At 61.8% G+C, this 57,671-nt stretch carries 53 protein-coding genes and 1 pseudogene (2 of these 54 only partly in view); 32 read left to right on the top strand and 22 right to left on the bottom strand.

Annotated elements, in window-relative coordinates:
• A protein-coding gene (locus LB541_RS15405; protein ID WP_140517494.1) for a hybrid-cluster NAD(P)-dependent oxidoreductase crosses the window boundary here: on the bottom strand, window positions 1-176 show its beginning. The gene continues 883 nt to the left of window position 1, outside the view; the window shows 176 of its 1,059 coding nt (coding positions 1-176); its start codon is at window positions 174-176; the stop codon falls past the left edge of the window.
• An 86-nt stretch (window positions 177-262) separates the two neighbouring features.
• Entirely contained in the window at window positions 263-1,120 is an 858-nt protein-coding gene (locus LB541_RS15400; protein ID WP_140559947.1) for a LysR family transcriptional regulator, read from the bottom strand.
• A gap of 123 nt (window positions 1,121-1,243) precedes the next feature.
• On the opposite strand from LB541_RS15400, the gene LB541_RS15395 reads away from it, so the two are divergent.
• The 5 genes from LB541_RS15395 to LB541_RS28630 all read left to right on the top strand — a co-directional run bounded on the left by LB541_RS15395 (window position 1,244) and on the right by LB541_RS28630 (window position 6,553).
• Window positions 1,244-2,326: an amidohydrolase family protein gene (locus tag LB541_RS15395; protein ID WP_140559946.1), complete on the top strand. Its 1,083-nt coding sequence runs from the start codon at window positions 1,244-1,246 to the stop codon at window positions 2,324-2,326.
• A gap of 9 nt (window positions 2,327-2,335) precedes the next feature.
• Window positions 2,336-2,689: a Rieske (2Fe-2S) protein gene (locus LB541_RS15390; RefSeq protein WP_140559945.1), complete on the top strand. Its 354-nt coding sequence runs from the start codon at window positions 2,336-2,338 to the stop codon at window positions 2,687-2,689.
• A 120-nt stretch (window positions 2,690-2,809) separates the two neighbouring features.
• Window positions 2,810-3,823 (top strand): glycine betaine ABC transporter substrate-binding protein, encoded by a 1,014-nt coding sequence (locus tag LB541_RS15385; RefSeq protein ID WP_140559944.1) that lies wholly within the window; start codon window positions 2,810-2,812, stop codon window positions 3,821-3,823.
• A gap of 86 nt (window positions 3,824-3,909) precedes the next feature.
• Window positions 3,910-5,040: a betaine/proline/choline family ABC transporter ATP-binding protein gene (locus tag LB541_RS15380; RefSeq protein WP_318012616.1), complete on the top strand. Its 1,131-nt coding sequence runs from the start codon at window positions 3,910-3,912 to the stop codon at window positions 5,038-5,040.
• Window positions 5,027-6,553, top strand: a complete 1,527-nt coding sequence (locus LB541_RS28630) for an ABC transporter permease (protein WP_210239748.1) — start codon at window positions 5,027-5,029, stop codon at window positions 6,551-6,553. The genes LB541_RS15380 and LB541_RS28630 overlap by 14 nt, the downstream gene beginning before the upstream one ends.
• A gap of 80 nt (window positions 6,554-6,633) precedes the next feature.
• Here the strand turns inward: LB541_RS28630 and LB541_RS15370 are convergent, their stop codons facing one another.
• The 3 genes from LB541_RS15370 to LB541_RS15360 are packed head-to-tail and all read right to left on the bottom strand — an operon-like array spanning window position 6,634 to window position 13,114.
• Window positions 6,634-8,190 carry a trimethylamine methyltransferase family protein gene (locus LB541_RS15370; protein ID WP_224618847.1) on the bottom strand — a complete coding sequence of 519 codons (1,557 nt, stop codon included), beginning with the start codon at window positions 8,188-8,190 and terminating at the stop codon, window positions 6,634-6,636.
• A gap of 14 nt (window positions 8,191-8,204) precedes the next feature.
• Complete coding sequence (locus tag LB541_RS15365; RefSeq protein WP_140559943.1) at window positions 8,205-10,670, bottom strand: FAD-dependent oxidoreductase; 2,466 nt, start codon at window positions 10,668-10,670, stop codon at window positions 8,205-8,207.
• On the bottom strand, window positions 10,667-13,114 hold the full coding sequence (locus LB541_RS15360; RefSeq protein ID WP_140559942.1) for an FAD-dependent oxidoreductase: 2,448 nt from the start codon (window positions 13,112-13,114) through the stop codon (window positions 10,667-10,669). The genes LB541_RS15365 and LB541_RS15360 overlap by 4 nt, the downstream gene beginning before the upstream one ends.
• 119 nt (window positions 13,115-13,233) lie before the next feature.
• Between LB541_RS15360 and LB541_RS15355 the strand changes: the two genes are divergently transcribed.
• From LB541_RS15355 to LB541_RS15245, 23 genes and pseudogenes are all read left to right on the top strand, one after another.
• Window positions 13,234-14,211 (top strand): LysR family transcriptional regulator, encoded by a 978-nt coding sequence (locus tag LB541_RS15355; protein ID WP_140500683.1) that lies wholly within the window; start codon window positions 13,234-13,236, stop codon window positions 14,209-14,211.
• 97 nt (window positions 14,212-14,308) lie between these two features.
• Complete coding sequence (locus LB541_RS15350; RefSeq protein ID WP_140818988.1) at window positions 14,309-15,640, top strand: aspartate aminotransferase family protein; 1,332 nt, start codon at window positions 14,309-14,311, stop codon at window positions 15,638-15,640.
• A 171-nt stretch (window positions 15,641-15,811) separates the two neighbouring features.
• Window positions 15,812-15,904 (top strand): annotated as a pseudogene (locus tag LB541_RS15345) (integrase); the annotation flags it as partial.
• A 223-nt stretch (window positions 15,905-16,127) separates the two neighbouring features.
• Window positions 16,128-17,609: a PLP-dependent aminotransferase family protein gene (locus tag LB541_RS15340; protein ID WP_140565719.1), complete on the top strand. Its 1,482-nt coding sequence runs from the start codon at window positions 16,128-16,130 to the stop codon at window positions 17,607-17,609.
• A gap of 129 nt (window positions 17,610-17,738) precedes the next feature.
• A complete protein-coding gene (locus tag LB541_RS15335; protein WP_140500680.1) occupies window positions 17,739-18,503 on the top strand; it encodes an ABC transporter ATP-binding protein in 765 nt (254 codons plus the stop codon).
• A gap of 25 nt (window positions 18,504-18,528) precedes the next feature.
• A complete protein-coding gene (locus tag LB541_RS15330) occupies window positions 18,529-19,320 on the top strand; it encodes a transporter substrate-binding domain-containing protein (RefSeq protein WP_140558734.1) in 792 nt (263 codons plus the stop codon).
• A 77-nt stretch (window positions 19,321-19,397) separates the two neighbouring features.
• A complete protein-coding gene (locus tag LB541_RS15325) occupies window positions 19,398-20,096 on the top strand; it encodes an ABC transporter permease (protein WP_140500678.1) in 699 nt (232 codons plus the stop codon).
• Entirely contained in the window at window positions 20,093-20,827 is a 735-nt protein-coding gene (locus LB541_RS15320) for an ABC transporter permease (protein WP_140500677.1), read from the top strand. Before LB541_RS15325 ends, LB541_RS15320 begins: the two co-directional genes overlap by 4 nt.
• Complete coding sequence (gene hisN / locus LB541_RS15315; RefSeq protein ID WP_140500676.1) at window positions 20,814-21,623, top strand: histidinol-phosphatase; 810 nt, start codon at window positions 20,814-20,816, stop codon at window positions 21,621-21,623. The genes LB541_RS15320 and hisN overlap by 14 nt, the downstream gene beginning before the upstream one ends.
• A 20-nt stretch (window positions 21,624-21,643) precedes the next feature.
• The gene (locus LB541_RS15310; protein WP_140500675.1) at window positions 21,644-22,768 is read left to right on the top strand and encodes an aminotransferase class I/II-fold pyridoxal phosphate-dependent enzyme; all 1,125 of its coding nucleotides are present in this window, start codon (window positions 21,644-21,646) and stop codon (window positions 22,766-22,768) included.
• Between the two features lie 11 nt (window positions 22,769-22,779).
• Window positions 22,780-23,766 (top strand): ornithine cyclodeaminase family protein, encoded by a 987-nt coding sequence (locus LB541_RS15305; protein WP_140517483.1) that lies wholly within the window; start codon window positions 22,780-22,782, stop codon window positions 23,764-23,766.
• A 14-nt stretch (window positions 23,767-23,780) separates the two neighbouring features.
• Window positions 23,781-24,770, top strand: coding sequence for a pyridoxal-phosphate dependent enzyme (locus tag LB541_RS15300; protein ID WP_224618845.1), 990 nt, complete (start codon window positions 23,781-23,783; stop codon window positions 24,768-24,770).
• Between the two features lie 11 nt (window positions 24,771-24,781).
• Window positions 24,782-26,041: a cysteine desulfurase-like protein gene (locus LB541_RS15295; protein ID WP_224618839.1), complete on the top strand. Its 1,260-nt coding sequence runs from the start codon at window positions 24,782-24,784 to the stop codon at window positions 26,039-26,041.
• An 11-nt stretch (window positions 26,042-26,052) separates the two neighbouring features.
• Window positions 26,053-27,174 (top strand): aminotransferase class I/II-fold pyridoxal phosphate-dependent enzyme, encoded by a 1,122-nt coding sequence (locus LB541_RS15290; protein ID WP_140521283.1) that lies wholly within the window; start codon window positions 26,053-26,055, stop codon window positions 27,172-27,174.
• A 937-nt stretch (window positions 27,175-28,111) separates the two neighbouring features.
• On the top strand, window positions 28,112-29,257 hold the full coding sequence (locus LB541_RS15285) for a glycosyltransferase family 2 protein (protein WP_181165248.1): 1,146 nt from the start codon (window positions 28,112-28,114) through the stop codon (window positions 29,255-29,257).
• Window positions 29,254-30,270 (top strand): glycosyltransferase family 2 protein, encoded by a 1,017-nt coding sequence (locus tag LB541_RS15280; protein ID WP_140521285.1) that lies wholly within the window; start codon window positions 29,254-29,256, stop codon window positions 30,268-30,270. The genes LB541_RS15285 and LB541_RS15280 overlap by 4 nt, the downstream gene beginning before the upstream one ends.
• Window positions 30,267-31,259: a glycosyltransferase family 2 protein gene (locus tag LB541_RS15275; RefSeq protein WP_224618837.1), complete on the top strand. Its 993-nt coding sequence runs from the start codon at window positions 30,267-30,269 to the stop codon at window positions 31,257-31,259. The genes LB541_RS15280 and LB541_RS15275 overlap by 4 nt, the downstream gene beginning before the upstream one ends.
• Complete coding sequence (locus LB541_RS15270; protein WP_224618835.1) at window positions 31,243-32,346, top strand: Gfo/Idh/MocA family protein; 1,104 nt, start codon at window positions 31,243-31,245, stop codon at window positions 32,344-32,346. Before LB541_RS15275 ends, LB541_RS15270 begins: the two co-directional genes overlap by 17 nt.
• On the top strand, window positions 32,343-33,437 hold the full coding sequence (locus LB541_RS15265; protein WP_181172023.1) for an NAD-dependent epimerase/dehydratase family protein: 1,095 nt from the start codon (window positions 32,343-32,345) through the stop codon (window positions 33,435-33,437). Before LB541_RS15270 ends, LB541_RS15265 begins: the two co-directional genes overlap by 4 nt.
• A complete protein-coding gene (locus LB541_RS15260) occupies window positions 33,434-34,996 on the top strand; it encodes a glycosyltransferase (RefSeq protein WP_140630350.1) in 1,563 nt (520 codons plus the stop codon). The genes LB541_RS15265 and LB541_RS15260 overlap by 4 nt, the downstream gene beginning before the upstream one ends.
• 50 nt (window positions 34,997-35,046) lie before the next feature.
• Window positions 35,047-35,991: a polysaccharide deacetylase family protein gene (locus tag LB541_RS15255; RefSeq protein ID WP_181171785.1), complete on the top strand. Its 945-nt coding sequence runs from the start codon at window positions 35,047-35,049 to the stop codon at window positions 35,989-35,991.
• Window positions 35,984-36,862, top strand: coding sequence for a glycosyltransferase family 2 protein (locus LB541_RS15250; RefSeq protein ID WP_140657566.1), 879 nt, complete (start codon window positions 35,984-35,986; stop codon window positions 36,860-36,862). The genes LB541_RS15255 and LB541_RS15250 overlap by 8 nt, the downstream gene beginning before the upstream one ends.
• Entirely contained in the window at window positions 36,859-37,797 is a 939-nt protein-coding gene (locus tag LB541_RS15245; RefSeq protein WP_181168454.1) for a glycosyltransferase family 2 protein, read from the top strand. The genes LB541_RS15250 and LB541_RS15245 overlap by 4 nt, the downstream gene beginning before the upstream one ends.
• Window positions 37,798-37,806: 9 nt before the next feature.
• Here the strand turns inward: LB541_RS15245 and LB541_RS15240 are convergent, their stop codons facing one another.
• Entirely contained in the window at window positions 37,807-39,036 is a 1,230-nt protein-coding gene (locus LB541_RS15240) for an ABC transporter ATP-binding protein (protein WP_140558720.1), read from the bottom strand.
• 3 nt (window positions 39,037-39,039) lie between these two features.
• Complete coding sequence (locus tag LB541_RS15235) at window positions 39,040-39,849, bottom strand: ABC transporter permease (protein ID WP_181168455.1); 810 nt, start codon at window positions 39,847-39,849, stop codon at window positions 39,040-39,042.
• 629 nt (window positions 39,850-40,478) lie between these two features.
• Between LB541_RS15235 and LB541_RS15230 the strand changes: the two genes are divergently transcribed.
• Window positions 40,479-41,468: an NAD-dependent epimerase/dehydratase family protein gene (locus tag LB541_RS15230; protein ID WP_224618832.1), complete on the top strand. Its 990-nt coding sequence runs from the start codon at window positions 40,479-40,481 to the stop codon at window positions 41,466-41,468.
• Between the two features lie 340 nt (window positions 41,469-41,808).
• Here the strand turns inward: LB541_RS15230 and LB541_RS28530 are convergent, their stop codons facing one another.
• The 15 genes from LB541_RS28530 to cyoA all read right to left on the bottom strand — a co-directional run bounded on the left by LB541_RS28530 (window position 41,809) and on the right by cyoA (window position 55,792).
• The gene (locus LB541_RS28530) at window positions 41,809-41,934 is read right to left on the bottom strand and encodes a hypothetical protein (protein ID WP_263486168.1); all 126 of its coding nucleotides are present in this window, start codon (window positions 41,932-41,934) and stop codon (window positions 41,809-41,811) included.
• Window positions 41,935-42,160: 226 nt separating this feature from the next.
• Complete coding sequence (locus LB541_RS15225) at window positions 42,161-42,547, bottom strand: c-type cytochrome (protein ID WP_224618831.1); 387 nt, start codon at window positions 42,545-42,547, stop codon at window positions 42,161-42,163.
• Between the two features lies 1 nt (window position 42,548).
• Window positions 42,549-43,427, bottom strand: a complete 879-nt coding sequence (locus LB541_RS15220; RefSeq protein WP_140500657.1) for a cytochrome c oxidase assembly protein — start codon at window positions 43,425-43,427, stop codon at window positions 42,549-42,551.
• The gene (locus LB541_RS15215) at window positions 43,424-43,765 is read right to left on the bottom strand and encodes a hypothetical protein (protein WP_140500656.1); all 342 of its coding nucleotides are present in this window, start codon (window positions 43,763-43,765) and stop codon (window positions 43,424-43,426) included. Before LB541_RS15215 ends, LB541_RS15220 begins: the two co-directional genes overlap by 4 nt.
• A 1-nt stretch (window position 43,766) precedes the next feature.
• Entirely contained in the window at window positions 43,767-44,372 is a 606-nt protein-coding gene (locus tag LB541_RS15210) for a heme-copper oxidase subunit III (RefSeq protein ID WP_140500655.1), read from the bottom strand.
• Window positions 44,369-46,339: a cytochrome c oxidase subunit I gene (gene ctaD, locus LB541_RS15205; protein WP_140565683.1), complete on the bottom strand. Its 1,971-nt coding sequence runs from the start codon at window positions 46,337-46,339 to the stop codon at window positions 44,369-44,371. Before ctaD ends, LB541_RS15210 begins: the two co-directional genes overlap by 4 nt.
• Window positions 46,336-47,349 (bottom strand): cytochrome c oxidase subunit II, encoded by a 1,014-nt coding sequence (gene coxB, locus LB541_RS15200; protein WP_140565680.1) that lies wholly within the window; start codon window positions 47,347-47,349, stop codon window positions 46,336-46,338. The genes ctaD and coxB overlap by 4 nt, the downstream gene beginning before the upstream one ends.
• Window positions 47,346-47,879: a c-type cytochrome gene (locus tag LB541_RS15195; protein WP_140565677.1), complete on the bottom strand. Its 534-nt coding sequence runs from the start codon at window positions 47,877-47,879 to the stop codon at window positions 47,346-47,348. The genes coxB and LB541_RS15195 overlap by 4 nt, the downstream gene beginning before the upstream one ends.
• On the bottom strand, window positions 47,876-48,676 hold the full coding sequence (locus LB541_RS15190; RefSeq protein ID WP_224618829.1) for a substrate-binding domain-containing protein: 801 nt from the start codon (window positions 48,674-48,676) through the stop codon (window positions 47,876-47,878). The genes LB541_RS15195 and LB541_RS15190 overlap by 4 nt, the downstream gene beginning before the upstream one ends.
• A gap of 49 nt (window positions 48,677-48,725) precedes the next feature.
• A complete protein-coding gene (locus tag LB541_RS15185) occupies window positions 48,726-50,456 on the bottom strand; it encodes a methanol/ethanol family PQQ-dependent dehydrogenase (protein WP_224618827.1) in 1,731 nt (576 codons plus the stop codon).
• Window positions 50,457-50,608: 152 nt separating this feature from the next.
• Entirely contained in the window at window positions 50,609-51,331 is a 723-nt protein-coding gene (locus tag LB541_RS15180; protein ID WP_224618825.1) for a GlcG/HbpS family heme-binding protein, read from the bottom strand.
• Window positions 51,332-51,760: 429 nt separating this feature from the next.
• On the bottom strand, window positions 51,761-52,171 hold the full coding sequence (cyoD, locus tag LB541_RS15175) for a cytochrome o ubiquinol oxidase subunit IV (protein WP_140500648.1): 411 nt from the start codon (window positions 52,169-52,171) through the stop codon (window positions 51,761-51,763).
• Entirely contained in the window at window positions 52,168-52,842 is a 675-nt protein-coding gene (gene cyoC, locus LB541_RS15170; protein WP_140500647.1) for a cytochrome o ubiquinol oxidase subunit III, read from the bottom strand. Before cyoC ends, cyoD begins: the two co-directional genes overlap by 4 nt.
• Window positions 52,839-54,842 (bottom strand): cytochrome o ubiquinol oxidase subunit I, encoded by a 2,004-nt coding sequence (gene cyoB, locus LB541_RS15165; RefSeq protein WP_224618824.1) that lies wholly within the window; start codon window positions 54,840-54,842, stop codon window positions 52,839-52,841. Before cyoB ends, cyoC begins: the two co-directional genes overlap by 4 nt.
• Before the next feature lie 2 nt (window positions 54,843-54,844).
• Window positions 54,845-55,792, bottom strand: coding sequence for a ubiquinol oxidase subunit II (gene cyoA / locus LB541_RS15160; protein ID WP_140517451.1), 948 nt, complete (start codon window positions 55,790-55,792; stop codon window positions 54,845-54,847).
• A 592-nt stretch (window positions 55,793-56,384) separates the two neighbouring features.
• Between cyoA and LB541_RS15155 the strand changes: the two genes are divergently transcribed.
• The 3 genes from LB541_RS15155 to LB541_RS15145 form a co-directional block, all read left to right on the top strand.
• On the top strand, window positions 56,385-56,690 hold the full coding sequence (locus LB541_RS15155; protein WP_140500644.1) for a preprotein translocase subunit YajC: 306 nt from the start codon (window positions 56,385-56,387) through the stop codon (window positions 56,688-56,690).
• Between the two features lie 102 nt (window positions 56,691-56,792).
• Window positions 56,793-57,032, top strand: a complete 240-nt coding sequence (locus tag LB541_RS15150) for a hypothetical protein (protein ID WP_140630370.1) — start codon at window positions 56,793-56,795, stop codon at window positions 57,030-57,032.
• Window positions 57,033-57,037: 5 nt separating this feature from the next.
• A protein-coding gene (locus tag LB541_RS15145) for a YihY/virulence factor BrkB family protein (protein ID WP_140630372.1) crosses the window boundary here: on the top strand, window positions 57,038-57,671 show its 5' portion. 362 nt of this gene lie beyond the right edge of the window; the window shows 634 of its 996 coding nt (coding positions 1-634); its start codon is at window positions 57,038-57,040; the stop codon falls past the right edge of the window.

Below are 57,671 nucleotides of genomic sequence, written 5' to 3'. Positions count from 1 at the left end.
TTCAGAGTGATAAACTGCCCGGCTTTGAACTGGCCGGCCTGCCCGCGCTTTGGACAAAAGACGAAGGTCTTCACGTCGTGCGTCTCCTGAACGATGCCGCGACAGATCAGCGTGTGACGTCCGCTGACGCGGTCGGATCGGCAGGAGGGAGGGAAAGAAACGAGGGCGTTCATCATCTGGCTCCCATTAAGGGGCCAAGAATGCCAGCAGGCCTACGTTCGATACAGGAGGAACCTCAAGCATCTATGATCGACAATATCGATCAACCTTCCAGCGACATGACCGCAAGATGAAGCGCGCGAATGCCTTTCTTTATGTTTGGCTCATGCCGGCGTCGCGCGAGAATTGCGGTGTAGACGGGCTGATGCAGAGTTGGAGCACCTTCCACAATGTGGGAGGGTTGCTCGGCGGCGAAGCGACGCGCATCGTCGGCGCGCATGTAGCAGGTGCCGCCTGCGCGCCTCAGCATATTGTCGGCCAGCGTTTCGGAGCCCATCGAAAGCCGGCACGCAGTCAGATTTGGCAACGCCTCGGCATGAGCCTTCTCGAGCGCAACGGTGTAACCCGGCCGGATGTAATTGTCCGGGCTTACATCGCTAAGCCGGCGTGCCTTGGTCGAGACCATTGTATATTCCTCGACCATCAGTTGGTCATATGTGATCTCGGGCAGGTAGCGTGGAGCATAAACAACAGCAATATCGAGGTTTCCCAGGCTCAGATCAGATATCATCTGCGGCGAGTAGTCGGATTCGACATGGATCGAGGACCGCGGCAAGACTTGCAGCAGCATTTCCAACCAACCCGGCAGGATCGAGCGGGTCATTCCAACCTGGGCAGCGACCCGAAGGCTGCCTTCGAATCTGTTAAAGGCGCGCACGTCGTGACGGGCCTGGGACCAGGTCGACAGCATTGACCGTGCGTAAACCTCAAACCGCCGCCCTGCCGCGGTCGGCTCGGCACCGGCGCGGCCGCGATGGAAGAGTTCGGACCCCACGGCGGCCTCCAGGTTCTTGACACGGGTGCTGACCGTCGATTGCGTCAGTCCGAGGCGCTCCGCCGACCGGTTGAAGTTTCGCGATTCAATGATGTCGAGAAACGTCTCTATTTGTTCCAACTGCATAGGCGAGCCATCGATTTTTGCGATCGTATCTAGCTGTTCATACGCTTGATCCGTGTACTATCAAAGCGGAAGTTCGGGCAGAAGCCACGGTCTGTGACGGCCGCATCAAAGGAAGAGGGAAAAGTGTTCATAGTCGATTGCGATTGCCACAACTATTGGTCCAACGCGACGGTGCTGGAGCCCTACCTGTCCGGTGTCTGGAAAGACATTTTCATCGAGGGCGAGAAGACCGGCCCGGTCGGCGCTTTTCCGCACGGCCATCGCCCCTGGTTTCATCCGCAGGATTTCTCCCGCAAGGATGTGCGACCGAAGGTGGAGGCGGACAACTACCTGATCATGAAGGAGAAGCACCTCGATAAATACAATGTCGGAGTGGCAATCCTAACTGGCGACGAGCCCATCGAAGCGTCGACACTCGCAAATCCCTATTACGCTAGCGCGCTGGTAAGCGCCTACAACGACTACCAGATCAATGAATGGCTGCCGAAAGACAGCCGCTTCATGGGCTCCATCATCATCGCACCGCAAGACCCGCGCCTTGCGGCGGCGGAGATCCGGCGCCTCGGCGCGCATCCCCGGATGGCGCAAGTTCTGGCCTCCCAAGGCTCTGTGCGGCCGTATGGCGACCCGTTCTATCACCCGATCTTCGAGGCCTGTGCCGAGGTCGGTTTGCCGTTCGCCATACATCTTGGTGGACATGGCGGCATCAACTGGAACGCTGTCGCGCCAGCGCCCACCACTTTCTTCTGGGAAACCCATGCGATCCTGCACATGTCGGCCATGTCGCATGTGGCAAGCATGATTGCCCATGGCGTTTTTGAGAAATGGCCGGACCTCTACTTCGTGATCATCGAGTGCGGCGTCGCCTGGGTCCCGTCGGTCCTGTGGCGCCTGGATGCCGACTACAAAGCACTGCGAAAAGAGACGCCATGGCTGAAAATGCTGCCGTCGGAATATTGCCGGCGTAACATACGTTTCTCCACCCAACCGCTGGAGCAGCCTTCGAATGTCAACCACCTCTGGGCGATCCTGGAGGCCATGGACGGGGAGAACACGCTGCTGTTTGCGTCCGACTACCCCCATTGGGACTACGATGACGTCAACACTTTGCACATCCCGCCGGAATGGCGCCGCAAGGTGCTCGGCCAGAATGCGCTAGACGTTTACAAGCGCATTCCCCGCCCGCAAGCCGCTGCTGCAGCGTGACGACCTGAGATGGCTGAGAAGACGTATATTTGTCGCTCCGACGAGATCCAGGTCGGAACGCCGTTCATCGCCAAGGTGCGCAGCCTGTCGATCGGCGTGTTCCGGATCGGCGATAGTTTCCATGCGCTGCTGAATGTATGCCCGCATCGAGGGGCCCCCCTTTGTGAGGGACCGCAATGCGGAACGACTGCTCCCGTCGAGCGAGCCGAATTCATCTATCACCGTGAGAATGAAATCGTTCGCTGTGCCTGGCACGGGTGGGAATTCGACATCAGGTCGGGCGCAGCATTGGTCAACCCGTCCGTTCGCGCGAGGACGTTCCCAGTCTCCGTCGAGGCAGGGAGCATATACGTGACGGCCTGAGCATGGAGACACCCTCTGCCTACAGAGCGGGTATCGGAATCTCAACGACCGCCTTATGCGCTTCATCGTTTTTGCTAATGCGGCACAATTTGGGATGGATTGCCTGCACGTTTCGCTAACTTGACCAATAAGCTGAGAAAAATCAGCGCAACTCAACTGGGGAACGATATGAAAAACCGACTTCTTGCACCATCTCTCGGCGTTCTATTGTTGGCGCCGGTATCGTCGGCGTTCGGTGCAGACGTGACTATGCCGGATCCAAACTATGCTACCGCAACGGCGGTCATGAACGTCATCAAGAACGCGGCCGAACAGGAGCTTGGGCTCGACGTTTCCACCGTCACCACCACCGCAGTCCCAGTCATTTGGGAAGCCATGGATCGCAACAAAGGGGAGGTCGACATCTGGCCAGATGTCTGGCTGCCGAACCAGCAGGGCCTGGTAGACAAATATGTCAAAAGCGCCGGCACGGTGAAACTCGCGCAGAACGGCTACGAAGCCAAGCAAGGCTACTGCGTCACCCAGGTCACGATCGACAAATATGGCATCAAGGATGTCGCGGATCTCACCAATCCGGACAACGCCAAGATCTTCGACACCAATGGCGACGGCAAGGGCGAAATCTGGATCGGCGCGTCAGGCTGGCAGTCGACAAACATCGAAAAGGTGCGGGCCCGCGACTATGGATTCGCCGATTTCTTCGATCTCCAGGTGACCGACGAAGCGGTGGCCGCGGCATCGCTCGACCGGGCCGCGAAGGCAGACAAGCCATGGGTCGGCTACTGCTACGGCCCACACCAGAATTTCGCCCGCTACAAGCTTGCCTTTCTCACAGAACCGAAACACGACCCAGCCAAGTTCGTGATGCTGCAGCCGAGCGAGGATCCTCAATGGTTCGAAAAATCGAAAGTGTCGTCGGCATATGCTGACACCACCGTGCACATCGCCTATGCTGCTTCGCTGGCCCAGCGGCAACCGGAACTGACCGCCGCCCTGGATCGGATTACTTTCAATCCGGACGACATCAGCAAATGGGCCTATGCAATCATCGTCGACAAAAAGCCGGCAGGCGATGTGGCGAAGGAATGGATCAAAGCCCACCCCGACGACGTGGCGAAGTGGTTCGGTCATTGAAGTCCAGGGCCGGCATTGCAGGCTCTGAACCGGCCTGCACTGTTGCCCGGCCGCTCAAATCCGTGATCGGACGGGAGCGGTAGACGGTGGACACCGCACCGATCATTGCGCCGAGAGGACCCGGCCTGGCGGACTGCGGAGACGCGGCAAGCCATGGTGCCGCCATCATTTTGAAGGGCGTCTGGAAAATCTTTGGCGCCCGCGCGCCAGTGGCGATGATGGCGATTTTGCGCGACCGCCTGGACAAGGACGAAGTGGCCAGGCGCTTCGGATGTGTCGTGGGCGTCGCCAACGTCAACATTTCGGTTCGGCCGGGTGAAATCTTCTGCGTCATGGGCCTGTCGGGCAGTGGCAAATCGACATTGATCCGCCATATAAACCGCCTGCTCGAGCCGTCCGCCGGCGAGATTTTCGTCGACGGTGAAAACGTCATGGCCAAGTCGCCCGCTGAGTTGAGGGCATTGCGGTCTCGCAGGATCGCCATGGTGTTCCAGAGCTTCGGTCTGCTTCCGCATCGCACCGTACGCGACAACGTCGCGCTCCCGCTGGAGATCCAAGCCGCGACCAAGCAGCGGAGATTTGACGCGGCCGAGGCGGCACTTGCCAAGGTGAACCTGTCGGGCTGGGGGGATCGCTACTGCCATGAGCTCTCAGGCGGCATGCAGCAGCGCGTCGGCCTCGCCCGCGCTTTGGCTGCCGATCCAGCGATCCTGCTCATGGACGAGCCATTCAGCGCGCTCGATCCCTTGATAAGGCGGCAACTTCAAGACGAGTTCCTGGCCCTCTCGCGCTCGATGGGAAAGACAGTGATCTTCATCACCCATGACCTCGACGAGGCGATCCGGATCGGCGATCGCATCGCGATCATGAAAGATGGCGTCATCGTCCAGACCGACACGCCCGAGGAGATCGTCACATCTCCGAAGCACGACTATGTCGCGAAATTCGTCGCCGACATCTCGCGCCTGAAGGTGATCACCGCCGGGCGCATCATGGAGTCGGTCGAGAGTTTCAAGAGCCGGTCTCATCCGGAATTGGACGTCGAGCGGTTGCGCAGGGTGGATTCTCGAGAATCCCTGGCCGAACTCGTCGAACTCGCGGCACGGGATGCCGCACCGCTTGCTGTGACAGATCCCGGTGGGTCTGTCGTCGGCATCGTCGACAGGCAGATACTGCTCCACGGTCTGCGAAAGGGCGAAATCCGTGAACGCCCATGATCCTGTCGCTGTGCAATCGATAGAGCACGCCCAACCGGTAGAGGAAGGACTCGTACGAGAATTCGTCCTCCGCAACCCCGATTATTATATCGATGTGTTCGCCCGCATCCGGCGGGCTTCCGGTGCCGTCTGGCCGTTCAACCTGGCGGCCGCGCTGCTTGGACCGGTGTGGGCCGCTGCCCGAGGCATCACACTTCTGTTCTGGCTCATCTTCTTCCTGGAGACGCTTGCGGTAGTTCAGATCGGCGTCGGCGCGGCTGGCAACCTCGGCGCCGGGGAGCAAGCACGCGCCGAACGCGTCACCAAGCAGGCACAGGCGCGCGCGGAACAGGCAAAGGCCGCCGAGGCAGCGGGGGTGGACAATGCAGCTGGCCTGAAATCATCAGCGGCCGCTCTGGAGAAAGCTGCCAACACGGCCAGAATGCGGGCCGACGCCGCAAAGGCGAAGGCGCCAGTTGTAATTGGGTCCGGCATTGTCACTTTGCTCTTCGCCAGGTTGATCGCCGGTTTCCTCGCCAACCGGATGCTGGAGCGGCGCTTCGCGCGCTGGCGTTCGAACCCGACGCTTCAGCGCGGGCACAATCATCCGCTGGCGCTATGCGCCCTTGCCTTCTGCATCGCAGCCTATGGGCTTTCGGTCTATCGCTTCGCCGCGCCGACACCAGCCGTCTGGCTGACTGCCGCGCCCTCGAATCGCGAGTGGCAGGCCGCGTTGTCATCGGGTCTGGACAGCCTGATGGGAGCGGTGTCGCATCTCGGGGAGGGCTTTTTCGGCGGCATCACAGGCGCAATATCGTTGGTGCTCGATGCCTTGGCCTATGGACTGACGGGCATGCCCTGGCCAGTGACAATGGCGATCATTCTAGCCCTGGCCTGGCAACTGGCGGGGCCGCGCGTCGCCATCTTCACCGCGGCTGCGCTCGCCTATCTTGCCGTGCTTGGCTTTTGGGAAAAGAGCCTGGAAACAGTCGCCCTGTTGGGCACATCGGCCATTATCTGCCTCGCGATAGGAATTCCGCTTGGGATATGGTGCGGGCGCCGACCGCGCGTCTATGCCGCCGTGCGGCCGGTGCTCGACTTCATGCAGACCATGCCGGCATTTGTCTATTTGATCCCGGTGATCGCATTGTTCGGCATCGGCAAGCCGCCCGGCGTCATCGCCACGCTGATTTTCGGTACGCCGCCAGTGGTGCGCCTGACTGCGCTCGGTTTGCAGGGTGTCCCGCCGGCCATTAGAGAGGCCGCGCAAGCCTATGGTGCAACAAGATGGTTTCTCCTGACCCGGGTCGATCTCCCGCTAGCGATGCCTTCCATCATGGCCGGCATAAACCAGACTATTTTGATGTGCCTTTCAATGGTGGTCATCGCTTCCCTGATCGGCGCCAAAGGGTTGGGAGAAGATGTCCTCAATGCGCTTCAATACGCAGCTGTCGGGCAGGGACTGCTCGCGGGCTTCGCCATACTTCTCTGCGCCATGATCATCGACCGTATCGTGCAAGGACGAACCAGATAAAGCCGTTTGGGAACGATCTTCTCGTGGAGCTCGGCCGGTCAACATTCCACGAACGGGCCATCAAAGATGCGGTACCGGCTCTAGAAATAAGCCTGGTCCGGCTCGCTGGCCTTGCGGTTGGCGATGAAGGCCTGGAGCGCTTCGTCGATCGCCGGATCGAGCCCCGGATCCTGGTAGTCGTCGAGCAGCCTCTTCCATTGCCGGTTGGCGCGTTGCGCGGCGTCGAGCCGGCCGTCCTCGTTCCATTGCTCGAAGGAATTGTTGTCGCTGCTGGTGGAGCGATAGAAGGCCGAGAGGAAATTGGACTGCGTATGCGCACTGCCCAGGAAATGCGATCCCGGCCCGACCGCTTCGATCGCCTCCATCGCCTGCGCATTGAGCGACAGATCGATGCCTTCGAACAGGCTGGCGACCTTGCCGCAGAGATCGGCGTCGATGACCGTCTTTTCGAAACCGGTGACCAGTCCGCCCTCGAGCCAGCCGGTGGCGTGGTTGATCACGTTGGCGCCGGCAAACATCGACATCAATATGCCCCATGTCGCTTCCTGCTCGGCCTGTGCGTCGGGAAGCTTTGAGGCCGACAGCGAACCGACGGTGTGGAACGGAACGCCGACGCGACGCGCCAACTGCCCGCAGGCGAGCACCATCTTGCCCGCTTCCGGCGTCCCGAAGGTCGGCGCTCCACTCTGCATCGAGATCGTGCTGGCAAAGCTTCCCATCAGGCAGGGCGCGCCGGGGTTGATCAGCTGTACGAGGCTGAGACAGGCGAGCGCCTCGGCCAGCACCTGCGCCAGCGTGCCGGCGACCGTGCATGGGCTCATCGCGCCGGCCAGCGTCCATGGCGTGCAGGCGACCGGCTGGTTGTTGCGGGCGCAGACCTTCAGCGAACCCGACATGTTGGCGTCGAGCACCAGCGGCGCATTGGTGTTGGAGACGTTGTAGAGCACAGCGTTGTTGGCGACGAACTCCTCGCCGAAGACGATCTTGGCCATGTCAACCGCGTCCTGTGCTCGCCTCGAACCGATGAACGCGCCCATGAAGGCACGGTCCGAATGGCGGATGTGGGTGTAGAGCATGTCGAGATGACGCTTGTTGGCCGGCAGGTCGACAGGCTCGCAAACGACGCCGCCCGAATGATGCAGATGCGGGATCATCTGATGGATCTTCACCAGATCGCGGAAGTCCGCGATCGTGGCGTAGCGCCGTCCGCGATCGAGATCGTGGACGAAGGGCGGCCCCCACGACGGACACAGCACGGTGTTGTCGCCGCCGATCACCACCGTGTTGGCCGGGTTGCGGGCGTGCTGCTTGAATTGCGAAGGCGCGGTGGCGCGGACGATCTTGCGGCACATGCCGGGCTCGAAGCGAACCCTGGTGCCCTGCACGTCGGCGCCTGCATCGCGAAAGATGTCGAGGATCTCGGGATCGTCATGGAACTCCATGCCGACCTCCTTGAGCAGCCGGTCGGCATTCGCCTCGATCAGGCTCAGGCCTTCCTCGTCGAGGATATTGAACGTGCCGATCCGCCGGCTGATGTAGGGACGCCGCGGCGCCTGCTGGGCCAGGCGCTGGCCTTGCCTTCCCGCTCGGCCCCCGCTTCGTGGCGCTGGAGCGTCGATCATCGCGTCCTTGTCCATTGTCGTCTCCGTGATCAGGCAGGCATGAAGGCGGCCGGCGCATCGGCCTGAAGGCCGCGCAGCCGCAGATTGTCCGGATCGTAAGGCGCTTTCTTCAGCTCCCGCGCCGTCAGTTCCCTGCCGAGGATCGAGACGGTCAGGCCTTCAGCCGCAACACCGGGTCGCAGATAGGCGAGCGCAACGGTCTTGCCGGTCCGGAAGCCGTGGCTGCCGGAGGAAACGATCCCGACCGGGCGCCCCGCCTGCATCACGGCATGGGCGTAAAACGGCAGTCGCTCGCCGTCGTCGTCGATTTCGAGCAGCACCATGGACCAGGCGTTTTCGCCGATGCGCTCCAGCATCGCCTCACGGCCGACGAACGTCCGGTTGTCAGTCTTGACCAGCGCACCCAGCCCAGCCTCCAGCGGCGTACGTTCGGTGGTCAGGTCGGCGCCCCAAGCACGATAACCTTTTTCCAACCGCATCGCGTTGAGCGCGTAGATGCCGAACGGACGCAGGTCGAACTGCGTTCCGACCTTGGTGATCGCTTCGTAGAGCTTGCCGAACTGCGCCAACTGAACGTGCAGTTCCCATCCGATCTCACCGGCATAAGAGACCCGGAGCGCTGCCGTCTTGATGCCGGCCACGCGGATGATCTGCGCGGAAAGCCAGGGGAATGCAGCATTCGATAGATCGGCTTCGCAGATCTTTCCCAAGAGGTCACGGGCACGCGGCCCCATCACGCCGAGCACGCCGCGCCTCTCGGTGACGTTGTCGATCGTCACACCTGGAAACGCTGCGGCGCGTGAGCGTAGCAGACCTTCGTCATGTCGCTCCGCAAGTGCTGCGCTGGTCAAGTAGAACGCATCGTCGCCGAGTCGGGTCACGGTAAATTCCGACGCCACGCCGCCCTTTGCCGTCAGCGCGTGAATGAGCCCGATGCGGCCGTGACGTTCCGGTGGTCGGTTGGCGCCGAGCGAAGCCATGAAGGCGCTGGCGCCTGGTCCGCCGATCTCGAATTTGGAGAAGGCCGAAAGGTCGATGGCGCCGACGCTGGCCTGCACGTCACGGCACTCGCCGCGCACCGCGTCGAACCAGCCGGGCTTGCGGAAGGTCAGTGGCGGGTCACGGTCGGCGCCCTTGGCAGCGAACCAGTTCGGCCGCTCCCAACCATAGGCGGCGCCCAGCACTGCCCCCTGGCTTCTCTGAAGTTCGAGCGCCGGCGTCGTGCGGCGCGGGCGGCCGGCCTCGCGTTCCTCGTTGGGATAGTGGATGCCGAATTGCAGGCCGAACCCTTCCACCGCCTTGTCGATGCGATAGTCGCGGTCGGCATAATTGCCGAAGCGGCGTGGGTCGATGGCAAGCGCATCCATTGGCGGTGATCCGTCGACGATCCAGTCGGCGAGAAAGCGACCGGCGCCGCCGCCTTCCATCACGCCCATGCTTGAGCCGGTGAGCAGCCAGGCATTGCCGAGGCCGAATGCCGGACCGACCAGCGGATTGGCATCCGGCGTGAAGGTGATCGGCCCGTTGACCACCGTCTTGATGCCGGCATTGGCGAGTGCCGGGACACGCTCCATCGCCAGCGCGATGATGTGCTCGACCCGATCCAGGTCGGGCGGCAGCAAGTCCATGCCGAATTCTGGTGGCACGCCATCGACCGCCCAGGGGTGAGCCGACTTTTCATAGGGGCCGACGATAAAGCCGTCGCGCTCCTGGCGCAGATACCAGCTTTCTTCCGGATCGCGGATGATCGGCAGTTCCTTGGCGCCGGCGGCGATCCGGTCGGCAATCTCGGGGACGGTATCGGTCACGACATATTGGTGCAGCATCGGCACCACGGGCAGGTCGAGCCCCATCATGGCGCCAATCTCGCGGCACCATGTGCCGGCCGCGTTCACCACATGCTCCGCGACAATGTCACCCTGTTGTGTGCGGACCAGCCACTCGCCCGATGGCTTGCGCTCGATTGCCAGGACCGGATTGTGGCGCACGATCTCGGCGCCGCGCGAGCGCGCGCCGCTGGCCATTGCGTTGGTCGCCAGCGTCGGATCGACATGACCGTCATTGGGCTCGTAGATCGCGCCTATGATGCCGTCGGTATGGCAGAGCGGATAGATCTGCTTGAGCTCATCGGGACTGAGAATGTGGAAGTCATGGCCGACGAACCGGCCAAGCCCCTGCACATGGCGGAATTCGTCCATGCGCTCCGGCGAGCGCGTAATGCGCAATGCGCCGCTTGGGTGGAAACCTGTCGGCAACCCGGTCTCGGCGGTCAGGATTTCGCGATAGAGCCGCACCGAATGCGCGCGCATCTCCATGATCGTCGCATTGTGGGCGAAATGCGTGCAGAGCCCGGCGGCGTGCCAGGTCGAGCCTGCTGTCAGCTCCTGCCTCTCGACGAGCATGACATCGCTCCAGCCGCGCTTGGCCAGGTGATAGAGCAGCGACACGCCCATGGCGCCGCCGCCGATAACGACCACGCGGGCCTGTTGTCTCATGAATTTTCCTCCGCGCTTACGCGCATGCGCGATCCGGTTGGGTCATAGGGTGGCTTGTCGAGTGGGCGCAGCCTGTAGCGCGCACCGGCCACCGCGATCTGGTAGTCGCAGGCAAGCAGCTGCGTTTTCGTCTCGCCTGGATCACAGGCAACGTAGCCCAGGCAAAGGCTGAGCCCCGTGCGAACGCCGAGGCCACCTGACGTCGTCAACCCGGCAAGTTTGCCGTCGCGATAGATCGGTTCGTCATGCAGCAGAAGCGGATTGTCGCCGTCGACGGCGAAATGCATGAGCCGGCGCTTCAGGCCATCGGCCTTCTGCTTCAGCAGGGCATCGCGGCCGATGAAATCATCCCTCTTCCAGGACACCGCGAAGGACAGGCCCGCCTCCAGCGGCGTGTCCTTCGGCCCGATATCATGGCCCCAATGGCGATAGCCCTTTTCCAACCGGCAGCCATCCAGCGCGTAGTGGCCACAAAAGGTCAGGCCATGGGCGCCGCCCGCTGAGACGATCATGGCAAGCAGGCTCTCGCCGTGTTCGACCGGCACATAAAGCTCGAAGCCGAGTTCGCCGACAAAGCTGACTCGGGTCGCCCGCACATTCGCGGTGCCGATGTCGATGCGGCGCGAAGTCGAGAACGGGAAGGCTGCGTCCGAAAGATCGACGTCGGTCAGGCTCTGCAGCAGCGCCCGCGAATTCGGCCCCATGACCCCGAGAACGGCCTCTGCGGACGTGGCGTCGAAGACCGAGACGTTGAGACCAAGATCCTCAGCATGGCGCGCGATCCAGTCAAAATCTTTCTGTCTGGTCGCGGCACCTGAAATAACCCGGAAGCCGTGCTCGTCGACTCGCGTGACCGTCACATCGGCCTCGATGCCGCCGCGTGCGTTGAGCATCTGCGTATAGACGGCGCGGCCTTCGGGCCTGTCGACGTCCCCCGCGCACAGGCTTTGCATCAGCTGGATCGCGTCGCGTCCACGCACATCGATCTTGGTGAAGGGCGAAAGCTCGAACAGGCCAACGCCTTGCGCCATTCGATCGGCTTCGGCCCTGGCCGGGCTCCACCATTTCTGAGCGCCGACGGAATAGCCGCGCGTCTCCGTGCCGCCGAACCAGAGCGGTCGCTCCCAGCCGGTCGGCGCGCCGAACACAGCACCCGCTTCGGCGAACGTACGGTGAAAGGCGGAACGCCGCACGTCGCGCCCGGCGGCGGCCTGCTTGTAAGGCCAATGCATGCGGAAGAGGTCGGCAACCGCTTCCTCCATCCTGGCGCCGACGAAAGAGCGCGCCGCGGCGGCGCGGTCGAAGCGGGCGATGTCAAGCGCCCACAGATCGAGGCTGGGCTCGCCGTCGACGATCCATTCGGCCATGGCCTTGCCGGCGCCGGCCGACGACATCATGCCTGTCGAGTTGAAGCCGGCGGCGACATAGAAGCCGCGCAGATAGGGCGACTCGCCCATCAGCGGCCGCGTGTCGGGGGTAAAACTCTCCGGGCCATTCATGAAGTGCCTGATGCCGGTCTGCGACAGCGCCGGCAGGAGTTTCAGTCCGGCCGACATGAAAGGCTCGAACTGCTCCCAATCCTCGGGCAGTTCGAGGAATGGCCTGTCGCCAGCCGGTCCGCGAACATCGAAGAGCTTGGCGTTCGGCTCGAAGCCGCCCAACACCAGCTTGCCGGAATCGCCCTTGATGTAGATGCCTTCGTCGAGGTCGCGCAGGATGGGAAACGGATCCTGCAGACCGGCGATCGGCTCCGTCACGACATACATGTGCTCGACGGCCTGCAGCGGCACAGGAACGCCGGCGAGCGCGCCGATATCGCGCGCCCAGGCGCCGGCACAGTTGACGACGGTCTCGCAATCGATGGTGACGCCGGAGGCCAGCTTGACGCCAGCGACCCGGCCGTTGCGGGTCACGATGCCCGAACAGGCTAACCCCTCGAGGATGCGGATACCGGCGGCGCGGGCCCGTTTTGCATAGGCCGCACAGATATCAACTGGATTGGCCTGGCCGTCTTCCTCGACCCACAGCGCGCCCTCGACGCCATCGGTGACGATGCCGCGCACGTGCTCGGCCACGCCCGCCTGATCGACAATCCCAACGGTGAGGCCGCAGACATTGCCCAAATGCGCGATGCGCTTCAGTTCGTCCATGCGCTCCGCACGTCGCGCCAGCCACAGGCCGCCGGTGCGGCGGTAGCCGGACGCCTGGCCCGTCAGTTCCTCGAGGCGTGGAAACAGCTCGGTCGCATATTGCGCCAGCCTTGTCAGGTTGAGGCTGGCGCGTAACGGACCGACGATTCCGGCGGCGTGCCAGGATGTGCCGCTGGTCAGTTGGTGGCGCTCCAGAAGGACGACATCGCTCACGCCCAGTTCGGCAAGGTGATAGGCTATGCCGAGGCCAATGACACCGCCGCCAATGATCACGATGCGTGCGCTGCCATTCACCTTGTGGGATACCTTCGCTGGATTGGAACAGCGCGATCTTTTCCCGCTAAACCACTTGCGCTCAACCCAAATTTCGCAACATTAGGAAAACTTATGATGCTTCACGGGCGGAGTTGCGGGTGAAGAGCGGCAGTTTCGATTTCAACCTTTTCCGATCGATCGAGGTTTTCGTCGCCATCGTCGAGACCAGGCACGTCACCCAGGCGGCACAGATGCTGGGCATGACGCAATCGGCCGCTTCGCAGCATCTGAAGAACCTGGAAAGCGCGCTCGGCGTCAGCCTGATCGATCGCAATTTGCGGCCGATCGAGCTCACCAAAGCCGGCATCGCGCTGCATCGCCGCGCCGTTGCCATACTGGCCGAGGTCGAGGGCCTGCGCACCGACGCGCGGCGCGTCAATGCAGCACCGCTGCCGCTGTTGCGCATCGCGCTTCTGGCGTCGATCGCGACAACGCTGGCGCCGGCGCTTTCGGTCCTTGCCCGCAAGGGTTTCGGCATTCCCGAGCTCAGCCTGTTCGCGGGTTTGGCGACCGACCACGTCGCCTTGCTGCGGGCCCGCCGCGCCGACCTCGCCGTCACCTCCGGCGAGCTGTTCGAGATTGAGGGACTGACACGTTATCCTGTGATGACCGAAAAATTCCTGCTGGTGACGCCAAAGGGTTTTGCCGGCGATGTCGGTGACATCGTCAAGCTCTCCAAGAAGCTCGCCTTCGTGCGCTTCTCGCGCGAGACGCCGGTTGGCCTGCGCGTCGACCAGCATCTGAGCCGCCTGCGCATCGAGATCCCGCGTGCTATGGAAGGTGACCGCTCCAGCGTGGTGATGGCGCCGGTCGCGGCCGGCATGGGCTTTGCGATCCTGACGCCGACCCTGCTCATCGACGGGCTGGCGGAGGGTATGGAGATTGACGTCCATCCCTTGCCGTTCACCGGGCTGTCGCGCAACATCCTTCTGGTCGCGCGCGAGCGGGAGCTCGGAAACCTCCCCGAGGCTTTCGCCACGCGTACCGCGGAAGTGCTGACCAACGCGATCAGCACCCGCCTGCCTGGCCTTCCCGCCGACTGCTATGCCGTCGATCGCCCCTCGTCGCATGACTAATCAACTCCATCAGTTATCCTGATAAGGAGGTTTGGCGGTGTGCGCGCCGCGCATTCCGTGTTTTCAATCCAGGAGTTCGCAACACGGGAGACACGGCATGAACGCTCCGCACGTCCATTCCAACCTGGACATCGACTGGTCGACCGAGGCCATCGTCGATCGGCGGAACCGCTTCTATTCGGCCACGCAGCGCAAGTTCGTTCCTTACAAGGACCCGCTGATCCTCAAGCGCGGCAAGGGCCAGTATGTCTGGGACGAGAAGGATCGTAAATACATCGACCTGCTCGGCATGAACCTTTGCATCTCGGTCGGCCACGCGCATCCGCAGGTGGTCAAGGCGGCCACCGAGCAACTGGCGGAACTGACGCATTGCACGACGATGTTCTACCACCCGGTTCCGGCTCAGTACGCGGAGGAACTGGTGGCAACGATGCCGGCCGGTCACGATTGGGTCGTACATTTCACCAACAGCGGGGCCGAAGCGATCGATCTTGCGCTGCTGATGGCGCGCTCGCATACCGGCAACATCGACATGCTGGCGCTTGCCTCGAGCTATCACGGCGCCACTTTCGGCGCGCAGTCGGTGACCGGGATAGCGGGTTTTCGCCATCCCGTGCCCCAGCTTGGCGGGGTCACTTTCGTGGCCGAGCCCAACCAGTATCGCGGCATTCATGGCGAAGGCTTGCAGCCCTATCTCGACGAGGTCGAGCGCGCCATAGCGAGTTCAACCAGCGGCGGGCTGGCCGGCATGATTATCGAGCCGGTGCAGGGCTATGGCGGCATCGTGCCGATGCCGCCGGGCTACATTGCCGGCGCTGTCGAGCGTGTCCGCGCGGCCGGCGGTCTCTGTATCATTGATGAAGTGCAATCCGGTGTCGCCCGAACCGGCGATGCCTTCTGGGCGTTTGAATCCCATGGCATTGTGCCCGATATCGTCGTCGTCGCCAAAGGTGTGGGCAACGGCATCCCGCTCGGCGCGGTCATCGCCAAGCGAGATGTCGCTGAATCCATGGCCGATAAATTTCTGTTCCACACCTATGGCGCCAATCCGGTGGCATGCGCGGCCGGCCGAGCCGTGCTAAAGGTCATAAAAGAGGAACGACTCCAGGAGAACGCCCGGGATGTCGGCGCGGTGCTCAAGGGTCGCCTTAACGACATGAAGGAGCGCTTTCCAATCATCGGCGATATCAGGGGCCGTGGGCTTATGCTTGCGATCGAACTCGTCAAGGACGGCGCGACGAAAGAGCCGGCGCCGGAGGAGACGCTCGCCATTTTCGAGGAAACGCGCCGCAACGGGCTCGTCGCCAGCCGCTCGGGACCGTACCGCAATGTCATCCGCATGTGTCCGCCGCTTTGCTTGGCAATGTCCGATATCGAGGATGTCGTCGACCGCTTCGAAAAAAGCTTTGCGGCATTCAGCGGTCAATAACGGTTCCTGTGCTCGGAGGGGCACAAACCTTTGGCGGCGGCTGAGCAGCAGAGAGAATCATTCGGAAAGGACCAGGCCCGCCCAAACCGGCTCTGTCGACGTGCGGAGGCTGAGCTGTCAGAAACATGCTTGTTGGATTGAGGTCAGTTATCCTCTGGGAGCCATCCAGACTTGCTCGGTCATAGCAAGATCGTGAACACGGTCCGCTATCTGGGAGTCGATGTAGAAGATGCTCTCGAACTTGCCGAGGCAACTGAGGTGTGATCAAGAGCGGCTCCACTTCACGAGTGGAGCCGTGAACAATTTGCGCGTGCATCTCGGCCATTTGGTGCACGCTGCCAGTGGCTGAAAGCTGGCATTCGACGCATGCAGAGAAGGCTTTCTGCTCATCGTTCGTCATGTGATAGGGTGATTTCAATTCGATAGGAAGATCATCCTTATGGCTGCGTCGCCGCTCGTGAGGTCCCGCCGTAGCCGGTGAACAGACATGCACGCTTTCAACTATCCCAGCTGGAACAGGATCGTCTTCGACCGCAGCCGTGGCACGCCGTTGAACGAGCAACTTTTCGAGCAGTTGCGCCGCTGGATACGGGATGGCATCGTGGCGCCAGGAGCGCGCCTGCCGCCAAGCCGCGTCATGGCCGAGGAACTCGGGCTCTCGCGCAACACCGTTGTCCTCGCCTATGAGCGACTTGCCACGGAGGGCTATGTCGCACGTCGGATCGGCGCCGGCACCTTCGTCGAAACCATGCTGCCGGAAGACAATCACCCCCGAGCCGAGACGGCTGTCATACCGGTGTCAGGTCCAAATGCGCTCCCGGCACCCTCGCGCCGCGGCCAGGCGCTGCTCGACATGAACCTGCCAGCCGAACGCATCGAGACCTACGATCTCAGCGCCGGCGTGCCGGCGCTGAACGAGTTCCCCTATGACGAGTTCGCTCAGATCGCTAGCCGCCGCTGGCGCGAGCACGCCAGCGCCCACACCGGCTATGACTATTCACGCGGCGCGCCACTGCTGGCCACCCGCATCGCGGGCTATCTGGCGGAGGCTAAAGCGATCAACTGTCGTCCCGAACAGATCATCGTCATCGGCAATACGCTGCAAGCGGCCGCTCTCGCGTCTCATGTTCTGCTCGACCGCGGCGACACCGTTCTGGTCGAGGATCCTTGCCACATGCCCGAGATCGCCACGCTGGAAGCCTTCGGCCTTGTCACCGTTCCCGCCCCGCTCGACAGGCAAGGCTTCGATACAGAAGCCGCCGGCGTGATGGTCCGAGAGGCGCGTATGGCCGTTGTCTCCCCGACCGAGCAATGGCCGTTCGGCTGCACGATGACGGCGGATCGCCGGCAAAAGCTGCTTGATTGGGCGGCGGACCGGCCCGGCTGGATATTCGAGGATGATTCCAATAGCGAGATCCGCTGGTCGGGCGAAGCGCAGACGACGCTCTACGCGCGCGATCCGCGGCGGGTCATCTATGCCGGCTCGTTCAACCGCATGCTGGCGCCCGGCCTGCGGCTCGCCTATTTGATCGCGCCGATGCCGCTGGTCGAGGCGTTCGCCCTCGCCCAGCGTATTTTCTCCTTCTACGCACCGCTACCGGACCAGGCGCTGGTCGCCGACTTCATGGACCAGGGGCGACTCGCCTCGCACCTTCGGCGTATGCGCACCATCTACCGCGATCGCGCCGCCTGCCTGACACAATGCCTGCGCGCAAAGCTGCGAGACGGCTTCGACGTTCCCGACGTTCACGCCGGCCTGCACCTGACCGTCCACGCACGCGAACCGTTTGACGACGTGGCCGTATCGCGAACACTGCTCCAGAAGGGGCTGGACTGCCCACCACTCTCGCGCTACGCACGCCGGGAAACCAAGCCGAGGGGTCTTGTGCTGGGCTTCGGCAACACGTCGGTCCGCCGCATCCCGCGTTGCGTCGACATCCTCGCGCAGACTATCCTCGAACACGGTTGACGACGCATTCACAGCCCACGGGACTGGAATTGGTCCGCTGCCCGTCGGCGAAATTGGCTCTTTGGGCAGCCGCGCTTCCGGGACAATCTCCGTGTCCAGCCGATCGGGAGGCAAGGGCACCAAGTGGACATGGACCAAAACACCGTCCTGCGGGCAAATAACATCCGTAAGAGCTTCGGCGCTCTGGAAGTCTTGAAAGGCGTCGACCTGGTCGCCCATGCCCATGACGTGATCACCATGATCGGCGCCAGCGGGTCGGGCAAGAGCACCTTCCTGCGCTGCATGAATCTTCTGGAAATTCCCGACGCCGGCACGATCGCGGTGGAAGGCGAGGAATTGACGCTGGATCGCAGTTCGGGGCGCGCGAAGCTGAATGCGCGCCAGATCAATCGCATCCGCAGCCGCATCGGCATGGTCTTCCAGAGCTTCAATCTGTGGAGCCAGCGCACCGTGCTCGACAACGTGATGCTTGCACCGATGAAGGTGCTCGGCCTGTCCAAACAGGAGGCCCGGCAGCGAGCCGGGGCCTATCTCGCCAAGGTCGGGCTGTTCGAGAAGCGCGACCACTACCCCGCGCATATTTCCGGCGGCCAGCAGCAGCGCGTCGGCATCGCCCGCGCGCTGGCGATGGAGCCGAAGCTGATGCTGTTCGACGAGCCGACCTCCGCGCTCGACCCGGAACTGGTCGGCGAGGTGCTCTCGGTCATGCGCACGCTCGCCGAAGAAGGACGCACGATGATCGTCGTCACCCATGAAATAGGTTTCGCGCGCGAGATCTCGCGCGAGGTGCTCTTTCTCCACCAGGGCATGGTGGAGGAGCGTGGCCCGCCGGGACAGGTTCTCGGCGATCCGCAATCGGCGCGCTGCCGGGCCTTCCTGCAGCGCGTTCTTTGAACAGGACAAACAACAGGGGAACATGATGAAAAAACTTGTCTTGATGCTTGCGGCCGGCCTCGCCGCCTTCGCCACGCAGGTCTCGGCGCGCGACCTGCGCGTCGGCAGTGAATGCACATACCCGCCGTTCAACTACAAGGACGCGAACGGCGAGTTGCGCGGCTTCGACATCGATGTCGCGAAGGAAGTTGTCAAGCGCCTCGGCGCCGACGCCTCCTTTGTCTGCATGCCTTTCGATTCGCTTATTCCGGGCCTTGTCGCCGGCAAGTTCGATCTTCTCGCCGCGTCGATGTCGATCACCGACGAGCGCAAGAAGAGCATCGACTTTTCGATCCCGTACCGCTCCTCCACCGCCCGGTTCGTCGGTCCGGACGGAAGCGATGCCAAGCCGCTGACGGACGACGGCAAGCCCAACCCCGATGGTCTCAAGGGCAAGACCATCGGGATCGAGCGTGCCTCAACTTACGAGAACTACATGCGAGACAACTTTCCTGAGGCCACGATCCAGCTCTACGACACGGCCGACAACATGCTGCTCGACCTGACCTCGAAGCGGACCGATCTCGTCTTCGCCGGCCCGATCAAGCTCGCCAACGACTTCCTCAACAAGGACCGAGGCAAGGGTTACAAATTCATCGGTCCGGAGATCAAGGACGTGAAGTATTTCGGGCCAGGCGTGGGCATCGGCATGCGCAAGGACGATGCCGGCCTTCGCGACGAGCTCGACAAGGCGATGAAGGCCATGATCGACGACGGCACGTTCAAGACCATCAACGACAAGTACTGGTCGTTCAGCGTGCTGCCGGCATCGAACTAGGCCGAGCCGTACGGTTCATCGCCGGCCATTTCACCCGATGGCCGGCGTCTTTCTTCTTGCCACCGCAGGAGCGGCAGATGGACATTTTCCAGGGATGGGGTTTGGAGGTCGCGCGCGGGCTCATGACCACCGTCGAGGTCGCGCTGCTGTCGCTGGCGGTCGGCCTCGTTTGGGGCATTCTCGGCGCGCTGGCACAGCTCTCCTCGAACTGTGTGCTGCGCGCCATCGGCCGGGGCTTCACTCTGGTCGTGCGCGGCACGCCCGAACTCCTCATCATCCTCATCGCCTATTTCGGCGGCACGGTGGCCCTGACCGGCTTGGCGAAGATGATTGACCCCAGCATCCGCTTTCTCGAAGTGCCGGCGATGCCGGCCGGCGTCTTCGCGCTCAGCCTGGTCTTCGGCGGCTACGCGGCCGAGGTGCTGCGCGGCGCCTATCTCGCCATTCCCAAGGGCGAGATCGAGGCGGCAGATGCCTTCGGCATGTCGGCCGCGACCAGCTTCATCCACATCCGCCTGCCGCTGATGTGGCGCTACGCGCTGCCCGGCCTCGGCAACAACTGGATCTCGCTCATCAAGGACACGTCGCTTATCTCCATCGTCGGGCTGGAGGAGCTGATGCGCATCTCCACCATGGCGACGCAGGTCAATGGCGAACCCTTCCGCTTCTACCTCGCCGCGGCGCTGATCTACCTCCTGCTCACCATACTGAACACCTCGATTGTCGACGCGCTGGAACGGCGTGCGACGCGCGGCGAGAGGAAGCTGGCGCGATGAACTTCGAGCTTATGGTCGAGAGCCTGCCGGCGCTGCTGTCGGCCACCGTCACGACGATCGAACTGCTCGTCGCCTCACTCTTCTGCGGCATGGCGGTGGCACTTCCCGTCGCCATCCTGCGCGTCAGCGGCCCGGCGCCGGTGCGCCTCCTGCTGCACTGGTACATCTACTTCTTCCGCGGCACGCCGCTCCTGGTCCAGATCTTCCTGGTCTATTACGGTCTCGCCCAGCTCGAGGTCGTTCGCGACAGCTTTCTGTGGCCATATCTGCGCCAGGCCTGGGTGTGCGCCATTCTGACCTTCAGCCTGAACACGGCCGCCTACACCGCCTACATCCTGCGCGGCGCAATCGAGGCGGTGCCAGCCGGTGAGATCGAGGCGGCGCGTGCCTGCGGCATGTCGACGGCGTTGACCTACCGCACGATCATCCTGCCGGGCGCCTTCCGCATCGCCCTGCCGGCCTACGGCAACGAAGTAGTCAGCATGCTGAAATCAACCTCGCTCGCCTCCACCATTACCGTGATGGAGCTGACCGGCGCCGCCAACACGATCGTCGCCCGCACCTTCGCGCCCTATGAGCTCTTCATCACCGCGGCGCTTATCTACCTCACCATTACCTACGTGCTCACCACGGCGTTGCGCGCCCTCGAATACAGGCTTTCACGACACACGCGTCCTCTGGACGAACCCGCAACCCCACTCATAGAGGGAGCCGACAATGCCGGCATCTGACCCCAAGACCTTTACGGCTTTCGCCGGTTCGCTGGCAGACGTCAGCCGGGCGACAATCCAGGAAGCGCTCAGCGAGCAACACGGCTTCGTTTCCAAGGGCGATGCAAGCCCTGTCACCGCGGTAGACCGGGAGGTCGAGGAGAGGCTGCGCGCGCGCATCCAGGAGGCGTATCCCGACCACGGCATCCTCGGCGAGGAATTTGGGTCCGTCGGCCTCGACGCGGAATGGGTCTGGGTCATCGATCCGATCGACGGTACCAAAGCCTTCATCACCGGCATTCCGACCTTCGGCACGCTGATCGCGCTGGCCCGCAACGGCGTTCCCATGCTCGGGGTCATCGACAATCCCGTCACCAACGAGCGCTGGCTGGGCGCCGACGGTTCGCCGACCACCCTCAACGGCAAGCCCGTACGCACGCGCGCCTGCCAGGACCTTAGCGAGGCCCTTGTCGGCAACGGCAACCCGGAATCCTTCGACGACAAGGATACGGCCGCCTACAAGAGGCTGCGCCGCCAGGTGCGCTGGAGCGTCTATGGCGGCGGTTGCCATGCCTATGGCCGCGTCGCCGACGGCGCGCTGGACATCAATGTGGACGGGGGGCTGGACGCCTTCGATTATTGCGCGCTGATCCCGATCGTGCGTAACGCCGGTGGCGTCATGACCGACTGGCAGGGCGGCGAGCTGACGATCCGTTCCGGCCGCCGTTCCGTCGTGGCCAGCGCCACACCTGAGTTGCACAGAACTGTGCTAGGCATCCTGGCCAACGCGACCTCACCGGCCCGCGCGGCTTCCTGAAGAAGAGGAATCGTACACACATGCAGATCGAAGAATTCACCCTCGAACGCATCCAGTCGCTCTACGAGAACATCGTCGAGTACAACCTCTCCGATAGCGGGGTACACCCCTATTCGCTCAACGAACTGCTGAGCCCGGAGGAACGCGAAAAGGTGCTTGCCGCCGAACTCGGTTACGGCTGGACGAACGGTGCCGTCGTCCTTCGCGAGGCGATCGCGGCCACATACAAGAATCGTACGGCCGACGAGGTGATGGTCACCAACGGCTCGGCCGAAGCCAATTTTCTGATGGCGATGACGCTGCTGGAGCCGGGCGACGAGATCATCGTCGTCGTCCCCAACTACCTGCAGATCAGGGGATGGGCGAAGGCGCTCGGCGCGGTGGTACGTGATGTGCCGCTGCGCGAGGAACTGGGCTGGCTGCCCGATCCGGCCGACATCCGCGCGGCGATTTCGCCCCGCACCAAGGTCATCACGCTCTGCACGCCCAACAATCCGACCGGACGCGTGGTGCCGGCGGACCTGCTCGGGGAAATTGTGGCCATCGCACGCACCAACGGCATCTGGCTACATACGGACGAGGTCTACAAGGGAGCCGAATACGGTACCCTCGAGCCGCCGAGCAGCGTCGACCTTTATGAGAAAGCCATCGTCACCAGCGGCTTGTCGAAGGCGATGGCGATGCCGGGCCTGCGCATCGGCTGGCTGGTCGGCCCCGCTGCCGAGATCTATGCCTCCTGGCAGCGCAAGGACTATACCTCCATCACTACCGGCGCGGTCAGCGAACTGGTCGCGTCGATGGTGTTGCAGCCGGCGCGCCGCAAGGCGATCCTCGACCGCAGCCGGGACCTCCTGTCACGCAATGTCGACATGATGGTGCGCTGGGTCCGCGCCAACGAGGGGCTGGTCTCGCTGGCGCCGCCGCAGGCAGGCGGCATGGCATTCGTGCGCTATCACTTGCCGATAAATTCGACCGAGCTGGCGCATCGCGTCAAGGACGAGCAGGGCGTGCTTGTCGCGCCGGGCGACGTCTACGGCATGGACGGCTATTTCCGCGTCGGCATCGGCGCGCCGGCGCATGTCCTGGAAGGCGGGTTGGAACGTGTGCAGCTCTTCCTGCGCGGCCTTGCCCGCTCGGCGGCCTGAACGGAACGACCATGGCTAGGCCAGCCGCAAACATGCCGCTCATCCTCGACCGGGCGGAGATCCTGCGGCGGCTCGACCACGCCGCCGGTATTGCGGCCGTTCGCGAAAGCCTCGTCGCCTACAGCGCCGGGGCAGTCCAGCAGCCGCCCGTCGTCCACATGGGATTCGCGGCGGCGAACGGCGATTGCCATGTGAAATGCGCCCATGTATCGGGCGCGTCGATCTTCGTCGTCAAAGTCGCGACTGGGTTCTACGACAATCCGACCAAGGGCCTTCCAAGCGGCAACGGCATGATGGTGGCGCTGTCGGCCACGACAGGCGAACCGGTAGCGCTGCTGTTCGACCAAGGCATGCTGACCGACTGGCGCACTGGCTATGCCGGCGCGCTGGCGACCCGGCTGTGCTGGCCTAAGGGCGCGACGCGCCTCGGCATCGTCGGCACCGGAACCCAGGCACGCATGCAGTTACGCGCGCTGCGAGCGCTGGCTCACGGCGAGCCGCTTTCGGTCGCGGTATGGGGCCGCTCGCCAGCGGCGGCGGGACGCTTCGCCGCCGACGTGGCCGACCTTGGCCTCCAGGTATCGCCAGTCGGCTCGCTCGCCGACCTTTGTTCCGATTCACAAGTGATTGTCACCACGACGCCCGCGACCGCGCCGCTGGTGCGCGCTGAATGGATCGCGCCCGGCACGCACATTACAGCCATCGGAGCCGATGCGCCCGGCAAACAGGAATTGGAGAATACGCTGGTCGCGCGCGCCAACACGTTGCTCGCCGATTCGGCCCTGCAGAGCATCGACCATGGCGAGTTCGCTCATGCCATCGCGGCCGGCCTCGTCGAGCCAGAGCGGATCGGTGAGATCGGCGTATCGCTGCGGACTGGCTCATTGACGCGCAAGCCTGGTGACATCAGCATCGCCGACCTGACCGGCCTCGGCGCAGAGGACGCGGCAATCGCCAGCGCCATCCTCGCGAGCGCCGGCACAGCCGCAAACTCTTGACCCAGGACAGAACCATGTCGAACGAAGGTGACATCGCCGCCGCTGCCGCGCGGTCCGTGCGGGCGCATGCCCGCATCCGCGGCCACATCGCGAAGACGCCGCTGCTGGGCGCGTCCGCCGTCGGCGACGCGATCGGTAGCACCGTTTTGTTCAAATGCGAAAATTTCCAGTTCACCAACTCCTTCAAGGCGCGAGGCGCCTTCTCGAAGCTGACCGCGATGGACGATGCGACCGGGGGCCGGCCGTTCGTCACCGCCTCGTCCGGCAACCACGGCATAGCCTCCAGCTTCGCGGCGTCGCGCCTGTTCCGAAAATTGTCGGTCGTGCTTCCGCACAATGTCACGAAGGCCAAACTGGCGCGCATACGGTCCTTTGGCGTCGACGTGATCCTGCATGGCGACGAAAGCGGCCAGTCCGAGGCGCACGCGCGCCGCCTGGGCGAGGAGAAGGGACTCGTCTACGTATCTCCGTACAACGATCCCGACGTTGTTGCTGGCCAGGGCACGATCGGGCTCGAACTGCTGGAAGAGCATTCGCGTATCGACAATGTCTTCATCGCCATGGGCGGCGGCGGGTTGATCGGCGGCATCGGCGCCGTGATGAAGGCCTTCAGTCCGCGCACGCGGATCATCGGCTGCGCGGCCGCCAACAGCATGGCGCTGGCAGCGTCGATGGAAGCGGGCAAGGTGATCGATGTCGAGCACTTGCCGACGTTGGCCGACGGCGTCGCCGGCGGCATGGATGAGGATTCAGTCACGCTCGGCCTCGCCCGGTCGGTCGTCGACGATGTGGTCATCTGTTCCGAAGCCGAGATCGCCGGCGCGCTCGCCCGTCTCGCGATCGAAGAGCATCTATTGGTCGAGGGTGCAGCCGGCCTAGCGCTGGCAGGGCTGATGAAGCACCCGGAACGGTACCGCGGCCAAGTCAATGCGATCGTGCTGTGCGGCGGGAATTTCGACTACGACGAACTGACGACCGCGATCGCGGCGGTGCGACCGACCTGAAAGGGAATTCCATGACGACTGGACGATGGGACATCGAGGCGGTGCGCGGGGCCTTCCCGGCGCTGGCGATCACCGACGACGGCAAGCCACGTATCTATCTCGACGCGCCGGGCGGCTCGCAAGTACCGGCACGCGTGGTCGAGCGCATGAGCGAGGTGATGCTGCGAAGCTGCGCCAACGAGGGCGGTGCCTTCCACACCTCGCGTGATAGCGACCGCATCTTGGTGGGAGCGCATGCAGCGGCGGCCGCCTTGCTCGGTGCACAGCCGGACGAGATCGTCTTCGGGCTCAACAGCACCTCGCTGATCTTCCATTTTTCGCGCATGGTGGCACGCGACTGGAAACCGGGCGACGAGATCGTGCTTACCCGCATGGACCATGATGGCAATGTCGGCCCGTGGATCATCGCAGCCGAGGAACGTGACGTCACCGTCCGCTGGCTCGAGTTCGATACCGAAACCTTCGAATATCGCTACGACATGCTGGACGAACTGATCGGCCCGCGCACGCGTCTGGTTGCCTGCAATCACGCGAGCAACATCTTTGGCACCGTCAACGACGTTGCCCGTATCGTGGCTGCTGGTAAAGCTGCCGGCGCCGTCACCATGGTCGATGCCGTGCAGTCGGCGCCGCATTTGGCCCTCGACGTGTCGGCGATCGGCTGCGACCTGCTCGCATGCTCTGCCTACAAGTTCTTCGGTCCGCACGCCGGGGTCATGTATATACGGCCGGAGCTGCGCGACCGGCTCACGCCGCTCAAGGTGCGGCCCGCCTCCTTCGACATGCCGTGGCGCCACACCCCCGGCACTCCCTCCTTCGAGGCGCAGGCCGGCACGCAGGCGGCGATCGAGCACATCGCTTGGCTCGGCGAGCAGTGCGCCGGCGTCGACGTTGCCGCGCCGCTGCGCCAGCGCATCGTGGCGGGATTGGAGGCGGCGACCGACTACGAAGCCGGACTGATGGACCGGTTCCTGGCGGGTGTTGCCGGCATTCCCGGTTTCAAGCTCTGCGGCATCGCCAGCCGCAACCGGCTGGACGCCCGTGTGCCCACCTTCAGCTTCCGGCTGGCCAAGAGGTCGCCGCAGGAGATCGCAGCCGCGCTGGCGGGCGAAAACATCTTCGGCTGGGCCGGCGATTTCTACGCTTATGAAGCCTCCGGCCTGCTCGGTCTGCGCGAGCAAGGCGGAGTCGCTCGGCTCGGCCTATCGCATTACACCACAGTAGACGAGGTCGACCAGGCCGTTTTGGCCGTCGCCCGGCTGGCAGCCTGACGGGGGAAAGCATGGACTACGCACGCATGGTGATCGAGAAGGAATCACCGGAGGAATACGGCTATGACCGCATTCGCTTCAACCTGTCGGAAAGCTCCGTACGAGACCGTAAGCTGTCCGATTTCCATCTCTCCGTCCCTGACCTGCTGCTGCCCTATGGCGAGCATCGCGGCGACCCTGAGCTTCGGGCGTTGGTAGCCGCGCAGGGCAAGGGCCTCGGCCCCAACGACGTTTTGGTGGCCGCCGGCGCCGCTGGCGCGCTGTTCATCATCGCCACCACGCTTCTATCGCGCGACGACCATCTTGTCGTGGTGCGGCCGAACTATGCCACTAACATCGAGACGCCGCGCGCCATCGGCTGCGGCATCACCTTTATCGACCTCAAATTCGACGATCGGTTCGGCCTCGACATCGATGCCGTCGCCAGCGCTCTGCGCCCGAACACCCGCTATGTCAGCATCACCTGCCCGCATAACCCAACCGGCACGATGATCGGCCGCCCTCAACTGGACGCGCTGATCGCCTTGGTCGAAAAGGCGGGATGCAGGCTACTGGTGGACGAAACCTACCGCGACCTGACCCATGGCGAGATGCTGCCCCCCGCCGCCTCGCTCAGCCCCGCCGCGATCAGTGTGGCTTCGCTGTCCAAGGCTTACGGCGCGCCGGGCATCCGCGTGGGCTGGATCATGACGCGCGACGTGCACTTGATGGAGCGCTTCCTGGCGGCGAAGGAGCAGATCGGCATCTGCGGCAGCGTCGTCGACGAGTGGATCGGCGCCCGCATCCTGGAAGGCCGCGACGCCTTCCTCGCCGCGCAGGCGCCAGTGCTGGCCGGACGCCTTGCCATCATGCGCGATTGGATTGAGAGCGACGAGCTGATCGAATGGGTCGAGCCCCAGGGCGGCGTGGTCTGCTTCCCCCGTTTCCGTCATGGTCCGGGATTCGATTTCGACGACTTTTACGCCGACCTGCTGGAAAGCTATGGCACCTATGTCGGTCCGGGCCACTGGTTCGAGATGCCGCGCAACCACATGCGTATCGGCTTCCTCTATCCTCTTGAGGACGAACTGCGGGGTGGCCTGGCGGCGATCTCCGCAGCGATTCGCAAGCATTCTTCCCGGCAAAGGTCGTGACATATACGGCGAGGTCCTGCCGCCGAAGGCAGATGTAGTCCCGCCTCTGGGACGTGGCACGCTTTTCAGAGCCCTTTGGAAACTCGATCCAAGGCTTGTCGGCCTACCAGCCGCTCCAAGGCTGCGATCCGCGCTCATACGTCTGCATCGTGTCAGCCGCCGCCACGTCTCGTCGAAGGAGCCGGCCTCGTAATTCAGGACCCAGATGCGGATCAGGTTTACGCGGCAGTTCGTGCCGCCTGGCGAGACCATGCAGCGTCTCGCCAGAGAGGAACTCCTGCACTACTTGACGTTTGAACTCGATGCTGTGCGTGCGATAAGTCACCATCGCTTCCATCCTTCGAAAGCCCGGCTTCCAAGTCAATTCTGCTGTTCAATTTGTCCGGTCCCAGGGGCGAACTCCAGATGGAACGCGAATTTCCGCAGCCTTGGGTGCGATTCAGTCAGCTCGTGACATTCGTGAACGCGCTCAGCAAAGAGACCGTTTATTCTCGGGGCATCCCGAAACGGTCGCGAATTGTCCTTAACGGGTACCGCTTTTGACGATCTATCTACTCGCCATCCAGGAGCATAGATTGCAGGAACGGCAGATACTCTCGGATCCGCCACTCTGCGTGGGCAGCTCTACGCACGGGCGAGATCATTTCGGGTCACTTAGGCAGGGGGCGGCGTGGCTATTGCGTGAGTTTTCGAACACCAAGTCCGCCAGGGGCGAAAGGAAAATACGCTATGGGCTGTCGCACAAGGAGAATGGATCGGCCACCTAAGAAGGCCGCGCGAGGGCCGTCCAGTGTGCGTGGCCCCAAATGTTAGTGAGCCGGACAGCGGCCGTTTAGCAGTACATGCAGGGCTCAGAGGCCGGGTGACAGTGAAGGGAAGTGGCCGCACCAAGGGGAGTTGTTCTACGAGCAACTCACAATGTCCTACTCACGCATTTGTGGCTGTCATTATCCCTGCCTACAACGCAGAACAATTTATCGAACGCACCTTGGCGTCGGTGATAAACCAGACCTACAGAAACATCGAAATAATAGTCGTTGATGACGGTTCGACTGATGAAACTGCATCAATCGTCCGCCGACTATCCAATGACGACCCGCGTATCAAGCTGCTCCAACAGAAGAACAGTGGCGTCGCGTCGGCGCGGAATACGGGGATACGTGCAAGCAAGGGTATCTATATAGCACCTATAGACGCCGACGATCTCTGGCACCCAACCAAACTCGAAAAGCAGCTGCGTGTTTTCGCTGCAGCAGGCAATGATGTTGGGCTTGTCTATACGCTTTACCGGACGATTGATGCCGATGATAAGGCGATCATTACGCCTAAGCGCATGCACCCGCACGGATGGGTATTCATGCAGCATCTCGGACAGAACTTTATCGGTCACGGAAGTTCGGCAATGTTCCGGCGCGATGTCTTACTCGAAATGGGTGGCTATTCCTCGCGACTGCGCGAAAACGGTGCGGAGGGTTGTGAGGACTTCTTCCTCCAATTGAGTATCGCCTCGAAATACCGATTCGATGTCGTCAAGGAGCACTTGGTCGGATACCGCCGAACGCCAGGAGCCATGTCGCAAGATTTCGTCCGAATGCTCATCTCGCGTCGGATGGTGCTCGAGAGCCTCTTTGCTCGCTGCAGCGAGATGGTGAGCCCGATCCTATCGGATGTGATGTTCCGTAACGATGTCGAGATCGCCAGGCTCGGGCTTAAAAGGCGCCGCTTTGCTGCCGTCGGCATGAACTTCGCCAGAGTGCTCTGGCGATCGCCCTCGCAGTTCGCGAAAGTCGTCGGTGCGACGCTTGCCATTTTCCGGCGCAAGGCGAAACAAGGAACCAAACTGGAACGCGAAGGCCGCAGCTCGGGGATCGGGAAACCGTTCTGGGACTACGCTGTCGATGAGCTTTTCGATCGCGGCGAGAATACCGATTACCGTGCCTTGCTCAACAATCTGGCTGCAATGGACAGCAAACTTGGACCCTGCGGAGGCTATTTGGCGCAGCATCCCGAACGAGGAACCTTTGCAATGCCCCAAGAGGGCAGCGGCTCAGACAGCCCGTTTCTCCTTAGAGGCTTGGAATGAAGAAGCTGCTGCTGTCGGAAGAGCAGATGTCGTCGGGCCGCAATTTGGCTCAGACGGCAGAATGCACTTTTGAGCGGACAGTGAATGAACCGACGGTCAGTGTGACCGTGCTCATTGTCACCTACAATCACGCTCGCTACGTAGCGGCAGCGATCGACAGCGTTCTCATGCAAGATACGGAATCCGGTGTCGAGATCCTGATCAGCGAAGATTTTTCGACGGACGGTACCCGGGAGATCGTGGAGCGGTATGTATCCGATTATCCCGAAAGACTATCGGCGATCTATTCTGGCAGCAATTTGAGATCCAACGAGGTCGTTGCGAGAGGACTCCGGGTTGCGCGCGGGCGCTATGTCTCGATCCTTGATGGCGACGACCTGTGGACATCCAAGACCAAGCTGCGAGATCAGGTGGCCCATCTTGACGCGCATCCTGAGCTCTCGGCCATATTTTACAATGCGCTCGTGGCGCACGGCGACGAGATCACGTCGCGGCGGTGGACGCCACGGGATCAGAAGCCCTTAATCACACAAAGGGAAATTTGGGAAGGCAATCCCTTCGCCACTTGCGGCGGTATGATGCGAACCGCGTGCGTTCGGGATGTACCGTCTTGGTATGCAGATTTCTTTCCGATTACTGATTGGCCGCTGTATGTGCATTGCGCAAAGACAGCAGACCTCGCCTTTGTCGACGAGGTGGCAGGTATCTATCGTCTGCACCCGGGTGGGCTTGTATCGGCGCTGCCAAGCCCGCTCAGGCTTGATGCGATCGAGGGATTCTACCGGCGAATGGCGAATGTCATGGATGCCCGTGGGGCACAGTTTGCCCGTGGCGGCTGTTCCCGCTACTTTTACGAATGGTCGAAGCAGTATCTGAACGGAGGTGACTTGCCGTCGGCCAGATCGTGCTTCCTACGATTGCTGCGAAGCGGCACTGGCGGAAACAACGTGCCGAAACGCGATATCGCGCGGTTGGCACTGCTCCTGCTGAAATCCTCGGTGCTCGGGAGATGATGGCTTTCCGCAACTTCGAGAATCGCGATCCGGTCCCGTCATTGCCACAGGCGGCTGTTCGTCCGAAGTGGTCGGTGATGATCCCCGTCTATAATAGCGCCCGCTTTCTTGCCTCAACGCTGCAAAGCGTGCTCGCGCAAGCCCCTGACCCGGCTCATATGCAGATCGAAGTGGTTGACGATTGTTCGTCCGACGATCCGCAAAAAGTCGTGAACGAAATCGGGGGAAGGCGTGTCGGCTTTTTCCGCCAGCCGCAAAACCTCGGCCACATCGGCAACTTCCATACCTGTCTGAGCCGAGCCCAGGGGGAACTTGTCCATCTCCTGCACGGCGACGATGCCGTCCGACCAGAATTTTACGAATTGCTCGGTCGGGGTTTCGATGCGGATCCGAGAGTAGGAGCGGCGTTCTGCCGGACGGTCTTCATGGACGCCCACGGACAGCAGTTGTCGATCGAACCTGCAATGCAGTCAATCTCCGGAAGGCTTGAGAATGCGGTGGTCCGATTGGCGCTCGAACAGCGCATCATGACGCCGTCCATCGCGGTCCGACGCGCGGTCTACGAAGAACTCGGCGGCTTCGACCGGCGGCTGAAATGCAGCGAAGACTGGGAGATGTGGATACGCATCGCTTCTCGTTTTCCTGTCTGGTACGAACCGCAAGCCCTTGCGCTTTATCGGATGCACCCGCAATCGAACACAGGGCGCCATATCCGGAATGCCGCGGACATGGCCTACACGCGAATGGCGATTGATATTTTCAAGAGCTATCTTCCAAGCGAACTCGCGGACGATGTCGCCGCATCGGCTCGGCGGACTTATTCGCAAAGCGCTCTCGAAACCGGACGGCGGCTGCTTGGCTCTGGTGATTGGGCTGGATGCCTCGCGCAAATGAGTGAAGCCTTCCACCTCGATCCGTCGCTCAAGACAATTGGACGTATGCTGTGGCTCGTTGCGAAGCAGGGAGGCGAGATTGTCCGCCCAAATTGAAACTGTGCAACGGCAGCCGGCACGGCTGCGGCAAGGTGAGCCTGTCCGTCTCGTTTTGGCCGGATGTGGCGCCGTCACGAAGCTCTACTATGCGGAAGCGCTGTCGCGCCTTCAAGGCAGAGGCCAGATCGCAGTCGCAGCCATCTTTGATCCCGAAGCGAAATCCGCCGCGGTCGTACAGGCGCGGCTGCCCGGAGCGAAGGTTGCAGCCAGTTTCGACGGCCTTCTGGCTGTGGGCGCCGATGTGGCGATCATCGCTTCCCCGCCTCGATACCATCTTGATCAGTCGATGCAGGCGTTGCGGGCCGGCATGCATGTTCTATGCGAGAAGCCGATGGCCACGAGCAGCTCTGACGCAGACCTTATCCTGGCGGTAGCGGCAGCCAACAATCTGCATGTGGCAACAGGCCTCGTCAGAAGGCAGTTCCCTGCCACCCGATCGATAAAGGCCATGGTCGAGGGCGGATTGATCGGAAAAATTCAAGGTGTCTGTTGTTTTGAGGGTGGCCCTTTCCAGTGGCCTGTCGCGTCGACGAGCTATTTCAGCCGCGCGGAATCCGGCGGTGGCGTGCTTCAGGACATAGGCACGCATTGCCTTGACCTCCTGACCTGGTGGTTCGGAGAGCCCCATAAAATCCACTACGCCGATGACGCAATGGGCGGCGTCGAGGCGAACTGCCTTGTCCGGTTAGGTTTTGGCGGCTTCGAGGCAACGGTCCGGCTGAGCCGTGATTGGGCTCGTCCGAACCTTTACCGTCTTGAGGGCGAACGTGGCTCGATTTCTTGGGCAGTCAATGAGACTGAGCTTGTAGAGATCGCCTTGAAAGGATGCCGCACGGCAGCCACCGCCTCCTTCACCAACACCGACGACCGGTCGCGCGATTTCGTCGACGCGTTCTGCAATCAGATTTCGGACTTGGTCGACACGGTCCGAAATGGAACCCTCCTTTCCGGGTCAGCCACAGCGGGGCGCAACGTGCTCAAGCGAATCGAGGAATGCTATGCCAGACGGAAACGGCTGGACATGCCTTGGCTCGGAGCAGAAGACTTTCGCCACGTCATTGCTTCCGCCGAGACCAGACAATGACCGGCACTGTTGCCGTGCTTGGCGCCAACGGCTTCATAGGTTGCCGGACAGTGGAGTTGCTGCATCTTTCCGGCTGGGCTGAGGTGAGGCCGATCGTTCGCAGGCCAAGTGCTTTCGCCAGCCTGTCCCGCTTTGCGATCGATGGAAGGGTGGCGGACGCGCATGACGTTCCGGCTCTTACTGCGGCCCTTCTTGGCTGTCAGTCCGTTGTTCATGCAGTTGCCGGTGATAGTCGCACGATCGTCGATGCCGTCGAGCCTGTCTATCGTGCCGCCGCCGCTGCGGGCGTCGTTCGCCTGGTCTACCTCAGTAGCGCATCCGTTCATGGCCAATCGCCGCCGCCCGGAACGGACGAAACGAGCGCGCTGCACGACGGCCAGACGGTCGAGTACAACAATGCCAAGGTTCGTGCTGAACGTCGTCTCGGGGAATTGTCACGGGACGGTGCAGTCCAGGTGGTGGTACTGCGGCCCGGAATTGTCTTTGGCCCGCGCTCCAGCTGGACGGGGGGCTTCGCCAACGATCTCCTCGACGGCTCTGCCTATCTGGTGGATGGCGGCCATGGCATCTGCAACAGCGCTTATGTCGACAATGTCGTTCATGCGATCAAGCTTGCCATCGAAGTGCCCGAGGCGGCTGGGCGAACCTATCTGGTCGGGGACCGCGAAAGGATAAGTTGGGCAGATCTTTGCCGCCCGATCGCCGAGGCATTGGGCTTCGACCTGGCTGCGATTTCGGTTTCCGCGCCATTGTCATTCGCGCCGAACTGGACACAATGGCTGAGAGATGGCGACCTTTACCGGCGGCTTGTCCGAAGCCTCCCGAGACCCGTTCGTAGCGGACTAAAGGTAGGCTATGCCGAGTGGCGGAAATCAGGGCTCGATCAGAGGCCGCCTATGGCTCCAAAGATCAAGGTATCTGAAGAACGTGCGCTGTTGCACCGGTGTCGGGTGAAACTCCCGTCGGCCAAGGCCGAGCGCGAGCTCGGATACCAGCCGGTGGTCGGCTTCGAGGAGGCATGTCGGCGCTCAGTCGCATGGCTAACCTTTGCCGGCTACCCGACTGCGCAGAGCCAAGTGGGCGAAAGATGACCGTCAGACCCGCCGCAGCCTGTGTCTCGGTTGTCATTACGACCTATAACCATGCTCGATTTCTCGCGGAAGCGATCGACAGTGTCCGGAACCAGAGCGTGCGGCCCGATGAGATCATCGTTGTGGACGATGGTTCGTTCGACAATCCCGAAAATGTTGTTCGCCGGTATGTCGACGTCCACTACATCCGCCAAGAAAACCAGGGTTTAGCCGCTGCCCGCAATACGGGAATGAAGGCAGCACGTGGCGAATTCATCGCGTTCCTGGATGCCGATGACAGGCTGCGCCCGACGGCGCTCGCTACCAATCTTGCTTTGTTCCATGACAGTCCGGATTGCGCCTTGGTCTATGGAGCCTATTGCTACATCGATGAGGCCGGCGCAGTCAGGAATTCAGTTCCGCTGAGGCCGGTGGGAGAGGACCCGTATGCCGGATTCTTGACCGGCAACCTGATTGGAATGCATGCGACAGTGCTCTATCGGCGTAGCACATTGGAGGCTGCTGGCGGATTTGACCGATCCCTGCGGGCTTGCGAGGATTACGACGTCTACCTTCGCCTGTTTCGGGCAAACAAGGCCGCATGCACCCCGGAGTGTCTCGCAGATTACCGCAGGCACGCAACGAATATGTCCAACAGCAATCCGATGATGTTGCGCGCGGCGCTCAAAGTCCTTGGCCGGCAGAGGAATCTTGCGCGGACCAATCCAGACTGGACGGCCGCCTACCATCAGGGCGTCGAAAACTGGAAACGCTATTATGCGCACATGCAACTGGGACAGCTTAGTACAGCGGTTCGATCCCGTTCTTCGCTCGGCAGTCAGCTCCTGAACACCATTGCCGTTTCGCTCGCAGCGCCATTGCAGACCACCATGATGCTGCGGCAGCGTTTCAAGGGCTGGTCAAGTCGGCGCCGATCGGGCGTCCGGTTCGGTGACCTCAGCCGCCCGCTGCCCTTCAGTACAAATTTCGGTTTTGATCGCGGCAAGCCAGTGGACCGCCGCTATGTCGAGACTTTCCTCGCATCATGTTCGCTGAACATATCCGGCAGGGTTCTGGAGATCGGGGACAACGCCTATACGACCCGCTTCGGAGGCAGTCGAGTTGCCAGGAGCGACGTTCTAAACCGATATGAAGGTCACCCGCTGACAACCTTCGTGGGCGATCTGGCCAACGGCGACGACCTGCCGCCCGAGACATTTGACTGCATCGTGCTCACCCAGACACTGCACCTCCTTTTCAACATGCCTGTCGCGGTTGCAACCCTATGGCGGATGCTGAAACCGGGAGGCGTGCTTCTGGTCACGGTCCCTTGGGTAAGCCCGATTGACCGAGGAGAATGGGGCGAGAGCTGGTTCTGGTCGATAACCCCGGCGGCACTGGGCCGGCTTCTCTCAGACAGGTTCGGGGTGGAGAATGTCGAAGTCCGCCACTATGGAAACGCCTATTCGGCTACCGGGTTTCTCTATGGCTTGGCGGAGCATGAGCTGAATTCGGCAATGCTCGATGTGCATGACCCATGTTGCCCGGTGATTGTCGCCGCGCGCGCTTTCAGGCGATGAGCGGCGTGACAGTGCGTCAAGCTCTTAGCAAGCTCCTGCGACGGGGCCGATTGCTTGCCGGTTACAACCGGCCGCTCGTGCTGATGTATCATCGCGTCGGAGAACCACGCGTCGATCCTTGGGAACTCTCGGTCTCGCCACAAAATTTCGCACGCCAAATCGAAATCCTGACAAAGGCGCGCGATATTGTTCCCCTGCAATGGCTGGCACAACGGCTTCGGGACGGAAAGCCAGCGAGAAATGCCGCGGCAGTTACCTTTGACGACGGTTATGCGGATGTCGTGCAAAATGCCGTGCCGGTCATGCTACGCATGAACGCTCCTGTGACCGTCTTCGTCACTACCCACGCGCTCAGCGACCCCTCAGTGTTCTGGTGGGATATTCTGTCGCGCATCACTTTGGAAACGCCTGCTCTCCCGGAGAGGCTCGCGATCCAGATCGCAGGCCGAAACTATGATTGGCTCGTGACGGAGGACGCCACGCGCGCGAAATCGAATCTCGTCATCAGCCGCACGGCGCTCCATTTCGGCTTGCACGCACTGCTGAAGCCGTTGAGAGTACACGAACGGAGGAGGGCGCTGCAGCAGCTGGCAAGATGGGCAGGAACCGACGCCAGCCCCCGAAGGTGTGACCGCGCCATGACTCATTCGGAGCTGCGGCATCTCGCCGACACCGATGGCGTTTCGATCGGTGCCCACACCTGCACGCATCCATCCCTGCCGTTGCTGAAACGGGACAGTCTTGAACGCGAGATCTCTGCTAGCCGCCAACAATGCGAAGAGATTACAGGGCGGAGGGTGGCGGGATTCGCATACCCCTTCGGAGACTTCGACGACAGCACCGCCGAAGCGGTAAAATCTGCTGGCATGGACTATGCAGTAACCACCCTGCCGCGTGAAGCTGGGCTCAGGGTCGACCCCTTCCGACTGCCGCGGGTCACGGTCGCTGATTGGGGTGAGAGAGAGTTCCGGCGCGCGGTCCTTTGCCATGGCTGACCATGCATGCCGAGAACCGCGCGTCACGGCAATCATCGTCGTGTTCAACGGCGAGAGATACCTCCGGGAAGCTATTGACAGCGTTGTAGGTCAAAGCTTCACCGACTGGGAACTCCTCGTCGTCGACGATGGCTCGACGGACCGTTCATCTGTCATCGTGCGCGACTATGCGCAGCGCTTGCCAGGCAAGGTGCGACTACTCTCCCATCCCGACAAGGGCAATCATGGTATCAGCGCGTCGCGCAACCGCGGGCTGGCCGAGGCGCGGGGCGCCTATGTCGCGTTTCTCGATGCAGACGATACATGGCTGCCCGAAAAGCTGTCCGAACAAGTCTCCATCATGGAAAACGATCCGGCGCTCGGTCTAATCTACGGCCGGACGTTGATCTGGCATAGCTGGGCAAAGCTTGCTGGTCGTGCGGACTACTATTACCCGCTCGGAGTCGAACCGAACGCCCGATACGATCCGCCCGTGCTGCTGGAACTGCTGCTGCAGAACCAAGCCCAGACGCCGACAACTTGCAACGCCCTGATGCGTTCAAGTTTGTTGGCAACGCTCGGGGGATTCGAGAACAGCTTCCGCCTGATGTTCGAAGACCAGACCTTCTTTGCGAAGGCGCTCGCATTCGCGCCCGTCTACGTGTCCGGCCAGACCTGGGCGAGATACCGCCAGCACGTCGAAAGCTGCTCTGCCGCTTCTGCCAGGGCAGGCGCTGACGAAGCCGCGCGTATCATGTTTCTCAGATGGCTGAATGGGGTGATGGCGGATCAGGGCGCCTCCTTCCGCATTCGTTCCGCAATCTGGAAAGTGCTCGCGCGCGAAACCTGGAAGACGAGCAAGCGAAGCATCGTAAGACGGCTGCAGCGATGACTTCCGTGCCGCGGGTGACGATCATAACCCCCTTCCTCAATGCGGCGTCAAATCTGGGTGAAGCGATCGCCAGCGTCCGGGCCCAGACGATTGCAGATTGGGAGCTCTTGCTGGTTGACGACAATTCGACGGACGACAGTATCAGGATCGCCAATGATGCCGCGGCAATCGATCCTCGAATTAAGGTGCTGCGCAGGCCTCCCGGATCCAAGCGTGGCGCCGCGGCAGCGAGAAACGCCGGAATAGCGGCCAGCTGCGGCGATTTGCTTGCCTTCCTGGATGCAGATGATTTGTACGAGCCGCATATGCTGCAGACGGTCCTGGCGGCAGCCGATGCCAACCCGGATGCCGCAATGATTTTCGGGCCGACCAAATGGTGGTACCCGGATGGAGCGCGCTCCGACTGGGTCGAGCCGACAGATGGACTTGCCGCACGCTTACATCAGCCCCCCCGGCTTTTGGGTCGGCTGCTGCTGATGCAGGACGGCCACGTTCCGTGTACCTGTTCCGTGCTCTTGCGGAGAAGCGCGGTTGGCACGGTTGGTGGCTTTGAGGAGCACTTTGAGCTCTATGAAGACCAGGCTCTGTGGGCGAAGCTATTCCTGCGATTCCCAGCCTTTATCACTCCTGTAACTCTCGCACGTTACCGGCAGCATTCCAGTTCGGCCTCGGCGATTGCCACTCAGCGAGGGCTCTACGATCGGATGGGGAAACACCCCGCCCGCGCCGCTTTTCTGGACTGGATCGCGGAGCATATGATGGAAAGTGGAACGCGGGATTTCCGCCTCCAATTGGCGCTGCGGCTGGCACGCGCGCCCTATGTCACGCCTGCAACGATCGGAAGCAAAGCCGAACGGCTTGCCCTGAAGATCATGATGTGGACAGCAAAGCAGCGGCGCAGGATTCGGCGACAGCTTGCGCACGTGGCCAGGTGAAAACAGGCGTCACTTCCTGACCACCCATCGATGCGGGAAGCTGACATTGCCAAAGCCAGGCTGGGCGCTGACCGGTCGATCGTCGAGCAAACCGGGCATGACATCGAACACAGCGGCCGTCTCGACATGGTCTTCGACCACCCTGTCGTCCGCCACCAGCGCTACGTCAATCCTGTAGCGCCCTGGTCTCAGCATAAGGCTGTCCACATGTACCGTGTAGACTTCGCCGTGACGGTCATGCAGGGAATGCTCCCGGCTATCAAATGAGGTCACAGGATCCCCGAGATCATCAATGATAGTCACAAGGCACTGCAATGTTTCGCGCGGCCCATCAACCTGAAGCCGAAAAGTTGCCGGCTGCCCGGACGCGACGGGACCCATTTCATTGAAAACTTCGATGCCGACCACACGGAGGCGGCCGCGCCCGGTGCGCGTGGATCGCACACTCAGATCGGTTCCTGCGCGGGCCTCAAGCGTCTGGAGATAATCCCGGACCACGTCCTGAGTCGGACCGTCCGCCTGGATCATCCCGCCGTCGATAAGGATTGCGCGGGTGCAAAGTCGCTGCAGAACCGGCATCTGGTGACTGACGATCAGCACGGTGCGGCCTGTCCCGGCGATGCTCGCTGCCTTGGCGATGCATTTCTTCTGGAACGTGGCATCGCCGACGGCCAAGACCTCATCGACCACCAGAATGTCGGGATTGACGTGGGCGGCAATCGCGAAGGCCAGACGCAAGTACATGCCGCTTGAGTATCGTTTGACAGGCGTATCGAGAAACGGCTCGACCCCGGAGAAATCCACGATCTCGTCAAGCTTGGAATTGATCTCGATGCGCCGCATGCCGAGTATGGCCCCGTTGAGATAAATGTTCTCACGGCCGGTCAGTTCGGCATGGAACCCCGTGCCGACCTCCAGCAAAGCTCCCAGCCGTCCATGTATCGTCGCGCGGCCGGAAGTCGGCTCCACGATCTTCGCCAGTATCTTGAGAATGGTGCTCTTTCCTGCACCGTTGGGACCGATCACGGCAAGGACTTCGCCTGCGTGCACCTCGAAGGAGACGTTTTTCAACGCCCAGAACGGCTCGTCCGCACCTTTGCGGTGGCTTGTATCGGCCTCCCCGCGAAGACCCCGCCTTTTGCTGGCGAGCGCGTCTCGCAGCGTGGGGAAGCTGTTGTTCGCCACACCAAGTCTATACGCCTTGGAGAGATTGGCAGCCTGGATCACGATGTCGGTCATCACTCAGATCAGGTCCGGAAACGCGCGTTCGGATTTTGAGAAGATAGTCAGTCCGGCAACGAGAAGGGCTAGCGAGGAGAGCGTTGATATCGAGATCATGAGCCAGTCCGCAGGCGTGCCCAGCACGCTCCAGCGGATGGCCTCGACTGTCCCAACCATTGGGTTCAGACTATAAAGCGGCCGCCACAATTGAGGGACGAGATTGGCTGGGTACACGATCGGGGTCATGAACAGAAGTATCTGAAGGCTGAACGGCAACAGATAGCCCACATCGCGAAAGCGAACGTTGATCGCCGACAATGCCACGCCCACTCCAGTCGCTGACGCAGCCATTACGAGCACGAACAGCGGCAAGAAGACTGCTTGTGGTGCCGGCCAGCTTCCGAATGCCAGCATGGCGGCGAACAAAAGAGCGAAGCCGACGAGCATATCGGTCAGGCATGAGGCCATCGTGGAGATGGGAATGATCAGACGCGGGAAATAGACGCGTTTCACCAGTTCCTGGTTTCTGACGAGGCTGCCCGTCATGCTGGCGACGGCTCGCGAAAAAAAACTCCATGGCACAAGCCCACACAGAACAAATAGCGGGTATGGCGCGCCGTTGGACGAAATGCCTGCGAGCTTGCCGAAGAAGATGCTGAAGACCGACATAGCAACGAGCGGCTGCAGCATTGCCCAAAGGATGCCCAGATAAGTCTGCCGGTATTTGACCTTGAAATCACGCCAGGCCAGGAAGAACACAACTTCCCGATATCGCCAAAGCTCGGAAGGTTCGAACAGTCCTCGCTTGCGGGACGGATCGATGATTGTCACGACAGCTGATTGCGCGCCTGTCCGATCTGACACGATGATGGCGTCCGCCTCCCTTGACAGCCCCATTGAGGCCTACATTTCCGCGCAGTGCAATCAGCACTTTTGATGGTGCCTGCCGTTCCACGAACCTCACCATTCGAGAGCGCAAGCAGCCGCCCTTAATGCTCGACCAGATCCTCCGGGGGCGCGAGATCGCGCCACATATCCCCGTTGTTCGATAAGAAGGAGGGCATTTCTCGCACACGGACTTTACGTTCGATCCGGATGCGAACGAACACCTGCCCGGGCCGTCTGAGTTTCTACCGCTACTCTCCCACCTGTGCTGGGTTTGTCGAGGATACATTTCCCATTGAACTTGTGGTGATGTTATGCCCATCGAAGATAGTCAGGCTACAGAAATCTGTCGTTTTTACAGTGTAGTGTATGCACTGCACCGCTGGTGACAGGGTCCTTAAGATGTGCCATTGTCCAATGGGGTGGTACTATTTGCGCGGATTAGGGTTGTTCGGGCGATGCGCGTTGCGCGAACCATCATTGCGTGGAGGGAGTGACATCTCATTGGAAATTCAGACGGCTTGACGAGTCAGCGTTCATAGCTCCTGAGCAAGCTGCAAAGCTTTGGGTCGGAAATGAAAAGTGTTCTTGTCGCGGGAGCAGCCGGGTTCATCGGATCCCACCTGGTTGATCGACTGTTGTTAAGGCAAGAAATCAATCGAATTGTTGCTGTTGACAATTTCTGGACTGGTACGCGTGCCAATCTGGATCATATCGCCGACCCTCGCTTGGTCGTGATAGATGTGGCTGTTGAAGATTTTCAGCAGGGGAGCCTTTTTGACGAGATCTATCATCTCGCCTCGCCTGCTTCGCCTCCCTGGTATATGCAAGATCCGGTACGAACCATCTCGGCCAACGTAATAGGAACTATGCGGCTTCTGACCCTTCTTCGCGCCGGGGGCCGCTTCTGTTTCACGTCCACGTCTGAGGTTTACGGCGATCCGCTGGTAACGCCGCAACCGGAAACTTATAGGGGCTCCGTTGATTGCACCGGGCCGCGTTCATCGTATGACGAAGGTAAGCGTTGCGCCGAGGCCCTGCTTTTTGAGAGTAACCGATTGAGCGGGCTCGACATTCGAGTTGCAAGATTGTTCAACGTCTACGGACCTAGGACACGACCTGACGATGGACGTGCAGTATCAAATTTCATCACGAATGCGCTGTTCGGCAAACCTATAATCGTTTTTGGCGACGGCTTGCAGTCGCGGAGTTGGGGATACGTCAGCGATATCGTGGACGGCCTAGAACAATTCTTCTGGGGGAAGGAGCATGGTTATATTGGTCCCCTGAACATCGGAAACGATCGTGAGATTTCCGTTGTCGATGTTGCCCGTTACGTCGCTGGCTTGGTGCCAGGCACCAAAATCGTGCATGTTGATCCGATTCCCCAAGATCCGACGAACCGCTGTCCGGACTTAACCCTAGCGCGGAGGATCATCCCCGGCTGGGCCTGTCAAATACCTCTTGAAGAGGGTGTGCGCCTCACCCTGGACTGGTTTCGCCGCCAGCAACTGAACGACTTGTCCAGTGTCTCCTCGGACTCGATGGTTGCCGCATCGGTGTGAGTGGGATCCGCCCCGATAAAATGTGACCGAAAAAGGGGAGAAATGTGCTCGCCGCAATCCGGATTCTTCGACCAACGTCGCGGTATGCTCAACCGGCCAGTTCGATGCTGTGAACGCGCGCTTCCGCGCATCGTTCAGGGCCCACCGAAGGCGACATACAAGTGCGGAAGGCTCCTCCGCGGCAATGCATGCTCCCCCAGCAACTCCTCCAACGCGTGGTCGGCAACCTTATGGGTGTTCGAGCGGCGCGGATGGCCTTGGCGACGATCCCAGTTCGTGATGGTCACTCACATCTTGCGCTGGCAGGTAATAAAGCCCGTACGACCGGACGGCTGGGCGATCAGAGGCAGTGGCATGTCTTGATCAGGAAGATTACTCCCACGGAGTAAGGCAGGGCTAAAAGCCCCAAGGCGATCCAGAAGCCGGGTTCGGCCATTGCGGCGAGATCTGACAGAAGTTGCTTCATGTCGCCTCAGTCCTCGCCCCTGATCGCTCCGCATCCGATCCACAAGGAAAGAGCCCGCTCTTGAGGGAGGGGGAAGCGGGCTCTTGGCTGGGGCTTATGGCCCAGCAGCACGGCGGACTTGAATTTGTACTGCGCCGGCTGCTGTCCAAACCGTGATCGGGCAGCTTTGTTCCCCGTCGTCGGCTATGGTCCTGGGCGCAGCCCGTGGTCCCGCCGAAGCGGCGGTCTATCTCAAAGCATAGAGATAGGCGGCGATGTCACGCGCTTGCTGCTCGGTGATGCCGGTGGATGGCATGGCGGTGTGCGGATTAATGTCCCTTGCTGACCGTATCCAGCGGATCATGTTCTCCGGATTGTTAGCCAGCACACCGCCAACATAGATCCTGTCAGATAGACTGGCGTCCAGGCGTGGGCCGACGTGGCCTACCGCACCGGGTACACCGGTGATGGTGTGGCAGCCGGCGCAGCCATTCGCCAGCATGATCGGTATCGCACGTGCACCGACGCCGCCGGTAGCGGCATCCGCCTCTTGCTGCACCCGACGGGCTCGGTCGGCCCACAATGCGAGCGCGCCGCCCGCGACGACCAGCAGAATGCACACGGCGATGATCAATTTAGATGGGCCAGGGCGCATGCGCGACCTTCCTGGTTCCGCTCGTCGTTATCCAGAGGCCGGCCAGCAATAGCGCTGCCCCGCCATAGATAAGGCCGGCCGGGACCCACATAACGAGCCCGGCAAGCTGCTGGTCCTCGATCGGGCTTAAATTCCACACTGCCGCCCCGGCAGCATTCTCCGGGTACCAGAGCTTCGGCGATAGAAGAAGCAGGACGCCGAGCAGGCCGGTGTGCAGGGAGGTGAAGAAAAGATGCATCACGGCATTTCCATAGGTCTGCTGTTGGCTTGGGCGCGGCAGCAACGCCCACCAGAAGAGCAGGCCTGTGCCGAGGAAGCTCGCATGTTGGGCATAGTGCAGCACGCCATGCTCGAGCGCTGCCTCAAACAGGACCGGAATGTGCCACACCCATATCGCGATCCCGTGAACAATCGTTGCGGTGACAGGCCGGCTCGCAAAGGTCCAGAGCGCTCGCAGCGATTTGCCATGCCCAACCATACCCAGGGCACGCCGAAACGTTACGGGAAATGCCCACAGCAGAGCAGGGGCGGGGCAGGCGATGACCAGCAGCGGCGCCGCCACTGCCATCAGCAACTCGTGCTCGATCATGTGCGCGACAAACAGCCGCTCGCCGAGAGCATGGATCGGACTGACCAACGCTGCCGTCAGTACGCTCCAGCCGGCGGCAAACAGCAGCGCCTGACGCATCCGTAGCGGACGGCCGCGAGTGCTGCGGCGCCACAGCCGCATCGCACCGGCCATGTAGATGAGCGCGACGGCCGTCAGCGGGGCCGTGATGGGAAGCGCAAGTGTCCATCCGGCCTCGGGCGCGCCGGAGCCATAGCAGATCGAGGTGGAGAAGAGCGTGGCCAGGTTCATCGCAGACACTCGTCCAGGATAAGTGCGGCGCTTCCCTGCATGATGATGACCAGTGCAAACAGGAGAGCCGCCAGCATGCCGAGATCGGCGACGAAATGCTCGGTACCGCGCGTGCGTTCTGCTTTGAAAGCAGCGCCGCCTTGCCGCTTTGCCTGCCAGGACAGAGCACCGCCCAGAAGCGAGAACAAGGCGAGCAGCAACGCTAAGGGAAGCACGACCGGCACCTGGTGATTGCATTGCCAGGGAACCAGCGAGTAGTTCAGTTGCGTCGAGACCGCCCAAGCCAACGGGCCCGACAAAAGCCCACCCCAGGAAGTTCCCAACCGGACCGCGCGCATGTCAGCCGAGCCTCGGTACCCAGTAGATCAGCAGATAGATCGGAAGCCAGGTTGCGACCACGAAATCCCAATAGAAAACATTGTCGCCGACGTCGCCGAAGCGTCGCCCGCTATAGCCATGGCGCGTGAACATCAGCACCGTCAGCACGATCGTATCGCCGACATCTGTTATCAGATGCGTGGTGTGGAGCCCGAGCAGCACCCAAAGCATCGAGCCGTAGGCGTTCGTATCCCAGTAAACGTTCAAGGCCGGAAACTCGAACCAGCGCACAAGGAGCGGGGCGAGGCCGAGCAGCGACATGACAACCAGTCCGATCCGCACCGGCACGATGGCGCATTGCTTGGCATAGCGATCGAGGATGTGGTTCGGCACCAGGCTGGCGATCAGCAGCAGCGTGACGATCGTTCCTGGCCAATGGTTCGGCTGCGGTGCACTCAACGGCCATTCAGGCCAAGAGACCGCCAAGTAGAGATAGGCGGCTGCGGCGAGCGCAAAGCCGGTGCCCTCCAGAGCCATGAAAGCGAGCGTGCCCCACCAGGTCGGGCTGCGCGGACCATGCCCAAAGGTGGGGAGACCGGAAACATCTGTGACGGGACGCTCGTTCATTCCTCGTCCTCCGGATCACCTTTTGGCCAGAACCAGCCGATCAAGGTGACGGCGATTGGCAGGGCGCCCCACACGATGGCCCAGGGGGTGAAGATCGAATAGAGAAACGTGCCGCCTACGGCGAACGCTGCAAAGAGCGGCCAGATCGACGGTGTCGCCGATTTCTCGCGAATGTCGGGATGGGCTTCAGCGACTGTCGAGACCAGCAGCTCGCGCGCGTCGACGCGAAGCCCGGTCGCTACGGGAAGAGCGTCGCGCTCGGCCCAGAGTGGCTCCGCGTTGGTGACGACCGGAATGCGCGCGAAATTATAGCTCGGCGGCGGCGAGGGCGTTGCCCATTCCAGGGTGCCGGCCTCCCAGGGATTGTTGCCTGCCGCTGCGCCTTTCAACGCGCCATGCACAAGATTGAAGGTGAACAGGACGAAACTCAGGAAGAAGACCACCGCGCCTGCTGTTATGAACAGGTTGATGTTCCCCCAGCCAAGCTCGGCCGGATAGGTGTAGACCCGTCGCGGCATGCCCCACAGCCCCACGATGTGCATCGGGAAAAAGGCGGCGTTGAAGCCAATGAAGGCCAGCCAGAAATGCAAGCGGCCCAGGCGCTCGCTCATCATTCGGCCGGTGACTTTAGGAAACCAGAAATAGGCCGCACCCAGCAGCGGGAATACCGATCCGCCGATCAGCACATAGTGGAAATGCGCGACGACGAAGTAGGTGTCGTGCACCTGCAGATCCAGCGGTACGGAGGCCAGCATGACGCCGGTGAGACCGCCGATGACGAAGATGAAGAAGAAGCCGAACACGAACAACATTGGCGTGCGGATCACCGGTCTGCCGTCCCACATCGTTGCCAGCCAGCAGAAGATCTGTACGCCGTTGGGAATAGCGATCATCATGCTGGAAGCGGTGAAGAAGCTGGCGCCGAGCTTGGGCAGGCCTGTCGCGAACATATGGTGGACCCACAGGCCGAAGGACAGGAAGCCGACCGCGATCAACGACAGAACCATGCCGAGATGGCCGAACACCGGTCGCCGGGCGAAAGCCGGGATGATCGAGGAGACCATGCCGGTCGCCGGCAGGAAGATGATGTAGACCTCGGGGTGACCGAAGAACCAGAACAGATGCTGGAACAGCAAGGCATCACCGCCTTCGGCCGGGTTGAAGATGTGTGTGCCGACCAGCCTGTCGAGGATCAGGAATGTCGAGGTGATCATCACCGCCGGCATTGCGAAGACGATGACAAAGGAGGTGACCAGCATCGCCCAGACGTATAGCGGGATCTTGTCCAGCGACATGCCGGGAGCACGCTGCTTCAAGATCGTGACGATCGTCGCCACTGCCACAGCCAGTGAAGACACCTCGGTATAGGTAATCATCTGCGCCCACACGTCGGCGCGCTTGCCAGGGGCGAATTCGGGACCGGACAGCGGCACATAGGCGAACCAGCCGACGTCCGGCGCCATGTTGAGAGCGAAAGACACCCAGGCGAACAGGCCGCCCGAAACATAGACCCAATAACTGAACGCATTCAGCCGCGGAAACGCGATGTTGCGGGTGCCGACCATCAGCGGCACGAGATAAATGCCGGTCGCCTGCACGATCGGTACCGCGAACAGGAACATCATCGTGACGCCGTGCATGGTAAACAGCTGGTTGTAGAGGTCCGGCCCGATCAGCCCACGCTGTGGTCCCGAGAGCTGAACACGCATAGCCACTGCGTTGAGCCCGCCCAGACACAGAAAGACAAAGGCAGTGATCAGATAGCGCCTGGCGATCACCTTGTGGTCGACGCTCGACAGCGCGCCGATGATGCCCGGGGGCGTACGCCAGGTGCGCTCCAGCCACCGCTGGAGATCGGCTTGCTCCATGCCGGTATCGCGCGGTCCGTCATGCTCGGGAGCGAGATCTCCCTTTGCTTGCGCCTCCGCCCGCAGGTCACGTCCGCTCGTCAGGTCGGCGCTGGTCATTTCAGCCCCTCGAGGTAGGCAATGATGGCATTGAGCTCGTCGCCATTGAGAGCCGTTACAGGCATGTGGGAGCCGGGCTTGATGCCTTGCGGGTCGGTGATCCAAGCGGCGAGATTGCCGCGGCTCATCGTCAGCGTTCCGGCTGCGAGAGTTTGCCGGCTGGCTATATGGGTAAGATCGGGCGCTACCGTGCCGCCTGCGGGTGTGCCGCCGATCCTGTGGCACATCACGCAGGGCCGCTGGAGGAAAAGATCCGCGCCGGCCTTGGCTTCGGCATTGGTCGGAGCGGCGGCAGGCCGCAACTGGTCGTCCAGCCAGGCATCGAACTGCGGCCGCGGCTCGGCAATGATGAAGGTGCCCATGTTGGCGTGCTGCGCGCCGCAGAACTCAGCACATTGACCACGATAGACGCCTGGCTTGTCAGCCCTGATGTCCAGCACATTCATATGTCCGGGGATGAGGTCGAGCTTGCCGGCAAGGCTCGGCACCCAGAAGGAGTGGATTACGTCTGTTGAAGTCAAAAGAAGCCGAACCGGCTCGCCGGCCGGAATATGGATCTCGTTCGCCGTCGTCAGGATGCGGCTTGGCTGAGCATTCTCGTAGCGCACTTCCCACCACCATTGGTGGCCGGTCACGCGGACCGTCAGCGCCTCGTCCGAGCCGATCCCGGCAAGCGTCCTGTTGGCGAAAAAGCTCAACAGGGTCAGCCCAATTAGAATCGCCGCAGTCACCCCAACCGCGGTCAAGACCACGCGCATTTTGCGATGTTCGGAGGCGAGGTCGAGCACGAGCGGATCTTTTCCTGTTCGAACTCGCTGGAACAGGGTAGCGACCAGCACGACCATCACCAGCATCCACACGGCCGCGCACAGGGCAGTGAAAAACCAGATCAGCCAGGCTAGCTCGCCCGCGGCCGGGCCTTTCGGATCGAGAGCGGACTGCCAGCCGCAGCAACCTGAAAGCGCCAGGAGAGCGGCTGCGCAACACGCTTTGGGAAAAAATCGTTTCACGGCGATTTCCCCAGCGTCGCGGCATCGGGGAGGCGATTTTCCGACGGATGGACCATCATGTCGTCGTTACGCTGCGGTGCGGCGGAGGAGGGGGCGTTGCCGCTCAGCGAACGTACGAAGGCTGCAAGCTCCCAAATCTGATCATCGGGTATCTTGTTTCGGAAGCTAGGCATGCCGTTAGGCCGCCCGTCCCGGATCGTTGCGTGGATACTCTCGATCGAGCCGCCGTAAACCCACTTCTCATCCATCAGCGCCGGTCCCATGCCGCCGCCGCCATTGGCATGGCACCCCGAGCAATTGAACCAGCTGAACAGGCGCTTGCCCTCGCTGAGATGAAAGGCGTTGGCCTCGAAGCTGGCCGCCTTGTTGTCGCTCGGGAGCGGCCTTTGGCCGCCTGGCTCCAGCGCAGTCACCGGCGTTGGCTGTTGGCCGGACCCAAGGGCCGATTGCGGACGTGTGTCGCGCTCTTCCCGCTGGCAAGCGGCAAGGGCCAGCATCGCCGACAAGAGCACGGTGAGGTTCCGCCTCATCGGTCCGCGCTCCCGCCGGTATCAAGGCGCGGCACACCGTATCGGGCCAGGGTCGCGTCGATCTCAGCCTTGTGCTTGGCAAGGGCTGCATCCACTTCGTCGCGCAGCGCGTCGTCCCCGCGTCGGACGCCCATGGAGATGTCGTAGACCATTGGCAATTGAGGCCCGTCGATTCGAGGTGTCACGGGCGTGATGCGCAGCGGTGTCTTCTGCTTGGCGATGAAATAACCAGCGAGCGGGCCCCAGACGACGGCAACATCGATCTCGCCGCTGGCCACCGCCTCGACAATGCGCGCGGGCGGGTTGGGAGCCGAATAGTCGCCATAGACTGGATAGCCGACGAGATGACCGACAATGCCGCGGCGGCCGAGTGCCTGGGCCGGTGGGGAGTTGGCCCCGTCATCGCCGATGAGCTGCACGCCGATGCGCAGAGTGCGCAGGCGTGGATCGTTGAAAGACGTGATCTCGGGACTGTCCCGCCGCGTCACGAAGACATAGGTCGAGCGGTAATAGGGAGCGGTGGCGCGGAGAATTTCGAGATTGGCGGGAGTGCCAGGTATGAGATCGCACAGGCCTGCCTTGAGCGTGTTGCGAACGAAACCGCGGCGTTGGGCCCACCAGGTATAGGAAAGTCTTGCATCCAGCTCTTTGGCGATGATCTGGGCAATCTTGTTTTCGAAGCCCTGTCCAGCGGCGTTGGAAAACGGCATGTTGTTAGGGTCGGCACATACCTTGAGTTCACGTGCGTCGGCGGCAACCGCGAAGAGCAGCGAGGCAAACGCTACCACCGCGGCCACAAGACGCCCGTTCGCCTCGCGTCTTCGAACTGCCTTCAACTCGAAAGCATCAGGGGAGCCGGAACACATAGAGCGTGCCTCCCGCCGTGGTCGCGTTCTTCAGGTCTTTCATCGCGTTGACGAAGCCGAGCGCGGCGGTAGCGTCGCGCGGGTCGAGGTCGCCCGATACGATCGCGCCGGCCCAACCGCCGACGCCCGACAGGATCGCGACATATTGGTGCCCGTCGGGGCCGCGATAGGTGACCGGCTGGCCGATGATCCCGGACGAGGTCTTGAACTGCCAAAGCAATTCCCCTGTCCTTGCGCTCACAGCTTTGAACCAGCCCTCCATTGTGCCGTAGAACACGACATTGCCGGCGGTGGCGACCGCGCCACTCCACACCGGAAAATTCTCTTTCAGGTTCCAAGCTGGCTTTGCGGCCGCGATGTCCCAGGCGGTGAAAGCACCGCGGTTGCCACCCGGGCCCGGGATCATGCGCACATTCATGCCGACATAGGGAGTGCCGGCGATGTAGTTCACCTCGAGGCCCTCTTCGTCCATGCACAGATTGTTGTGTGGGATGTAGAGCAGTCCTGTCTTCGGCGAGAACGCAGATGGCTGCCAATCCTTGAGCCCGGATGCTGTCGGGCAGATATCCCGGATCACCCTGCCGGTGCCGGTCTTCTTGTCCGGGTTTTCGATCAGGCGCCCGGTTTTCAGATCGACGCCCTTGCTGGAATTGACGGCCCCATAGGGTGTCGCTGACAGGACTTCCCCGGTGGTCCGATCCAGAATGTAGAGATAGCCGTTGCGCTCCGGGCGGACGAGCACTTTGCGCGGCTTACCCTGCCAATTCATATCGAGCAGGATCTGCTCGTTGATGCCGTCGTAGTCGTGCAGGTCGTGCGGGCTCCATTGGTAGAACCATTTCGCGGCTCCGGTATCGGGATCGCGCGCGAAAATCCCAGAGGTCCATTTGTTGTCGCCGGGCCGAAGGTCCGGATTCCACGGCCCTGGATTGCCGGTCCCGTGATAGATCAAGTTGAGGTCCGGATCGTAAGAGATCCAGCCCCACATGTTGCCGCCGCCGATCTTCCAGGCTTCCGGCGGCCATGTGGTCACGCCAAGGTCCTTGCCCTTGTCCATGTCGTAATGCGGCTTGAAATCCGGCCCGATCAGCACGTCCTTGTCCGGTCCGGTGCCGTAAGCCGTCCAGACGACATGTCCGTCGCCCGCGTCCAGCGCCTTGACCCAGCCGCGCACACCCATCTCGCCGCCGGAATTGCCGACCAGCACTTTGCCCTTCACCACAAGCGGCGCCATGGTTATGGTCTCGCCGATGTTGATGTTGCCGACATGGGCGTTCCACACCGGTTGGCCAGTGGCAGCATCCAGCGCGATGGTGTGACCATCCAGCGTGTTGAAGAAGAGGCGCCCGTCGGCGAAGACCGCGCCGCGGTTGACGACGTCGCAGCAGGCAACGCCCTGCGCGGCAGGTTCAGGATTTGGCTCATATTTCCATTTCATCGGCGCGCCCGGCTTGGAAAGATCGAGCGCGTAGACGATGTTTGGAAAAGGGGTCACGATATACATCGTGTTGCCGACCACGAGTGGCGCCGCTTCCTGACCCTTGTTCACTCCGGTCGAAAAAGTGAAGGCAACTTGAAGGTTCCTGACATTGTCCTCGTTAATGTCCGCCAGTTCGCTGTAGCGCGTCGAGGCATAGTTCTTAGCCGGCATTGTCCATTGGCCGTCATCAGGTGGCGCGGCCGCGGCGGGCGGTGCGATGGATGGTGTCACCGCGGACTGCGCGGCCGCGGCGTTCAGCAATGAGCAGCTTGCGGCCAGCACCAGCCACTTCAACGGCCTAAAGTCGAAACCGCGGCCCCTTTCCGCTCCTCGGCCGTCTGGTGTCGCAGATGCGTATTTCCCCGCCACTTTCAGAGATCCCCTCATTTGCGGATCGAACCTCCCACTCCGGCGCCGAGTTCCGCCGCGACGTCCGCCTCGGTTCCCGCGCACAACGGATGACCCCAGCCGGAGGCGCTCTTTCCGCCAGGATCGAGATCGTAGACGATGGCGTCCTTGGCGTTGGGGTTGACGCCCGCCGGAACCTTGTCCAGGCCCAGGGCCGCACGCAGGCGCCAAGCGACATTGTGATCGGCGCAGGAGGAGTCGCCGCTGATGCCAAGCCCGCCGACAATCGTTTTGCCGTCGTAGAGAGCAAGGCCGCCGCCAAATGCCACGACGCCGCCGATCGGCTTGCCAATCAGCGGATCGCTCGCACTCCCAAAGGTCTTGCTGTCGCCGGCATAAGCGGCTGCCTGGTCGACAGGATTGGTAAGCTGCAAGCCGAACAAGGGGCCACCCGGCTGAACAGAAGCATATAGATTCGCCGTCGAGAGAGCCATCTGGGCAACGCTGAGCCCGTTGGCCGTGCTGGCCTTTTCGGCTGCGATCAGCCGGCTGCCGGGCCACTGCGCATCGCTGGTGGGGCCGCTGAAAGCAACGGCGCAAACTGTCCCGTCACGCGTAACGATCGCCGCCCATTCATTGGTCTCGAAGCCGCCATTGGCGGGGCCTCCGCTTGCTTTGACGTTTGCCTTGAGGGCAGCCAGGAGCTTGGCGTGGTCGGCGGGGCAGGGTAGCTGTGCCCAGGCCCTGCTTTGCAGCAATGCACAATTAACGAGTACCAGGAGGCTGAAAGCCAGGGAGGAAAGCTGTGGGCGACCCATGATCCGGAGCATTCGTTGAACACAATGTGGAAAGTGGGAGCGCTCACAGAGCAAGGAATCCTCGCCCGATCCCTTGGCAAACTGAGCTATGTTCCCACGCTTTCAATGGAACTCGGACGAGGCCCCTATGTTCCTAATTCCTGAAATTATGATGGAAGGCACAGACGTTGCGACCATGGGCAGCAGTTCACTCTGCCGCCGACCGTGAGCGGGCCGATATAGACATTGCCGGGCCAAACAGCTCGACCAGCTCCTCACCGCTCTCCGCACCTATGGATTTTCGACGCCTGAAAGTGCAGACGCTATGCGCAAGATAACCGAACCGATGGACAGGCGGTTTTGCGCCCAGGCCACAGACCTGGAACAGCGTTATGGCATCATCTGAGCCTGATGCGCATCCATCGCTCCCATGTTCTGGCTGAGATGGTTCATGATCCACACCGAGCCCAAAACGACCAAGGTCACGATCAGCACACCGAAAGCGAGCGCGAGCACGTTGTTGGTGTTGTCAGGTCCTGTCGTCAGGTGCAGGAAAAAGACGAGATGGACGCCCATTTGTGCGATGGCAAGCACCGTCAGGGCCGAGATCACGGCCGGCTGGTAAATTAGATCGGTTTGTGCCGCAATGAAGGACGCCACTGACAACAGGATTGCCAGGCCAAAGCCCAGCAGATAGCCGGAAAGGCCTCCCGCCACCTCGTGTTCCTCACTGCGTTCTTCGCCTGGTGCGGAATCGCGGCGGTCAAGCATGTCCTCGTTCCGGCTGTCCATTTCGCTCATGATGACGCTCCCAGCAGATAGACCAGGGTGAAGATGGCGATCCAGATAATGTCCAGCGCGTGCCAGAACAGGCTGAAGCAGTGAAGCCGGCGCAATATGTCGGGACGAAAGCCTTTTATCCAGAGCTGCGCCATCATGGTGCCGAGCCAAAGCAGGCCAAGTCCAACATGGGTTCCGTGGCAGCCCACAAGGGCGAAGAACGCGGACAGGAAGGCGCTGCGTGATGGGCCCGCCTGCTCATTCACCATGGCCGCGAATTCCTGCACCTCCAGGAACAGGAAGGCCGCACCAAGCAGGCCGGTCACCAGCAACCAGAACTGGGTGGCGGCCATTGACCGGCGGTGGGTCGCGAGCATCGCAAGGCCGCCGGTGAAGCTCGAGGTGAGCAGCAGCGCCGTCTGTGCCGCGACGCGCGTCAACTCAAACAGCTCCTTGCCTGTTGGCCCGCCCGCCGCCGAATTGGACAGGACGGCATACGCGGCGAAGAAAGCCGAGAACATTATGATGTCCGACAACAGGAAGATCCAAAAGCCGTAGGCAACCGTGACGAACTTCGAGGCCGGGCCTCCCTCGCCGTGGCCGGTCGCCGAGAATACGTGATGGCCATGCCCTGCGGTGCGGCCCAGCCGGTAGGGATCGCGCGTTGCGGTGCCGGCGGGGATGTCGCTCATGCCACACGCTCGCGTCTACGCATCCAGGCAAGCTGGGCTGCCTTGCGGTCAAGATCGATGCGGCCGACCTCGTCGGCAGGGATCTCGTAATCGCCATGCTCGCGCCAGGCGAATACAACGAAGGTGGCATAGGCCCCGATGAAGCCGACAATCGCCAACCACCAGATGTGCCAGATGAGCGCGAAGCCAATCAGAGTGCTGAAGAAGGCGGTGACGAAGCCTGTGGGGCTATTGCGCGGCATCTCGATCGCCTCGTAGTCCTCTTCGGTCTCCTGACTCTGCTCGTCCATTGCCCTTTGCTTGACGGTCCAGTAGGGCTCCTCGTTTTCGACATGCGGCAGCCGCGCGTAGTTGAAGATGGGCGGCGGCGAGGATGTCGACCATTCCAGCGAGCGCCCGTCCCAAGGGTCGCCGGTCTCGTCGCGCAACTCGTCGCGATGCCTGATCGAGACGACAAGCTGCGTGACCTGGCATGCGGCGCCGACGATCATCACCACGATTCCGAAGGCCGCCACGACAAGCCACGGCGCCCACATATCCATGTCGATATGCTGAAGGCGGCGGGTCATGCCGAGAAGGCCGACGATATAGAGCGGCACGAACACCAGAATGTAGCCGGCAAGCGTGACCCAGAACGCCGCCTTGCCCCAACCTTCATGCAGCCGGAAGCCGAAGGCTTTCGGGAACCAATAGGTGAAGCCGGCAAAGGCCGCGAACAGCACGCCCGAGATGATGACGTTGTGAAAATGCGCCACGAGAAAGAGCGAATTGTGCAGCATGAAATCGGCCGGCGGAACGGCGAGCAGCACGCCGGTCATGCCGCCGATGATGAAAGTGGTGACAAAGCCTAGCGCCCACAGCATTGGCGTTTCGAAGCGCACGCGCCCGCCATACATGGTGAAGAGCCAGTTGTAGATCTTGACCCCGGTGCCGACGGCGATAACCGAGGTGGCGATGCCGAAAGCCGCATTGACATCAGCGCCGGCGCCCATGGTGAAGAAGTGGTGCAGCCAGACCATGAAGGAGACGATGCAGATGAACATCGTCGCCGCAACCATCGAACGATAGCCGAACAGCGGTTTCGACGAGAAGGTCGAGAAGATCTCCGAATAGATCCCGAAGGCGGGAAGCACGAGGATGTAGACCTCGGGGTGACCCCAGGCCCAGATGAGATTGACGAACATCATCTGGTTACCGCCGGCTTCGTTGGTGAAAAAATGGAAGCCGAGATAACGGTCGAGGGTTAGCATGGCCAGGGTTGCGGTAAGGATAGGGAATGCGGCGACGATGAGCATGTTGGAGGCAAGCGAGGTCCAGCAGAACATCGGCATGCGCAGATAGCCCATGCCTGGCGCACGCATCTTGAGGATGGTGGTCGCCAGGTTGACGCCCGTGAGCAGGGTGCCGACGCCGGAGATCTGGATCGACCACAAATAGTAGTCGACGCCGACGCCTGGCGAGTAGGTCGTCTCCGACAGCGGCGCATAAGGCAGCCACCCGGTGCGCGCGAACTCGCCGACGACGAGCGAAATGTTGACAAGCAGCGCGCCGGTCGCGGTCAGCCAGAAGCTGACTGAGTTCAGCGTCGGGAAGGCGACGTCGCGGATGCCGAGCTGCAGCGGGATGACGAAATTCATCAGCCCAATGACAAAGGGCATCGCGGCGAAGAAGATCATGATCGTGCCGTGGGCCGAAAAGACCTGGTCGTAGTGCTCCGGCGGCAGGTATCCCGGCCCGTGGATGGCGAGCACCTGCTGGGTGCGCATCATGACGGCGTCAACGAAGCCGCGCAGAAGCATCAGCGCCGCCAGCACGATATACATGACGCCGATCCGCTTGTGGTCGACGGAGGTTATCCACTCATGCCAAAGATAAGGCCAGTAGCCTTTGATCGTTACCCAGGTCAGAACGGCGGCGGCGGCCAGGAAGACGATCAGGGCCGCGCCGAGCGGAATAGGCTGGTCAAAGGGAACGGCCGACCAGTCGAGCTTGCCGAGCATCGTCATCCTCCTTCATCGTGCTGGTGAGCCATGGGCGGCGCTCCCGCCTTGGGCTCAGCTTTCGGGCTCACCTGCGGCTCTCCGGCGGCGGTTCCAGCAGGTCCCGGCCCCGGAGGTAGCGTCTGGTGCACGACCGCATCGAACAAGCCCGGCTGCACATGGCCGAACGAGGATGCCGGCGCGTTGATGCTTTGCCTGGCAAGCTGGCGATAGGCGCTGGCGTTGAGCACGCCGCCTCCGCCATGCAAGGAGGAGGCCCAACTGGCGAAGGCGTCAGCCGAGACTGCCCTGACACGGAAATTCATGTCCGAAAAGCCATCGCCACTGAAATGCGCCGACAGGCCGAAATACTCGCCCTCGCGATCAGCCTGCAGGTTGACCTCGGTCTGCATGCCGTTCATGGCATAGACCATGCTGCCGAGCTGGGGCACAAAGAAGGTGTTCATGACGCTGGCCGAGGTCAATCTGAAACGCACCGGCATGCCGGTTGGAATAACCAGCTGGTTGACCGTTCCGACACCTTGATCGGGATAGAGGAACAGCCACTTCCAGTCGAGCGCCACCACTTGGATTTCGAGTGGCGGCCGGCTGGAGTCGATCGGCTTGCGAGGATCGAGATGGTACGATCCATAATAGATCAAGCCACCGAGGAAGAGGATGGTCAGCGTCGGAATCGACCAGACGATGAGCTCGATCCGGCCGGAATAGGTGAACTCTGGATCATACCGAGCCCTGCGGTTCGAGGCACGGAATATCCAGGCGAAGGCAAGCAGCGCGACCAGCGTCGGAATGACGATGACCAGCATGACGGCCAGTGAGTTCAGGAGGATCGTGCGGTTCCCCGCGCCGACCGGTCCCTGCGGGTCGAGCACGCCTCCCGCGCAACCCGACAGGGTTACCGCCGCGAAAATCCAGAGAAGCGATAGGCCTCGACTACAACGGTGTAACACTGGAAAACATCTTAGCCAGCCGCCGTCCCGGGGATGAGTACCTGCATAACTGAGGCGCGGGCTGCTTGTTCCGCAAAGATGCGCTTTTGTCTCCAACGGCGAAGGGCGCTACGTCGAGATGACGGAGCGTCTCGCGCGCCCCATGCTCCGATCTCAACTTGTTCTACGTCAGCGTTACGGCAAGCTGGCGCCCGTGTGGTCGGCCTGCCTTGTCGGCCACGCAATTCGCCTCAACATTTCGCGAAAAGAGACTGCGCCTAATGTGCTGCAGGCTGGATGCTCTTCCTGCGGAAACGGACAGCAAATGTCCAACTCGGGGGTACCGCCGGTGCTACGGCGAACGCGAGCCCTACAAGATGCAACCCAACCTCGGGCGAGACGCCGTTGCGCGCTGGGACGTTTCGCGATCACGCAATATCGGTTGGCTTGGCTCTTAAAGGTTCCGCCCCCGTGTGCTCCTCCCCGGCGAGCTGTTGAGCCCGCGGCTCGCGATCCGCGTCGGCACGTCTCCGATTGCCTGCTATGTAGGTGCGATTTCAGGCAACCAACTCGAGCTGCCAGCATTGATTTGGGTAGTCTCGGGAGAAATGCCATGCTGCAATTCAACCTGCCTCGAGAAGTTGCAATCGGTGATGAAGTTGCCCTGACGAGTACGGTCATGGACATGCTTCCCAGTGGGCGCGCCAGGGTGAGCATCCCCTCCTATGATCGTCCTTATGCGATCGATGCGCCCCCCAGAACTCACGTCGGAGACAAAGTCGTTCTTGTTGGGGACGTCACTCGGGTCGATCCTGAAACCAACAAGCTGAGCGTACGGATTGACTGTGGCGGGGTGGTTACCGTCCACAAATCGGCGATCATAAGGCTCAAGAAAAATTGCGCGGCCCGAAATGGCTGACGCATCACCCCGCGACGCAAAGCTCGCCAACGAGGCCGAGCTCGCGGGATGGGATTATCCACGCCATCTCGCCGCGCCGGCCCTACCGACGGGCTGCGCTTGATGAAGCTTGACCTCATCGGCGAGGTGGCCGAACTCGCGCGTTATATCGGCTACTGGAAGCCCTATGCGACGAGCCATGAAGGGCTTGACGCCAACCGCGCAATCCAGACCGGGGTCCGCAACGCGGTGTTGGCACTGGCGGAAGCGGCCAAAGAACGGCGTGCAGGGCAGTTTCCACCGATCGTGACATCAATCGGGACAGGCCACGACGCTCCGCGTCCGATATGGCGTGACGGATGAGGGAGATGCCACACTGGGTTCGCGGTACCTGGATTCTCTTGAAGGACGCCGTCACCGGCTTCATCGACGATAATGCGTTGAGCCACGGGGCAGCGGTGGCTTTCTACGCCACGACATCGCTGGCGCCGATCCTTCTGATCGTCGTGGCGATCGCCGGTCTGGCCGTGGGCAAGGATGCGGCCCAGCTCGCCCTGTCAGCGGAGATATCCGGCGCGATGGGCGCGCAGAGTGCCGATCTACTCAAGGCGACGATCGAGACGGCTTCGCACCGATGGTCCGGGACGCTTGCCACGCTCATCGGATTGGTGACGCTCTTCTTCACTGCCTCCGGTGTTTTCGGTGAGATGCAACAGTCGTTGAACGAGATCTGGAAGGTAAAAGCCGACGGCCTGTCGCTTTCGCGCCTGGTGCGGGCGCGCGCGGCAAGCCTCGGCCTGGTTGCCGCGTTGGGCTTCATGCTGCTGGTATCGCTGGCGGCAAGCGCAGCGATCACCGCGCTGAGCGATGTCATCAATCACCACCTGCCGTTCGGCGAACTGGTGCTCAGCAGCGTCAACACCGTTGTCTCTTTCTTGCTAATTGGGCTGCTCTTCGCCGCGATCTACAAGGTCTTGCCGGATCGCACGCTCAAATGGCGCG

Source organism: Mesorhizobium sp. BR1-1-15, from assembly GCF_020165475.1.
Taxonomy (GTDB): Bacteria; Pseudomonadota; Alphaproteobacteria; order Rhizobiales; family Rhizobiaceae; genus Mesorhizobium.
Note: the sequence above shows the minus strand (reverse complement) of the source record. Positions and strands in the feature narration are given on the sequence as shown.

Bases quoted from the DNA above. Each gene is read 5' to 3' on its own strand.
- LB541_RS15400 (WP_140559947.1), bottom strand. From the start codon at position 1,120: ATGCAGTTGGAACAAATAGAGACGTTTCTCGACATCATTGAATCGCGA.
- LB541_RS15390 (WP_140559945.1), top strand. From the start codon at position 2,336: ATGGCTGAGAAGACGTATATTTGTCGCTCCGACGAGATCCAGGTCGGA.
- LB541_RS15370 (WP_224618847.1), bottom strand. From the start codon at position 8,190: ATGGACAAGGACGCGATGATCGACGCTCCAGCGCCACGAAGCGGGGGC.
- LB541_RS15365 (WP_140559943.1), bottom strand. From the start codon at position 10,670: ATGAGACAACAGGCCCGCGTGGTCGTTATCGGCGGCGGCGCCATGGGC.
- LB541_RS15350 (WP_140818988.1), top strand. From the start codon at position 14,309: ATGAACGCTCCGCACGTCCATTCCAACCTGGACATCGACTGGTCGACC.
- LB541_RS15340 (WP_140565719.1), top strand. From the start codon at position 16,128: ATGCACGCTTTCAACTATCCCAGCTGGAACAGGATCGTCTTCGACCGC.
- LB541_RS15335 (WP_140500680.1), top strand. From the start codon at position 17,739: ATGGACCAAAACACCGTCCTGCGGGCAAATAACATCCGTAAGAGCTTC.
- LB541_RS15330 (WP_140558734.1), top strand. From the start codon at position 18,529: ATGAAAAAACTTGTCTTGATGCTTGCGGCCGGCCTCGCCGCCTTCGCC.
- LB541_RS15325 (WP_140500678.1), top strand. From the start codon at position 19,398: ATGGACATTTTCCAGGGATGGGGTTTGGAGGTCGCGCGCGGGCTCATG.
- LB541_RS15320 (WP_140500677.1), top strand. From the start codon at position 20,093: ATGAACTTCGAGCTTATGGTCGAGAGCCTGCCGGCGCTGCTGTCGGCC.
- hisN (WP_140500676.1), top strand. From the start codon at position 20,814: ATGCCGGCATCTGACCCCAAGACCTTTACGGCTTTCGCCGGTTCGCTG.
- LB541_RS15310 (WP_140500675.1), top strand. From the start codon at position 21,644: ATGCAGATCGAAGAATTCACCCTCGAACGCATCCAGTCGCTCTACGAG.
- LB541_RS15305 (WP_140517483.1), top strand. From the start codon at position 22,780: ATGGCTAGGCCAGCCGCAAACATGCCGCTCATCCTCGACCGGGCGGAG.
- LB541_RS15300 (WP_224618845.1), top strand. From the start codon at position 23,781: ATGTCGAACGAAGGTGACATCGCCGCCGCTGCCGCGCGGTCCGTGCGG.
- LB541_RS15295 (WP_224618839.1), top strand. From the start codon at position 24,782: ATGACGACTGGACGATGGGACATCGAGGCGGTGCGCGGGGCCTTCCCG.
- LB541_RS15290 (WP_140521283.1), top strand. From the start codon at position 26,053: ATGGACTACGCACGCATGGTGATCGAGAAGGAATCACCGGAGGAATAC.
- LB541_RS15280 (WP_140521285.1), top strand. From the start codon at position 29,254: ATGAAGAAGCTGCTGCTGTCGGAAGAGCAGATGTCGTCGGGCCGCAAT.
- LB541_RS15275 (WP_224618837.1), top strand. From the start codon at position 30,267: ATGATGGCTTTCCGCAACTTCGAGAATCGCGATCCGGTCCCGTCATTG.
- LB541_RS15265 (WP_181172023.1), top strand. From the start codon at position 32,343: ATGACCGGCACTGTTGCCGTGCTTGGCGCCAACGGCTTCATAGGTTGC.
- LB541_RS15260 (WP_140630350.1), top strand. From the start codon at position 33,434: ATGACCGTCAGACCCGCCGCAGCCTGTGTCTCGGTTGTCATTACGACC.
- LB541_RS15250 (WP_140657566.1), top strand. From the start codon at position 35,984: ATGGCTGACCATGCATGCCGAGAACCGCGCGTCACGGCAATCATCGTC.
- LB541_RS15245 (WP_181168454.1), top strand. From the start codon at position 36,859: ATGACTTCCGTGCCGCGGGTGACGATCATAACCCCCTTCCTCAATGCG.
- LB541_RS15240 (WP_140558720.1), bottom strand. From the start codon at position 39,036: ATGACCGACATCGTGATCCAGGCTGCCAATCTCTCCAAGGCGTATAGA.
- LB541_RS15230 (WP_224618832.1), top strand. From the start codon at position 40,479: ATGAAAAGTGTTCTTGTCGCGGGAGCAGCCGGGTTCATCGGATCCCAC.
- LB541_RS28530 (WP_263486168.1), bottom strand. From the start codon at position 41,934: ATGAAGCAACTTCTGTCAGATCTCGCCGCAATGGCCGAACCCGGCTTC.
- LB541_RS15220 (WP_140500657.1), bottom strand. From the start codon at position 43,427: ATGAACCTGGCCACGCTCTTCTCCACCTCGATCTGCTATGGCTCCGGC.
- LB541_RS15215 (WP_140500656.1), bottom strand. From the start codon at position 43,765: ATGCGCGCGGTCCGGTTGGGAACTTCCTGGGGTGGGCTTTTGTCGGGC.
- LB541_RS15210 (WP_140500655.1), bottom strand. From the start codon at position 44,372: ATGAACGAGCGTCCCGTCACAGATGTTTCCGGTCTCCCCACCTTTGGG.
- ctaD (WP_140565683.1), bottom strand. From the start codon at position 46,339: ATGACCAGCGCCGACCTGACGAGCGGACGTGACCTGCGGGCGGAGGCG.
- LB541_RS15195 (WP_140565677.1), bottom strand. From the start codon at position 47,879: ATGAGGCGGAACCTCACCGTGCTCTTGTCGGCGATGCTGGCCCTTGCC.
- cyoD (WP_140500648.1), bottom strand. From the start codon at position 52,171: ATGAGCGAAATGGACAGCCGGAACGAGGACATGCTTGACCGCCGCGAT.
- cyoC (WP_140500647.1), bottom strand. From the start codon at position 52,842: ATGAGCGACATCCCCGCCGGCACCGCAACGCGCGATCCCTACCGGCTG.
- cyoB (WP_224618824.1), bottom strand. From the start codon at position 54,842: ATGCTCGGCAAGCTCGACTGGTCGGCCGTTCCCTTTGACCAGCCTATT.
- LB541_RS15155 (WP_140500644.1), top strand. From the start codon at position 56,385: ATGCTGCAATTCAACCTGCCTCGAGAAGTTGCAATCGGTGATGAAGTT.
- LB541_RS15150 (WP_140630370.1), top strand. From the start codon at position 56,793: ATGAAGCTTGACCTCATCGGCGAGGTGGCCGAACTCGCGCGTTATATC.